Below are 52,211 nucleotides of genomic sequence, written 5' to 3'. Positions count from 1 at the left end.
GGGAATGCGGCGTACCGAACGGCTTCATCAGGCTCTCCAAGCAAAGGAGTGAATTGTAGATGTGGCCACGCGGAAACCACCCTATTGCATATGATATCTTTTTGATATCTAATTTGCTCACACACGGGGAGACGATGGTCATGAACGAGCGCGAAGGTTTTTCGATTTCCGGTATTCCGTTTCTGTTGTTTCTGCTGCTGCTGGCGATCGCCGGCGCGGCGCTCTATTACCACGCAGGCATCGACAGGATGGCGACCTACGGCGCGGTCGGCGTGGTGATCCACGCAGCCGTGGTGTTCATGCTGAAAGGTTTTTTCCAGGTCGCGCCGAACGAAGGCCAGGTGCTGCAGCTGTTCGGCAAGTACGCCGGTACCGCGCGCAAGGAAGGCCTGCGCTGGACCAACCCGTTCTACAGCAAGCAGCGCCTCTCGCTGCGCATGCGCAACTTCGAAAGCGGCAAACTGAAGGTCAACGACAGCGACGGCAACCCGATCGAAATCGCGGCCGTGGTGGTTTGGCAGGTGATCGACACGGCCGAAGCGGTGTTCTGCGTCGACGACTACGAAAACTACGTGCACATCCAGACCGAATCGGCGCTGCGGCAGATGGCGCAAAGCTATCCCTACGATTCGCACGAGGAAGGCGTCCCTTCGTTGCGCAGCCACGGCGACGTGATCAACTCGCACCTGCGCGACGAGATTCACACACGCCTCGGCAAGGCCGGCGTGGAAGTGATCGAGGCGCGCATCAGCCATCTCGCGTACGCGCAGGAAATCGCCCAGGCAATGCTGCAACGTCAACAAGCCGGCGCGATCATCGCGGCACGTACCAAGATCGTCGAAGGCGCGGTCAGCATGGTTGAAATGGCGCTGGATCAGCTGGCCAAGCGCGGCGTGGTTCAGCTCGACGAAGAGCGCAAGGCGGCCATGGTCAGCAACCTGCTCGTGGTGCTCTGCGGTGAACGCGGCACGCAGCCGGTGGTGAATACCGGCACGCTCTACAACGGTTGAGGTGACCCCATGATTGCCGTGCTCATCATCATCTTCGTCGCCTTCATTGCCGGTGGCGTCTGGCATAGCCGGCGCCACTGAGAACGCATGGCCGCCGAGAAAAAAGCCTATCCATTGCGCATCAGCGCTGCCGTGCTCGACGCGATGCAGCGCTGGTCCGACGACGAACTGCGCAGCGTCAACGCGCACATCGAATACGTGCTGCGCGACGCGCTGCGCAAGGCCGGGCGACTGAAGCCCGGCAAGAGCGAGCCGGTAACGGACGATGACGACAACTGAAACATCGAGGAGCGAACCATGGCTGTGAACTGGGAATACAAGGTGATCACGCTCAAGCACGGTGGCGGCGGATTGAAACTCACGGTGACACCCGACGACGACGAAGCCATCGCGTCGCTCAATCGCGAAGGCGCGAATGGCTGGGAACTGGTCAGCGCGGTCTGCACTTATCCGGGGCAACCGATGATGTTTTATCTCAAACGACCACGCTGACCACGAAGGTATTCGGGAGCGCTTGCCATGTCCGTCCTGCCACCGGCGCTGCCCGCGCGCCATGCCAACCTGAAAATTGCGCTGCTGCTGGGCGCTGCAGCCATGCTGGCCACGCTTGCGCTGATGCCCTATCTGGTTGCGATGATGTCGCAGAAACTGGCGCACATCCCTGTTCCGCTGTCCGTGGTCATAGCAGCACAGACCGCGCAGACCGCGGTGCTTTGCTGGCTTGTTGGATGGCTTGGCCTGTATCTCGGATCGTCCTACGGGCTGGACGCACCGTGGCTTCGCTCACGAATCGAGCGGCGATCGTCATCCATGCACTCGCGCTGGGCATGGACCATTTTTCTCGGCTTCATTGCGGGTGCGATTGTGCTTGGCCTGTCGTTGTCCGGGTCCAGCGAAATGCCGCAACATGGCCGTCAAGCTCTTGCCAACGCCGGTCGCGGTTTCCTCGCATCGTTCTACGGCGGCATCGTGGAAGAGACCGAGTTCAGACTGGGGCTGATCAGCGTTCTGGTATGGCTGATTGCACGATGCAACGGGCGCATTGCCACGTCGTGGATGTTTGTCGTCGCGATCATTCTGGCAGCGCTGCTCTTCGGTGCGGGTCATTTGCCGGCAGCATTTGCGAGCGGCATGGCTCACGCGACGTGGCCGGTTCTGCGAATCATCCTGCTCAACGCGCTGGTCGGTTCGGTCTTTGGCTGGCTGTTCTGGAAGTACGGACTCGAACACGCGATGGTCGCGCATTTCAGCGCCGACATCGTTCTGCATGTGATCGCGCCGCTGGCTTTGTAGCGGACGCTACTCAGCGATCGCTGGATGCGATCAGCTGCAACTGCGGCAGTTGGATCGGGTCGAGCCTGCCGCTGTCTTCGACAACGAAGAGTTGTCCGTCGCGCTGCGCCAGCGCCGCGACTTCACCGAAGCCGGTGGTGCGATCCAGTGTATGCAGAAGGCGACCGTCGTTCGCGTCGTAGACAGTGAGCTGATTGGCCTTGTCGTCGGCAACCAGCAGCCAGTCGTGACTGGCGTCCTTCCATCGCACCAGCGTGTTGAACGTCGACTCGGATCGACTGGTCACGGCGCGTGCGCGTGACAAACCAAAGCCATTCGCCACCACGATCGCCAACGCCACCAGCATGCCGGCAGCTGCGAGCGGACGAAGTTTGCGTTGGATCGATGGGGTGTTCATGGCCGACATGCTGACGCCGTGGCATGACACGCGGATGACGCGTGGACTCAATCCTGCGAACGAAGCGACAGTCCCAGGGCGATCCAGCCGATGATGAAAGCCAAGCCGCCGAACGGCGTGATGATGCCCGTCCAGCGCGGCGCGCCAAGCGCCAACCCATACAAGCTGCCGCTGAACAGCAGGATGCCCAGCACGAACGCGACAACGGCGATGCGTCCACTGCGACCACGGCCCAGTGCGACACCCAACACCAACGCCAGCGCATGCCAGAGGTGGTAACTCATCGCGGTACGCCACAGCTCGACCCCATCGGTATGCGCCTGAAGCGTTGCGTGCAACGCATGCGCACCGAACGCACCCAGCAGCACCGCGCTGCCGCCGGCAAGGCCGACGAGCAAGGCCGACCGCGTGCTGACAAGTTGTCGCATCATCGCCAAAATCCTCGGTTCACGAAGGCCGCGCTGCGACCACTGTCGTATGCTTGATCGGATGAAGACTCCGGATTCTCGCATGAAGCTTCGCCACGCATGGTTGCTTGCCTTTGCGCTGATCGTCGGCCTGCTGCTGGGCGGCTGCCAGCGCAACGAGCCATTGCCGTTGCGACTTACCGACGTCAGCGGCCACATGCCCGATCTCGATTTCGCACTCACCGACGATGCCGGCCAGGCTGTCACTGGCGCCGACTATCACGGCAAAGTGGTGCTGCTGTATTTCGGCTACACGCATTGCCCCGATGTCTGCCCGCTCACGCTGGCCCATCTGCACGTGGTGATGGAACGGCTAGGTCCGCTGGCCGATGGCGCGCGCATTTTGTTCGTCAGCGTGGATCCGGCGCGCGATACACCAGCGGTGATGCGCGCCTACGTCAGCGCATTCGATGCGCATGCGACCGGCCTGACCGGCGACGCGCGCGCCATCGAGGCGTTGAGCAAACGTTATCGATCGGCCTTCACGCGCGAGCCGGCGAGCAGCGACGGCAGCTATGAGGTCAGCCACAGTTCGGCCATCTATCTGTTCGACCGCGATGGCCGCGCGCGCGCGCTCGCCACGCCGTCCGCATCGCAGGACGATCTTGTCCACGATCTTCACTTGCTGCTCGATACCGGGACCAAGCCATGAATGTTCGTTGTCTCTGCGTTGTGCTGATATGCGCCCTGTCGTGCGCGACCGTGCATGCCAACGATGCGCAGCACATCCACGCCAGCCACGGGTGGATACGCGTGCTGCCCGGCGACCTGCCTGCCGGTGCGTACGTCACGCTGCAAAACGATAGCGATCGCGTCGTCTCGCTGACCGGCGCGAGCAGCCCCGCGTACACCGAAGTGATGCTGCACCAGAGTTCGACCACCGGCGGCATGAGCCGCATGACGATGGTCGACGCATTACCGATTCCGGCCCATGGCAACGCCGTGCTGGCGCCGGCCGGTTACCACTTGATGCTGATGAAGGCGGTGCATCCGATAAAGCCCGGCGATACCGTCAAGCTCGCGCTCAAGTTCGGTGATGGCAGCACGGCCGTTATCGATTTCGTCGCGCGTCCGGCCAACACCGTGGATGACGATACGAACGCCGGCCACTGATGGATTGATCAACGTCGGGCTTGTGCCGGCGCGGCAGCTGCTCGGCGCGATATCGGCAAACGCGTTGCCCGCTTCGGCAAACGGCCACTGCGCGACAGGCGCAACCATTGGCGCAACGCCATCAGTCCACCGATCGATTCGATCAACGCCGCGGGCACCCAGGTAATCACGCCGCCGATCAGCTGCCCGGTCAGCACGTTGAACGTGAAAGCGCGTCCGCAGATTTCAAAGATCGGATACAGATCGGCCTTCGAGAACGTGACGATGGCCCCGGCGACGATCTGCGGTGTCATCGTCACGGCCGGCGACAGCACGCGCAGACCGGCGGTCATCCGACCCGGCGGATGCGGCCGGTGATCGAGCACCAGCGACCAATAGGCGAAACCGCTGATCAGCATCGTCCAGTTCATGAAGCGATACACGCGCCAGTCGAGCATCGCCATCGTCTGCAACGGTGGCACCAGCCAGATCAGCACGAACACGATGAAGAGCACGGTGGCGACAACCGGATTGAGAATGACACCGGTCACGAGCCGCCATGGCCAGGACCGCTGCAACGGTCGCAGCCCGTGCACGCGCCAGGCCAGCGGCAATCCCGCGCGCAGCACGCTCGCCGGATACGAAGTAACGATCAGCAACGGCGTCAGGTGATGCAGCAGCAACTGCTGGATGCGATGCATGAAGAATTCATGCTCGGCGAAGTAATCAAGGTACGTCTGCAGCGACAGGTAGATGATCGCCATGCCGAGCCAGAACACCAGCCGGCGACTGCCGCTCACTTTCAGCCGACGACTGCCGCGCAGATACAGCACGCAGGTGGACGCGAAGATCGCGAGGAAAATCCACGAGAACTCCCACGGCACTACCCATTTCAACAGCGTTGCCATCACGTCAATGCACCCGCGATCCCGATCGCGCAGGCCGCGGATGGCGGCGAGCAAGCTTAGCGCCGCGGTCGTGCGCGGCCTTGCGGCAGATTGCCGCCATCACGTGCGTTGCCGGCTGCGACGACTTCGGCGCCAGCCGTAAATCAGTCCAAGCAGGATCACCAGCGCCGGCACCAGCACGATGTTGATGAACTTGATGCGGAAGCCGAGCGCATCGATCTCGCCATTGAGCTGGTGCTGCACGTCCCGCAGCTCCTTGTTGATCGCGAGCTGACGCTGGCGGAACTGCTCGATCTCGTGGCGCTGTTCGACCGACGCCGTATTCGCCTGACTGCCCTTGACCGGCTGCAGTTCGTCGAGCCGCCTGCGCGTTTCGGCGAGCTGCTGCTCCAGCTCCTGTTCCTTCTGGTGGAATTTCTGGTCGGCTACATTGCGCAACGCATCGACGCGCGTGAAAGGCCGCTGCGATGTCGATCGCCCGCGAATCGACAGCAGCGCGGACGAACCGCTGAGGTTGTCTGCAAGGTTCGCCACGAAATCGCCGTTGCTGGCGAAGGGCTGCATCATCGTCTGCCCGAAAACCGATTGCGGCTCGACCCACATGCGATCGCTGAGCAGGTCGGTATCGGCAAGCAGGATCACTTCCGCGTTCGGCACGGATTCGGCCAGATGTCCTGGCTCCTTCGCGCGCTCGTCGAAAGCGCTGACGAACGGTCCGCGCAATCGCGCCGCCAGCACGTAGTGTGCGTTGTCCGCCTTGTAACCCTGCAGCAAGGCGGTGGGATCGTTGCTCGATGACATCACCCGTTCTGCCGGAACCACTTCGGCCTCGGTGCTGCTCTGCAGGAGCGGAAACAATCGCGTGTGCGCGTTCGGCGTGAGATCGAAATAACCCGCCGTGGAAATGTTGATGCGCTGCAAGCTCGCAGTCACCACGTCATCGCGGTTGAGTTCCTGCGTGCCCAACCCGAGCACGGCCGGATGATTGAGACTGTTGCCGGATAATTCGATCGGCAGCGACAGCGCGCGGTCGAGCACGACCTTGTGCGGATCGTAAGCCACGCCCCATGCTGCGAAGAGACGCGGAAGATCCGAACTGTGATCGGGCACCGGACCGCTGGCAGCGTCGTAAGGCGTATTGTCGAGCTCCGCGTCCGGATCGACGAACACCACCAGACGCCCGCCGCGCAACACGTACTGGTCAATGGCGTACTGCGCGTTGTCGGTCAACGCGCGTGGATGGATGAGCAGCAGCACCTTGATGCTGTCATCGATGTGCGAGAGCGTCGCCTGGTCGATCTTTCGTATGTCGAACAACTGCCCGAGCTGCTGCATCACGGTCCACGGCTGTTCGCCAAGCACGCTGTTGCCATCGACCTGCAGCGAACTGATGACACCGATCGCCGGCTTGTTCGTCTGGTTCAATTCGTACAACAGCTTGGCGACGTCGTATTCGAGAAATGCTTCGCGCGATGGATCGAAGAAGGGAATGGCCAGCGTCTTTTCCGGCGCGCGCTCGTCACCGGGATCGCTATCGACCAGGCTCGACATCGCGCCCCCAGCGAGACCGAAAAAGACCCGCTCGCCGTTGCTGCCGCCGCTGGCAGGTGTGAGCCCGTTGCCTTCCGCGCTGGCCTCATCATCGGAGTAAGGCACCGGGTCGATGATCTGCAGGCGAACGTGACCACGCGAGCGTGCAACGATTTCCTGCAACATCTCGCGCACCCGCTGCTCATAGCTGCGCAGTTGCGGAAGATCGCGCGTGGCGTGGTCGGAAAAATAAAGCGTAAGCCGCAAAGGCCGCTGCAGCGAGTCGACGATCTGCGTGGTGCCGGGCGTCAACGTGTACAGCTGATCGGTGGTGAGGTCGATGCGCGGCGCGTGCGTCCAGCGGCTGCTGGCAACCACCAGGGGCAGGAATACCAGCACCAGCAACACCAGCAATGCATAGAGCACGATGCGCCGGCTGACATGCAGCCGTGTCGAGAGAGTGCGCGGCAGACGCATACGGGCCATCTCAGCGCGTCCGCTTCAGGTCGAGCAACAACACGCCGGCGATCAGCCAGCCGATCATGCTCAACGCGAAGTACAGCAGATCACGCAGATCGAGCACGCCGCGCGCAATCGCCTCGAAGTGCCGCAACATCGAAAGATGCGCCACGCCGTTGATCACTTTGCGCGGCAGCGTGCCCTGGAAAAAATCCAGCACCTGTTGCTGCCCGGCGAGTATCAACAACACGCACACCAGCGCGGTGAGAATGAAAGCCACCACCTGGCTGCGCGTGAGTGCGGAAAGGCACGCGCCGATCGCGATGAAGGTACCGGCCATCATCCAGCTGCCGAGATAGCCCGCGAGAATCACGCCGTTGTCGGGCGCGCCGAGATAGTTGACGGTGATCCAGATCGGCAGCGTCAGCACGAGCGCGAGGCCGATGAACAACCATGCTGCAAGAAATTTTCCGAGCATCGCCTGCCACAAGGTGAGCGGCAGCGTCAGCAACAGTTCCAGCGTGCCGCCCTTGGTTTCCTCGGCCCACATGCGCATGGTGATCGCAGGCACGAGGATCAGGTACAGCCACGGATGCATTTCGAAGAACGGCTGCAGGTCGGCCTGCCCGCGCTCGTAGAAATCGCCCGCGTAAAACGTGAGGATGCCGGCCAGCACCAGAAAGATCACCAGGAACACATACGCCACAGGCGTGACGAAATAACTGCGCAGCTCGCGCCGCATCACCGCGCCGACGGCGGTCATGCCCTGCTCTCCTGTGGGGTGGCGGCGGTGATGGCGTCGGACGTCGTGATCTGACGGAATACTTCGTCCAGCCGTCCACGTTCGAGCTGGATTTCGGACACTTCCAGGCCCTGTTCGCGCAGCAGCGTTTCGACCGCATCGAGAATGCGTTCACCCGCCTTGGGGAACACGGTGATCCGGCCATCAAGCGGATCGACCTCGATCGCCGCGACCTGCGGCAAACGGCCGAGCATTTCCTGCGACATGCCGCTGCCCGGCGCGCTGAAACTCACCGCGCCGTGATAGCGCGAACGCTGCTCCAGTTCCGCCGGCGTGGCGTCGGCCTGCAACTTGCCGCGGGCGATGATCACCACGCGATTGCACAGCGCATGCACTTCCTCGAGTAGATGCGTCGAGATGAGAATCGTGCGATCGCGCGCCATCATGTCGATGAGTTGCCGCACCGCGTGCTTCTGGTTCGGATCCAGGCCGTCGGTGGGTTCGTCCAGCATCAATACCGGTGGATCGTGCAGGATCGCCTGCGCCAGTCCGACTCGCCGCCGAAGCCCCTTGGACAGGGTGTCGATGCACAGTCCGAGCACTTCCTCAAGCTGCAGGCGCTGCACCACGTCATCGAAACGCCGGAACGCCACATCGGATTTGAGCCCGCGCACGCGCACGATGAACAGCAGGAATTCCCGCACCGTCAGCTCGCCGTAACTGGGCGCGCCTTCGGGCAGATATCCCAGGGCGCGCTTGGCCTTCAGCGGCTCGCGGATAACGTCGTAACCGCACACCCTCGCCGTGCCCGAAGTGGGGGCCAGGAACCCGGCAACCATGCGCATGGCGGTCGATTTGCCGGCGCCGTTCGGACCGAGCAGGCCCAACACCTGACCGGGCTCGACACGGATGCTCAGCGCGTCCACCGCTGTCAGGCTGCCGTAGCATCGTGTGAGTCGTTCGGTTTCGATCATGTCCGGTGATGGATCGCTGCGGTATTCAATGTCGTGCGCCGAAGATGTTCAAGGTCGGCGCAACACCGTTTCTGCAATGTACCGCAAGAGTTCGGCGAAGTTCGCCGGTGGCTTGCGGCATACCGCGCTATGTCCGGCTTCAAAAGAAAAGGCCCTTCCGCAAAGAAGGGCCTCTCGTTTTTTGCCGAAGCTGACGAATCAGTGCGCGGCGCTGGCGGCACTCGCCGGAGCGGCGGCGCTGCTCGCCGGTGCGGCAGCAGTGCCAGCGGCTGCCGGAGCCGTGCTGGCCGAGGCCGGCGTGTTGCTGCCGTCATCGGGTGCCGGCGGCTGCATGCCCGCTTCCTGCTCCGGGGTTTTCTCAGGCGCATTGGTGATCGGCAGGTAGATCGCGTACTTGGCGTAGCTGGTGATGTTGCCGCCAGCGTCCTTCACATCCGGCGACACCAGGATGTCGTACGAGCGGGCGACCACGTCGTCGAACTTGTAGCCGTGAGTCAGCGAGTAGGCCTTGAGCGAGTCGCGCACCTGCGGCACACCGGCGAACGTGCCGCTCCACACGCCCTTGAGGGCAGCACCGCCAAAGGCGAGCGTGGCGCGAACGTCGTTGTCGATCACCAGACGACCGAAGCGATCGCGGCTGCCCGGTGTGACGGCAGCGGCGCTGGCTGCGTCGGCGGCGGTGCTGGCGGGTGCAGGTGCACCGGAAGCATCGAGCGCCGGCGGCGTGGCCGCAGTCAACTGCTCGCTCTGACCGTTCACGGTGAGCGTGCTGGAGTCGATCGGCAGCGCCACGTCAAACGTGAAGACGTCTTCGCCGTAGTTGGTGGTGAACAGGATCCGCGGACCGGTCACGTTGACGCCGAGCTTCTTGGCGGCCGCCTGAATCTCGGTGCTTGCCTTGTTGATTGCATCTTCCAGAGCCTCGAGACCGTCCTTGCGCTGGATCGAGCCCGATACCAGCAGCACCGGCGCGGGCTGCGTCTGCTCGATGTATGGAATCAACTGGCTGTAGTCGATGTTCGGCACACCGGCGAGCACGTTCTGCAGATTGTTCAGGCTGAACTGGACGAAGGAGTCCGGATCGCCATGGATGTAGAGATTGGCGAAACGGTTGATCAGGTTCCAGCCGTAGGACACGTCATACGCCCAGTTCACCTGAGTCAGCTGACCGCGGCTGCCCTGGCGCTCAAGATCCAGCGTGAAGTGCTTGTCCGAACCGCGCCAGGTGTTGTCCAGATCCCACACAATGGTGGCGTCCTTGGTGTTGCTGTCGATCTTGTTGAAGTCGGGCGTGGCGCTGGCGATGGTCAGTGCGCCGTTGCCGAGCTTGGCGTTGGATGTAGTCCAGGCCACTTCGGCACCGGGGCCGTAGGACTTGCCGGAAAAAGTGAACTGCACGCTGGGATCAAGCGAGCGAAGTTCCGAGTAATCTGGGAAACGACGGAAGTTGTCGACCACGTCGTAGACCTGACGCATGTCCTTGCCCACAACCACCGAGCGATCCAGGTGACCACTGCCCGGCATGACCACAGCCGCCAGGACACCGATCGCCACGACAATGACCAGGGCAACTAGAAATTCAAGGACACGCATCATTCCAGAGTTCTCCGAAGCGTCTCTACGCCATACCTAAGGATGTCGCCCCTGCTGTCGCGCGGTCTGCCCGGGGTTGAGCAAGCACCATAACGGGGGGTCGGCATATGCCGAAGCTAGGGATGTTACTTGCTCGCGCGCTGGAACGCTATCCGCGCGCACGACGTCATCTGGATGGCTAAAAGTGAGGCCCGGCGCCATGCGGGAGCACCACGAAACCGCGTCGCGAAACGGCGAAACGCCACGGCGCCAGCCGCTTGGCGAACTCAGACAATACCGAGCTCAAGCGCCTTGAGCACTGCGCGCGTCCTGTCACGTACGCCCAGCTTGGAAAGGATGTTGGAGACGTGATTTTTCACGGTGCCCTCCGCCACCTTCAGCGAGTTGGCGATTTCCTTGTTGCTGTAGCCGCCGGACAGCAGCCGCAGGATTTCCGTCTCGCGCTCGGTCAGCGGATCGGGCTGTTCCAGACTGGTGAAATGGTTCTGCATGCGCGCGACGCCGGCCATCAGGCGCTGCGTCACCATCGGCGCCACTAGCGAACCACCCGCCGCCACCGTTCGGACGGCCTCGACCAGTTGCTCAAGCGATACGTCCTTCAGCAGATAACCGCGCGCGCCGGCCTTGAGTCCCTGCAACACGAGCTGGTCGTCGTCGAAGGTGGTCAGGATGATGGTCGGTGGCAGCTCGTTGCGCGCCGACAATGCCTGCAGCACTTCCAGCCCGCTCATGTTGGGCATGCGCAGGTCCAGCAGCACCACGTCGGGGCGGATGCGCGGAATATCCTGCACCGCCTGTGCGCCGTCGGAGCATTCCCCTATCACGCGGATGTCTTCCGCCAGATCCAGCAATGAGCGGACGCCCTGGCGAACCAGATTCTGGTCGTCGACGAGACAAACGGAAATCATCGCGAATCCTCGTGCAAACTCGTTTCGTGGAACTGCAGCGACAGGCGCCGGCACCCGATCGTTCCGAACACCGCGCATTCTGACATGAGGACGCGAATCGTCGACATCACGACACGCTCAGCGCCGGCGGCTCGAAGCGCGAGGGCGCATGCGCCAGTGTCGCGCGCTCGCCCAGCGGCAGCCGCACGGTCAGTGCAAAACCTTGGCTGAGGCCCGCATCCAGGGTGACGCTGCCGCCGAATTCCGCCAGCCGCTCGCGCATGCCGGACAACCCGTTGCCCGGCTGCACCTTTTCCGCACCGCGCCCGTCGTCGCGGGCATGCAGGCCCAGCAGGCTGGCGTCGGCATAGGCGAAATTGAGCCACAGATTGCGCGCCCCCGCATGCCGGGCGGTATTCGTGATGATTTCCTGCGCGCAACGCAGCAGCACCTGCGCACGCCGCGGATCCTCCACACTGAAACGCGGTGGCATCACCACGTGAATCTGCAATCCCGGCACGCCCTCCGTGAGGCTGCGAAGCGCCTGAGTCAGGTCGATCGCATCGTCCTGGCGCAGTTCGCTGACCGCTTCGCGCACATCGGCCAGCAAGTGCTTGGCCGTGCTCTGGGCCTTGCGCACATGCGCGCTCGCCGCGTCGTTGGTCAGATGGCTGGCCACCTCGAGATTCAGGCTCAACGCTGTCAGGTGATGCCCGATGAGGTCATGCAGTTCGCGGGCAATGCGCATGCGTTCGGCAATGCGCGTGGACTCGGCCAGCAACGCGCGCGTAGCGCGGAGCTCGGAGTTCAGTCGGCGCTGCCCTTCGCGTTGCTCGGCCTGTTGGCTCGCTACCATCGAGGTAATGAAAGTCAGTGTCGAAATGCCCAGGTACATGCATACCTGCAAGCAAGCGGTGACGATCGTCCAACCCATGTAGTTGGCAATGATCGGAATCAGCATCAGGTTCTGAATCAGCAGCCATGCCAAGCCGATACCCACGGGCAACTGCCATGGCAGTACCACGGCAATGACCAGCATCAACATGGCCGACAAACCGCTCTGACTGAACCAGCCCATGGCGATCGCCGAACTGGTCAGCACCAGCAGACCGAAAATCTTGATCAGCTGCGGCGCACCGCTCTGCCGCGTCATGCTCGAGCGACGCGTCAGCAACAGATAAGTCAGGCCAAAGATGACGTAGGAAACAATCCAGCCCGAGATGTTCGGATTGCTCCATATCGCACTGACCCTTGCCAGGCTCCAACTGCCAGGCAGCAACGGCAACGACACGCACAGGTAGGTGAATAACCCGGCGTAGCGCAGCAAACGGGTGTGGCTGAAGTTGACCCAAGGCATCGAAGCATCATAGGCGAGCCCGGTCACCGCGCAATGCGCGATAAGTCATGCACGACCGCCGATCCAGCGGGGCTGGCCGTCTTTTTACGAAGCTTTTACATGCGCGCGCCGGGTGTGCCCGCTGTTACCGCATGCCATAATGCGCCACTGAGCGAGGCGCTGATCGGCCTTGTCCCCGAACCCAACATGCGGAGCAACGAATGGCCCTTGCCATCCGCGACGTGCGCGAGCACGACCTGGATGCCGTACTGGCGCTTAACAACGCCGCCGGTCGCTCCATCCTCGCCCTCGACGCAGCCCAGCTGCGTTATTTTTTCGAGCACGCCGAATATTTCCGCGTCGCCGAAATCGACGGTCATCTCGCAGGCTTCCTGATCGCCTTGCGCGAAGACGGCAATTACGAAAGTCCGAACTACCGCTGGTTCGCCGAACGGTATCCACAATTCGTCTACGTCGATCGCATCGTGATCGCCAACGCGTACCGGCGTCATGGCCTTGGCCGTATTTTCTATTGCGATGTACACAGCTACGCCGAAGTGCGCGTGCCGTTGCTCGCCTGCGAAGTATTTCTGGAGCCGCGCGACGACGTCGTCGTGTTGTTCCACGGCACCTACGGTTTTCAGGAAGTGGGACAACAGCGCATGGGCGAGAACGGCCCGCAGGTGAGCCTGCTCGCGCGCGACTTGCCGAGCTACAGCTACGTTCGCGAAACCTGGCTCGACCACGGCGGTTTGCCGAGTGTCGCCTGGCTCGCCGAGCGCGAGCGTCCGCCGGCAACCACCGTTTCGCGTCGCCGCGTCGCCGGGGAGCGCCAGCCATGAACGCCAGGATGGAAACTTCCGACGCCTGCGACCTGCGCTTTGGCCAGGTCGGCATCGCCTGCGTGCGCGTGCGTCGCGTCGATGCCGCCGCGCTTTGCGATGAACTCGAACGACGCGTGCGCGCCGCGCCACAGATGTTTTCCCGCGCCGCTGTCGTGCTCGACCTGAGCCACTTGCTCGACCTGCCCGATGACGGCGCCGTCGATGCATTGCTGGAGGCCGTGCGCAGCGCCGGCATGCTTCCCGTCGGCCTCGCCTACGGCACCAGCGATACCGAAGCGCTGGCCAAGCGCATGGGTTTGCCGTTGATCGCGAAATTCCGCGCCGCGTATGAACCCGTGGGCGGCACCGCTGCTGCGGCCGAGCCCGCACGCGCCGAACCGGCGGCGCCGATCCAGCGCGAGCCGATTCTCTCCGCGCCCGCACCCGGCAGCATGCAGGGCGCGCAGCATCACGCCGGTGCGGTCCGCTCGGGCCAGCAGGTGTATGCGCGTGAACGCGACCTCATCGTCACCGGCGCGATTGCCAATGGCGCCGAAGTGATCGCCGACGGCAACATCCATATTTATGGCGGCTTGCGCGGTCGTGCCATGGCCGGTGCGCAAGGCGACGAAAAGGCACGCATCTTCGTCTCCGATTTCCGCGCGGAACTGGTCGCCATCGCCGGCCACTACCGCGTATTCGAACAAATTCCTGACGACCTCGAAGGTCAGTCCGTGCAATGCTGGCTGGAAGGCGAAAAGCTGTTGATCGCCAAGCTGTGATCACTAACAACAATAACGACAACAAGAACCACCGGGAGATGAACCCTTGACTGCTGAGATTATCGTTGTCACCTCCGGCAAAGGCGGCGTCGGCAAGACCACGACAAGCGCTTCGCTGGCCACCGGCCTGGCGATGGCCGGCAAGAAAGTCGCCGTGATCGATTTCGATGTCGGCCTGCGCAATCTCGACCTGATCATGGGCTGCGAGCGACGCGTGGTGTACGACTTCGTCAACGTCGTGCACGGCGAAGCGACGCTCAAGCAGTCGCTGATCAAGGACAAGCGCCACGACAACCTCTACGTTCTTGCCGCCAGCCAGACTCGCGACAAGGATGCGCTGACCCAGGAAGGCGTCGAAAAAGTGCTCGACGGCTTGTCCGAAGAAGGCTTCGACTTCGTGGTCTGCGATTCGCCGGCCGGCATCGAGAAAGGCGCGCATCTGGCGATGTACTTCGCCGATCACGCGGTCGTTGTGGTGAACCCTGAAGTTTCGTCGGTGCGCGACTCCGATCGCATCCTCGGCCTGCTCGCCAGCAAGACCCGGCGCGCGGAAAAAGGCGAGACGCCGGTCACTCAGCACTTGCTGCTCACGCGCTACAACCCGGCCCGCGTCGCGATCGGTGAAATGCTCAGCGTGAAAGACGTCGAGGAAATCCTCGGCATCGAAGTGCTCGGCGTGATCCCGGAATCGGAGAACGTGTTGACCGCGTCGAACAACGGCATTCCGGTGATCGTCGACACCAATTCACTGGCGGGCCAGGCTTACAGCGATACGGTGGCACGCCTCCTCGGCGAAGAGCGCCCGCTGCGCTTTATCGACGTGCCCAAGAAGGGCTTTCTCCAGCGCGTGTTCGGAGGTTGATCACGATGGGCATTCTTGATTTCCTGAAGCGCAAACCCGAAGCCACCGCCACGGTCGCGCGCGAGCGACTGCGGATCATCGTGGCGCAGGAGCGCTCCACCCGCGGCGCACCAGATTACCTGCCCATGATGCGCAACGAGCTGCTCGAAGTGATCAAGAAATACGTTCATGTCGAGATCGACGCGATCAACATCAACGTCGAACGCGACAGCGGACACGAGATCCTCGAACTTTCCGTCACCCTGCCCGATGGCAAGCCTGGTGCGCGCGAAGCAAAAACCGGCTGAATCCGCCGGCATCACCCGATACCGTGCCGGGCGATCCATGATCGCCCGGTTTCGTTTGAGCCTCCGTTATTTGTAAACATGCCCACCGACGACGCCAACTCAAGCACTGAGGACCTCGCCAATACGGTGATGCGCATGGCGACGCTGGGATTTGCCGCACCCGCCGCGCTGCTCGCTCGTTTCGGCCTGCGCCTTCAGCGCGTGCCGAACGACGAACCCATTCCCGGAAGTTTCTGGGGCGACGAGGAAGCGGGAATTATCGGCGACACGGTCTACGCTCGCGACGACACGCCCGTCCATTCGCTATTACATGAAGCGGGACACTTGATCGTGTTGCCGCAGGAAAGACGTCTGGACGTCCATACCGATGCCACCGACTCGATCGAGGAAGAAGACGCCACCTGTTACTTGCAGATTGTGCTCGCCGACGAACTCCCCAGCGTCGGCCGCGAAAGGTTGATGGCCGACATGGATGCGTGGGGATATTCATTCCGACGGGGTTCGACCCGCGCGTGGTTTGAACAAGACGCCGAAAACGCCCGGGCCTTTCTGCTCGGCCGCGGCCTGCCCTGCTGATCACCGCGCTATTTGCGGTGCCAGTTGCCGTCGTCGCCCCTGCCGTAGCTTTGCTTCACCGCCGACCAGGCCACCTTGTGCGCCACTTGTTCACGTGACTCGTCGCCGTGTCGTTCCTTGCTGTCGGCATACTCATCCCACGCATGGTTGAACGCCTGCCTGTAGATGTCCTGCGCATGCGCAGGAATATGGCCGCGCACGGACTCGGGCAACTCACGCGTTGTTTTGTACGGCATGGTCTTCTCCGTTCGGAAGGCGACGCCACACACTCTCTCTCTGCATGCGACCTCGGCGTCCGACAGAAAATTGCGCCTCACGCGATCAAGCGTTCGTCAACATTCCATCAGCAGCCCAAGAACGCCGGTCGATCAGCGTCGCGAAACGTACGGATCGCCTGGCACATACCAGCGCCAGAGTTGCTCGACCGCGCGTGTGATGCCGACGCGAGCCGCGGCCACGGGTTCTGCCGGTGGCGACATGCCATCGTCGATGATGCTGTAGCCGCCGTTTCCGGAAATAAGGTCGATGCCGTTCTGCAGTTTGCCAATGCCCATCGCCTGACAAAGCCGCGCCGGTCCGCGGCACAAGTCGCGGTCGCTACGGCACGCAGGACGCGCTGCACGCATGGCATCCAGCCCGGTCAACGGTGCCAGCGCACGCAACAGTACTGCCACGCCCTCTCCCGGTTCGCCGCACACCGGGTTGCAGCACCAGTGCATGCCATAAGTGAAGTACACATACAGAAGTCCCGGCTGGTCGAACATCACGGCATTGCGCGGCGTCATGCCACGCCATGAATGCGCCGCTTCGTCGAACGCGCCGCAATACGCTTCGGTCTCCACGATGCGGCCGCTGCGTCCATCCGCATTGACCAATACCTTGTTCAACAGATCGACCGCGACTACTCGCGGATCACGGCGGTAGAAAGTTCGTTTCAATACGACGCGCCTTCTAGACACGCGAATCTCCAACAACGCACGGAATTGCAATTCGATCATTCATCGCCGGATGCATTTGCTGCTCTCTCATCACATGCCGCCTTCTCGTTCCGAACGTGCAGGTTACGCCGCTTGCGTTTTGCATTGAACGGGTCAAAGAATGCCCGCTTCGAAGACCACGCCGCATCTGCGGCGACACCACCGGGAGAATGGCGATGTTGAAAGTGACGCGAATCTGGATCGGCATCGCTGCCGCCATCGCGATGGCTTCTCCACTGGCGCAGTCGGCCCCGATCGCCGCGGCGCCGTCCGCGCCTGATCGCGCCTTCACGCAACTGTCCAACGACTATCTTCAAACGGTTTACTTTCCAACCAATCCGAGCATCGCCACCGTTGACGGCGTCCACGACTTCGACAGCCGGCTGGAGGCCTATTCGCGCGCCGGCATCAATGCCAACGTCAAGTTACTTCAGCACTGGGAAACGAAAATTGCCGCAGTCGATCCCGCCTCGCTGGGTGAACGCGTGCGTGGCGATCGCGATCTCGTGCTCGACAACATCCGCAGCACGCTGCTGACGCTGCAGACGACTCGCCCGTGGCAGAAAAATCCGGATACCTATTCCAGCGGCATCACCAGCAGCGCGTTCTCGTTGATGGAACGCAAGTTCGCTCCGTCCGATGTGCGACTGCGCGCCTTGATCGCCCGCGAGACATTGATGCCGGCTGCGCTCGACGAAGCGCACGCCAACCTCGACAACCCGCCAAAGATCTACACGCAGATCGCGCTCGAACAATTGCCCGGGCTGGTGCATTTTTTCCAGAACGATGTGCCTGCCGCCTTCACCGATGTCAGCGACGTGCAGCTGCGCAAGCAGTTCGATACCAGCAATGCAGGGGTGATCAAGTCGCTGCAGGATTACCAGAGCTGGTTGCAGAAGGACGTGCTGCCGCGCTCGCACGGTGATTTCCGCATCGGCACCGCCGCATTTCGCGACAAGCTCAAGTACGACGAAATGGTCACGCTGCCGCTGGACAAGTTGATCGCGATCGACATGGCCAACATGCGCCAGAACCAGCGCCAGTTTGCCGACGTGGCCAAGCAGCTCGACCCGAACAAGACGCCGCGCGAAGTGCTGGCCGAACTCGGTTCGGATTATCCGGCGCCGGACAAGATCCTCGATACCTTCCGCGCGACCTTCGATCACCTCGTTGCCTTCATCAAGCAGAAGCAGATCATCACGATTCCGTCCGACGTGCGGCCGATCGTGGAAGAAACGCCACCGTTCATGCGCGCCACCACGTTCGCCTCGATGGACACACCCGGACCCTACGAGAAAGTGGCGAAGGAGGCGTACTTCAACGTCACCCTGCCCGAGCCCGGCTGGGACAAGCAGCGCACGCAGGAATTCATGGCGCAGTTCAGCTATCCGGTGATCAGCAGCATCGCCGCGCACGAAGCGTATCCGGGGCACTACATCCAGTTCCTCTGGATGCATCGCCTGGACGATCCGGTGCGCAAGGTGCTCGGCGCCAACACCAACGTCGAAGGCTGGGCGCACTACTGCGAGCAGATGATGCTGGACGAAGGCTTGGCGCAGTTTGAATTTCCCACCGACAAGCGCCAGCAACTGTTGTTGCGTCTGGGTCAGCTGCAGGATGCCTTGCTGCGCAACGCGCGTTTCGTGGTCGGCATCAAGCTGCATACCGGACAGATGACCATGCCGCAGGCGGTGGATTTTTTCGCCAGCGAAGGCTACCAGTCGCGCGCCGTGGGTGAAGTGGAAACCAAGCGCGGCACGTCCGATCCCACCTATCTCTACTACACACTGGGCAAGCTGCAGATCCTGAAACTGCGCACTGACCTGCAGGCAAAACAGGGCAAGGATTTCGACCTCACGAAATTCCACGACAGCTTCATGCAGCAGGGTTTCGCGCCGATCAGGATCGTGCGCAAGGCGATGCTGCACGATGACTCGCCGACACTCTAGCCCGTATAAAAACGACCGCTTCGTGCCGGAGAAAAGCATGACGACACGTCGACTCGCCGTGCTGTTCGACGGCACCTGGAACAAGCCCGAATCGAATACCAACGTGGAGCGGTTGCGCCGGTTGATCGCCGATCGCGATGCCGGTGGTGTCGCGCAGATCGTCAACTACATTCCCGGCGTCGGCGTGTCGCCGGGCATTTCGCATCTGCTCGGCGGCGCGTTCGGTTATGGATTGTCAGGCAACGTGATGGACGGCTATCGCTGGCTGTCCGATCTGTGGCAACCGGGCGACGACATCTACCTGTTCGGTTTCAGTCGCGGCGCATACACGGCGCGCAGTCTCGGCGGACTGATCCGCAAGTGCGGCCTGCTCACGCGTGGCGCCGATGGCCGGATCGAGAAAACCGTGCTCTCCGCCGCCTACGATCTTTACCGCGATACCGACAGCAAGCCCGACGACCCGGCACCGATCGTCTTTCGCGCCGAGCACTCGATCGAAGTCGACATTCATTTCATCGGCGTGTGGGACACGGTCGGCTCGCTTGGTATTCCCGACACCGCTTCATGGTTTCCCTTCGCACGATCACGCTACCAGTTCCACGACACCGAGCTGAGCAAGATCGTCAAATGCGCGTATCAGGCGCTGGCACTGGATGAGCACCGCGCGGATTTCGAGCCGGCCTTATGGACACGCAACATCGCCAGCGTAAAACCCGGCGAAACCACGGCCACCAAAAAGCTGGAGCAGATCGACATCGAGCAGCGCTGGTTCATCGGCGCGCACGCCGATGTCGGCGGTGGCAACGATCGCGATGGCGCCGGACGCAAACCCGATCCACTACCCGATCTTCCGCTGGCATGGCTGCAGCAGAAAGCCATCAGCTGTGGTTTGGCCTGCCGCTCGATCTTCGTACCGGCAGTCGATGCCGACAGCGGCGTGCCGCGCAATTCCTATGCGGAATTCATGGACGGCATCTACAAGGTTTTCAAGCCGCCGTTCAATCGCAGCCTCGGCACCGGCATCAACGAAAAAGTGGATGCGTCCGTTTGGCAACGCTGGCGAGTCGATGCGAGCTATCGCCCGCCTTCGCTGGTGCAGGCCATCGCGAATCACCGGGCCGAAGTCGGCTCGCCTGTCGTGATCACGCCTGATCCTTCGCAAGACTGAGCGTTCAGCGCGGCTCCGAGATTTCCGCTTGCAGGATCACGGCTGCCGCTGGCTGTGTCGCGGCTTCATCCAGTGCATGACGCGTCATGACGCGATAGATACGCCATGCCACAAAACCGATCACCGTCAACGACGACGCACCCAGCGCCAAGCGCAACATGCTTACCGACAGCAACGGCGACAGCACGCCGGCCACGACACTGCTGATCAGCAAGCTGGCGAATGCCTGCACCGAGGAAATGTTGCCGCGCTGATGCGGAAACCGGTCGAGCAGCAACAGCGTGATGGTCGGAAACACGATCTGCACGCCAACGCCGTGCAGGATCAGTGGCAACATCGACCACGGCAGCCGCGGCGACGGAAAAATCAACGCACACGCAAGGTGCAGCACGCACGCGAGAAGCATCACCACGTAACCGACTCGAACCGTGAGCGCCACGCTGCAGCGTTCGGCCATGCGACCGGACAACCACGCACCGCCAACCAGCCCGAGCACCACCGGTACGAACAACCACGGGAATCCCTGCGCCGACAGATGCAGCAACTCGCGCACGATGCGCGGTGCCGACGCGATGTACAGAAACAGCCCGCCGAAATTCACCGAGCTGGCAATCAGCAGCGGCCAGAACGAACGATCGCGACAGAACATCGCGTAACTCGCAAGCAAGGGTCGCGGCGAGAAATGCGTGCGTCGTTCGTGCGGATGACTTTCTTCCAGCCACCACGTCAGCGCAAACGCGAGCAGTGTGGTGAAGCCGGTCAATACCCAGAAGATGCCGTGCCATCCGCCCAGCGGCAGCAGTTGCGCGCCGACCATCGGCGCGATCACCGGTGCCACGCCGAAAATCATCATCACCCGCGACATCAGCCGCTGCGCATCAGCGCCCTCGAACGTGTCGCGGATGACCGCACGCCCGACCACCAACCCCGCACCCGCGCTCACACCCTGCAAGCCGCGACACGCAAGCAGCATGGCGAAAGATGTGGAGAGCGCGGCGCCCGCTGATGCCAGTGCGTACAGCGCCATGCCCGCGATCATCACCGGCTTGCGCCCGATCGCGTCGGAGATGGCGCCATGGAACAGGCTCATTGTCGCGTACGTGATCAGGTACACGCTGATCAACTGCTGCAAGGCCGTGTCGTCCACGCCGAAGCGCGCGCCGATCAACGGAAACGCCGGGAACACCGCATCGATCGAGAACGGTCCGATCATCGACAATGCGGCCAACAGCCACGGCAGGCTGCGTCGCGCGTGGCGATGGAGGGTGGTCGTCATGGGCTACATCGCGAAAGAGGCCGGGCGAGTATAGACGGCCATCGTGCGCAGACGCGCTTGACTGCGGGGCTGGCGGATCGACTACGATGAGCCCTTCGGGAGATGGCATTCCTCCCGCTTCGCGCCAGGTTCACGGCACGAGGCGAACCACCTCTCGTCCGACGTTGAGGTTGATGATGCCTGCACCACCGGTTTCCGGCGGCGCAGGCACGCCTGCTGCCGCGGCAACCCGGACACATCCATTGTCAGGAGACGCGCTCGTGGGCTTTACCGGATTTCTCGCTGTTGGCGTTGGTGGCATGCTGGGCTGCTGGCTGCGCTGGGGCTTGAGCTTGTTGCTCAATCCATTGTTTGCTCCCCTGCCCTTGGGCACGCTGGCGGCCAATCTCGCGGGCGGCCTGATCATGGGCTGCGTGATGGGTTTGTTCGACCACTACCAGGCGCTGCCACTCGCCTGGCGCTTGCTGGTGTTCACCGGCTTTCTCGGCGGGCTCACCACGTTCTCCAGTTTTTCAGCCGAAGCGACCACGCTGCTGTTGCGCCAGCAGTACATGTGGTTCAGCGCGCATGTGGCGGTGCATGTGATCGGCTCGCTGACGATGACTATTCTTGGTCTCATCGTGACCCGCGGCGTGCTTCGCCATGTCACTGGCGTGGCCGCATGAATGACGGCGTCGACGCCGCGTATGCACGCGCTTCGGCAACGTCTTCGCCGTCATTCCGGCCTTCGCAGGAATGACGGATAGAACAAAGCCAGAGCTTTTGCCCTCCGGCTGACCTGCTTTCGATCGAGATCAACAGCTTCCAAACCACTCATTCAACTTCGGGGTATGCATGAGCCAGGACGATCTGAAGAACCGTGCCAGCGCGCTGCTTGAACACGCCGGCATTCGCATCGACGGCAACGCGCCGATCGATCTTCGCGTGCATGACGATCGCCTCTACGCGCGCGTGTTCGCACACGGTTCGCTGGGCCTGGGCGAAGGCTACATGGACGGCTGGTGGGACGCCGATGATCTGCCCGGCTTGTGCACGCGACTGCTCACCGCCGGACTCGATCAGGAACTCAAAACCCTGGACACCTTGCTCACGCATCTCAAGGCGCGATTCTTCAACTTGCAGAAAGGCGAGCGCGCTTTCGAAGTCGGCAAGGTGCATTACGACCTTGGCAACGATCTTTTTCAGGCGATGCTCGGCAAGCGTCTCGTGTACTCATGCGGTTACTGGGCCGAGGCAACCAATCTGGATGACGCGCAGGCGGCCAAGCTCGATCTGATCTGCCGCAAGCTGCAACTGCAGCCCGGCCAGCGCGTGTTGGACATCGGCTGCGGCTGGGGCGAAGCGCTGAAATACGCGGCGGAACACTACGGCGTGCAAGGCGTCGGCATCACCGTGTCGAAACAGCAGGCGGCATTCGCGCGCGAACTCTGCGCCGGCCTGCCGATCGAAATCCGGCTGCAGGATTACCGCGAGATCGACGAAGCATTCGACGCCGTGTATTCCATCGGCATGTTCGAACACGTCGGCGGCAAGAATTACGGCACGTATTTCGAAGCCGTGCGGCGCTGCCTGAAAGACGATGGCCTGTCGCTCCTGCACAGCATCGGCAGCAACGGCGCGCCCGCGCAAACCGATCCGTGGATCGAGAAATACATTTTCCCCAACTCGATGATTCCCGCCGCCAGCCAGGTTGCCAGCGCGCTGGAAGGTCTGTTCGTGGTCGAGGACTGGCACAACTTCGGCACCGACTACGACCTCACGCTCACCGCGTGGAACACCAACTTTGAAACCGCCTGGCCGACGCTTTCCGCAAACTATGACGAGCGCTTCCGACGCATGTGGCGCTATTACCTCGCCGTATCGTCGGCCGTGTTTCGCAGCCGCCGCGATCAACTGTGGCAACTGACTTTAAGCCCGCACGGCGTTGCCGGCGGCTATCGCGTGCCGCGCTGAACGATCCCGCAGCATTGCGGCCGCTGCCGTGCCGGCGGATAGTGCGGACTTGATTTCGTATCGGGGGAAGTCGCGATGAAATCCGTATTGCTTTGTCTGCTGGCCGTTGTCGGTTTTGGTATCACCTACTGCGCTGCGGCCACCAACACCCAGCCTTCCAAATATTTCGACAACGCCGGCCAGAGCGACGTGCTGAGCGGCGGCGTGAAGATGATCACCATCAACACGCCCAAGGGAAAATTTCGCGTCTGGACCAAGCGCATCGGCAACAACCCGAAGCTCAAGGTGCTGTTGCTGCACGGCGGCCCCGGTGCCACGCACGAATACTTTGAAGCCTTCGACAGTTACCTGCCCGCCGCCGGCATCGAGTATTACTACTACGACCAGCTCGGTTCCGCGTACAGCGACCAGCCCACCGACACGTCGCTGTGGACCACCGATCGCTTCGTCGATGAAGTGGAGCAGGTGCGCGAGGCATTGCATCTGGACAGCGACAACTTCTGCCTGCTCGGTCAGTCCTGGGGCGGCATCCTCGCGATGGAATACGCGCTGAAATACCAGCAGCACCTGAAGTGCCTGATCATTTCCAACATGATGGATTCGATCCCCGCGTACAACGCCTACGCGAAGAATGTGCTGATGCCGGCGATGGATCAAAAGCAGCTCGCCGAAGTGAAGCAGCTGGAAGCCGAACACAAGACCGACGATCCGCGCTACATGCAGATCCTCGACACCATGCACTACGAGCAACATGTACTGCGCATGCCCGCCGACCAGTGGCCCGAACCGGTCACGCGCTCCTTCGGTCACATGAACAAGCAGGTCTACACGCTGATGCAAGGCCCCAGCGAACTCGGCGCCAGCGGCCGCCTCGAACAATGGGACCGCAGCAAGGATCTCCATCGCATCACCGTCCCCACCCTCGTCATCGGCGCCCGCTACGACACCATGGATCCTGCGTACATGGCCTCCATGGCGAAGAAACTGCCACACGGTCAGTTCCTGCTGTGCCCGAAAGGAAGTCATCTGGCGATGTACGACGATCAGAGGACGTATTTCGATGGGCTGATCGGGTTTTTGCGCGGGATCGAGGCGCAGTAACGCCTCGTAAATTCATCGACATGACCACGAGCATCCGCACCGACGACCTCACGCATCCTGCAGTCATCCAGCTCCTGCAGGAACATCTGCAGAGCATGACTCTGCATTCGCCGCCTGAAAGCATTCATGCGCTCGATCTCGATGCGCTGCGCCAGCCGGACATCACGTTCTGGAGTGCGTGGCACGGCGACGCCTTGCTGGGCTGTGCAGCGCTGAAGCAACTTGATTCAGCTCATGGCGAAGTGAAGTCCATGCGCACGGCCACGACGCACTTGCGCAAGGGTGTGGCTGCCGCATTGATGCAGCATCTGCTCGACGAGGCCGAGCGCCGCGGCTATCAGAGACTCAGCCTTGAAACCGGTTCGGCGTCCGCGTTCGCGCCGGCGCATCAGCTCTACGCAAAATTCGGATTCGTATTCTGCAAACCTTTCGGCGATTACGTCGAAGACCCGTACAACGTGTTCATGACGCGCGAACTTCGAACAACGCCGGATTGAATTCGCGGATTGAATCAAGCCGCGCTTGCCGTGACACTGCGAACATGAAAACTTCGTTCCCCGCGCGCGCGCTCGCCGGCTTCACCCTGCTCCTGATCAGCCTGCCGACATTCGCGAAACCGGCGCTGTGGGTAGTGAAGAACGCAAACGCCACCGTCTACTTGTTTGGCACGGTTCACCTGCTGCCGAACGACACGCATTGGCGTAACCCGATGCTCGACAAGGCGATAACGGACAGCGGCACGCTGTACATCGAACTGACCGACGACAATCAGGCGAACATGATGGCGCTGGTGATGCGCTACGGCATCGACACGACACATCCGCTGCCGAGCCTGCTGCCGCACTCGGAAATGCTGCAATTGAATGCCGCCGCTGAAAAAGCCGGCGTCCCCGGTGGCGCACAGGCGCTCTCGGTGATGCGACCGTGGCTCGCTGCATTGACGCTGGCGGCGGCGCCGTTGCTGAAGGCCGGACTCGACCCCGAGCAGGGTGTGGACAAGCAGTTGAAGGTGCAGATGATCGCCGCCGGGAAAAATGTGCTCGGACTCGAAACCGCGGAGCAGCAAATCCGGTTTCTCGCGCAGCTTCCGCAGGACATGCAGCTGGCGTTTCTGCGATCGACATTGCGCGACGCCGACAAGGACGCGATCGAACTCACCCAACTCATCGACGCGTGGAAGAACGGCGACACCGCCACCATCGCGAGGCTCGAAGACGAAGACCTGCGTCAGAAAGAACCCATGCTTTATCGGCGCTTGATCGTCGAGCGCAACCAGACGTGGGCCGGAAAAATCGCCGCGATGATGAAACAACCGGGCGTGATCTTCATCGCCATCGGCGCCGCGCATCTCGCAGGGCCAGACAGCGTGCAGGTTCAACTGAAAAAGCTCGGCGTCGCGTCGGTTCGCGAATAGCGAAACGCGCGGGCGCGAACTGTCGCCGATGCAAGCGCTGCGCCGTGGCAAACCGCATTGCTGCTACACGGTCCTGGCGCTTTCTGGCACCATCGTCCGGTTATCCGCGCAACCTGCGCGCCATCGAACGATGTTTTCCGCATGAACCTGCAAGCCAATTACGAACAGATCCCGCTGAAGGAATACGCCGAACGGGCGTATCTCGATTACTCGATGTACGTGGTGCTGGATCGCGCACTGCCGTTTGTCGGCGACGGCCTCAAACCGGTGCAGCGGCGCATCATCTACGCGATGAGCGAGCTGGGCCTCGCCGCCACGGCCAAGCCGAAAAAATCCGCGCGCACCATCGGCGACGTGATCGGCAAGTTTCATCCGCATGGCGACAGCTCGTGCTACGAAGCGATGGTGCTGATGGCGCAGCCGTTTTCGTATCGCTATCCGCTGGTCGACGGCCAAGGCAATTTCGGTTCCCCGGACGATCCGAAAAGTTTTGCCGCGATGCGCTACACCGAAAGCAAGCTCAGCCCGATCGCCGAGGCGCTGCTCGGCGAACTTGGTCAGGGCACGGTCGACTGGGTGCCGAATTTCGACGGCACCATGGACGAACCGAGCTGGTTGCCGGCGCGCATACCTCACGTGCTGCTCAACGGCTCGATGGGCATCGCGGTGGGCATGGCGACCGACATCCCGCCGCACAACCTGCGCGAGCTGGTCAGCGCGTGCATCCGCCTTCTGGATGATCCGGCCGCGACCGTCGCGGATCTTTTCGAGCATGTGCGCGGACCGGACTACCCGACCGAAGCGGAAATCATCACACCGCGCGCGGACCTGCTGGCGATGTACCAGACCGGCGGCGGCTCGGTGCGCGCCCGCGCGGTGTACCAGCGCGAGGAAAGCAACATCGTGATCACCGCGTTGCCGCACCAGGTCAGCCCGTCGAAGATCCTCGAGCAGATCGCCGCACAGATGCGCGCTAAAAAACTGCCGATGATCGAAGACCTGCGCGACGAATCCGATCACGAAAATCCGATCCGCCTCGTCATCGTGCCGCGTTCGAACCGCGTCGATGCCGACGAAACCATGCAGCATCTTTTCGCCACCACCGATCTGGAAAAGAGTTTCCGCGTCAATCTCAACATGATCGGTCTGGACGGCCGTCCGGCGGTGAAGGACCTCAAGCGCATCCTTACCGAGTGGTTGGCGTTCCGCACCAGCACAGTCACCAAGCGCCTCGAACATCGTTTGGGCAAGGTCGAGCGACGACTGCATTTGCTTGAGGCGTTGCGCATTGCATATCTCAATCTCGATGAAGTGATCCGCATCGTGCGCAGCGAGGACGAGCCCAAACCGGTGCTGATCGCGCGCTTCAAATTATCGGACGAACAAGCCGACTACATTCTCGAAACCCGCCTGCGTCAGCTGGCGCGGCTGGAGGAAATGAAGATCAGCGCCGAGCGCGACCAGCTCGAAGAAGAGCGCGCGAAAATCAACGTGCTGCTGAAATCACCAGCCAAGCTCAAGAGCCTGATCAAGGATGAGCTGCGCGCCGATGCTGCGAAATTCGGCGACGATCGCCGCTCGCCGCTGGTGCAGCGCGAAGCCGCGCAGGCGCTGGATGAAAGCGCGCTAGTGGTGAGTGAACCGGTCACCGTGGTGCTGAGCCTGAAAGGCTGGGCGCGCGCCGCCAAAGGTCACGACATCGACGCCGACGGCCTCAACTATCGCGAAGGCGACGGCCTGCTGGCCGCGGTGAAGGCGCGCACCACGCAACAAGTCGCGTTCATCGATTCCACTGGGCGCAGCTATTCCACGCCGGCGCACACGTTGCCTTCGGCGCGCGGCAACGGCGAGCCGCTGACGGGCCGCTTCAGCCCGACCGCTGGCGCGAGTTTCGACGCCGTGATCGCCGGCGATAACGATACGCGGCTGATCCTCGCTACCGATCATGGCTATGGTTTTGTCACCCGCTTCGAAGCGCTCACGGGGCGCAACAAGGCGGGCAAGCAGATCATCAGCCTGGGAGATCACGCCAAGGTGCTGGCGCCGGCGATCAGCGCCGACCCGTCGCGCGACCGCATCGTGGTAGTCACTACCGAAGGTCACCTGCTGATGTTCTCGGTCGCCGAACTGCCGGAACTCGACAAGGGCAAGGGCAACAAGCTGATCGAGGTGCCCAAGGCCAAGCTCGCCAGCGGCGACGAACGCGTGGCCGGTGTGGCGGTGGTCAGCGAGGGCAAGGGTGAAGTGACGCTCTACGCCGGCCAGCGCAAGCTGACCCTGAAGTGGTCGGACCTGGTCGAATACGGCGGCAATCGCGCCACGCGCGGCGGGCTGTTGCCGCGTGGCTTGCGTCGTGTGGAGCGGATCGAGACGACCAGCTGAGAACCCGGCTCAGGAACTAACCGGGCCTTGACGGGTTCGAAGCGCATGATGTGCACGCCCTTGTGCCATCGTGCGTTGGACAGGCAGGACCCGGAGTTTCCATGAACGTCAAACAGCTTTCCCTTGCCGTGGCCACCGGCCTGCTCGTCACTTCCGCCTTCGCGCAGACAGCCGGCAAACCGCTGAACCTCAAGCTGCCGCCAAGCAGTGCGACAACAGCCAGCGCACATGCGTCCGTACCCGCATCGAGTTCCAGCGCGGCGAAACCCGCCGGCAGCTCCACTGCGCCGGGTGTCTACTACGGCGACACCAGCGGCAAGATCGAAAACGACACACGCGTGGTCGACGACAGCACCACCGAGTGCGACGATTCCAAATACAACCAGCCACAGATGCACGGCAGCGTGAGTACCGGTATGGTCAGCGCCAGCCACGGCGGCAGCGGTTCGTGGAGCGGCGGCGAAGTAAACCTGAGCCAGGCCTTCGGCAGTTGCGATCACCCGACCGGCGGCATGAGCATTTCCATCGGCGGCGAAACGGGGCGCTTCCACGGTCACTGATGACTGATTCCCGCGCGAGACACACGCGGGGAGTGGGATCACAATTCTTCCGTCCCCCTGAGGATGGTCAGCCATGCACGGCGAATACAAGATGCCCGGCGGCAAACTGGTCGTGATCGATCTCGAAGTCCGCGAGGGCCGCATCGCCGACGTGCAGCTCAGCGGCGATTTCTTTCTCGAACCCGACAGCGCGCTGCAAGCCATCAACGCGGCGCTCGAGGGGCAGGCGACACAATCCACCGAAGCCGATCTCGTCGAAAGGATGCAGAGCGCGCTCGGCGCCGACGTGACGATGTATGGCGTGTCGCCGCAGGCGATCGCGATCGTGGTGGGACGCGCACTGCATGAAGGAACGAACGCATGACGCGAACCGACTGGCGCGACCACGAGTGGCGGCTCATCCACACCGTTCCGCAATCGCCTGCGCTGCACATGGCATTGGACGACGTGCTCACGCATGAAGTCGGCGCCGGACGCCGGCCGCCCACGCTGCGCATCTGGGAATGGGCATCGTCGGCCGTGGTCATCGGGAGATTCCAGTCGCTGCGCAACGAAGTCGACGCGCAAGCGGCGCGACGTCATGGCATCGAGATCGTGCGACGCATCAGCGGCGGCGGCGCGATGTTCATCGAGCCGGGCAACACCATCACCTATTCCATCTACGCGCCGCTGTCGCTGGTCAAGGACATGTCATTCCAGGAAGCCTATGCGTTTCTGGATGCGTGGGTGATCGAGGCGCTGGGCACGCTCGGCATCAAGGCGTGGTACCAGCCACTGAACGACATCACCTCCGAAGCCGGCAAGATCGCCGGCGCCGCCCAGGTGCATCGTGGCGGCGCGGTGTTGCATCACGTCACCATGGCCTACGACATCGACGCCGCGAAAATGCTCGACGTGCTGCGCATCGGTCGCGAAAAACTTTCCGACAAGGGCACCACCAGCGCCGCCAAACGCGTCGACCCGCTGCGCAGCCAGACCGGCCTCCCACGCGAAGCCGTGATCGAACGCATGATCGCCACCTTCCGCCGCCTGTACGGGTTGCGGCACGATGTCCTGAAGCCCGATGAATTGACGCGCGCACAAGCGCTGGCGGATGGAAAGTTTTCCGGAGCGGAGTGGTTGGGGGATGTGGCGTAACGATCAAGGCTTCTCTTGGATGTTTTTTCAGTCGCGGTATTTCATTGTCTTTGTCATTGCGGCGACGAGTGAAAAGTTCGGCGCGCTTCTCCAGCTAAAACCTCGTAAACGCCCAGGACTCCATTCGCCCCTCGCGATACGGCATCACCCCATGAAACGGCCGTGCGTCGTCGTCGAACACCAGCGGCAGAAAATGGCGGTCGCCTTCCCACATCGGCAACTCCATCAGACGATCGAGCGCGATCCATTCGAGCGTACCTTCAGGATTGCTTTCCAGCGCCATGCCGCTGTAGCTGTCGATGATGAAGATGAAGCCCAGCCAGTCTTCGCCGTTCTTGCCGAAGCCGGGCCAGTTGAGGGTGCCGCGCAGTTGCATCGACAGGCATTCGATGCCGGCTTCTTCCCGGATCTCGCGGCGCATGCATGTGGCGATGTCTTCGTTGGGTTCCATCTTGCCGCCGAGGCCGTTGTACTTGCCGAGATGCTGGTCGTCCGCTCGCGCGTTGCGGTGGATCATCAGCACGCGGCTTCGATCCGGCGACAGCACGTAGCCCAGCGTGGCGACGATCGGGGTATAGGGCATCGAGTAGGCACCGACCAAAAAGGAAAGTTTAACGGCAGTGATGGGCGCTTGTCGGGCGGTGGCTGAATACATGCCACAAGTGGACTTGCGCCGCCTTCCCCGGGCGGCGACCATCGGCGGATGCCTCTGCCCTTTTCCGTTGCATCCCTTCCCGTGGTTCGTTCGCTGCGCTGGCTGCTGCCGCTGGCGCTGTTCGCCGGCGCGTTCGGTTGCACGCCATCCGCGCAGGCGCTGGACAGCAGCGAGCTGGCGTTCGAGGGACAGAACTACCGCGTGGTCCATCTGGATCTGAAACGCGAGCAGCTGACTCTGCACTGGCGCAACCCACAGAATGGCCAACCGTTTGGCGACATCGAAACCTTGCGCCAGTGGGGCGCAGCGCATGGGCAGCGATTGATGTTCGCCGCCAACGCCGGCATCTACGACCGCATGTTCGCACCGCTGGGCCTGTACGTGGAAAACGGCAAGACAGTTGTGCCGTTGAACCTGGCACACGGCAATCCCGCATCCGGCAATTTCTCGATGCTGCCGAACGGCGTCTTCGCGATCTATCCCGATGGCCACGCCGCGGTACGCACCAGCAGTGCGTTCAAGGCGGACGCCAAGCCTGCGCAATGGGCGACGCAATCCGGGCCGATGTTGCTGATCGACGGCAAGCTCAACGAGCAGTTCGTGGATGATTCTTCGAGCCTGAAGTGGCGCAGCGGCGTTTGTGTGCGAACGCCGACCGATGTCGAGTTTGCGGTCAGCGAAGCGCCGGTGAACTTCCACACGTTTGGACGGCTATTCCGTGACAAGCTCGGTTGCCGCGACGCACTCTATCTCGACGGCAGTATCTCGCAACTTTATGTGGACGGCGAAGGCTACACCGGCGCGCCGGCGATGCTGGTCAAACCATACGCCGGCATTTTTGCGGTGTTCGCCAGAAAATGAAGTCAGCATTCTGGCGTCGCCTGCTATTGGCGGTACTTGCGCTGCTGATCATCGCGTTGATCTTCGTCTGGTACCTGCTCGACGGAAGTCGCGCACGGCTCGATGGTGAACGCCACGTCGCCGGTTTGACCACGAAAATACGCATCGAACGCGACGCACTGGGCACGACGACGATCGAAGCTTCCACTCGCGAGGGCATCAGCTACGCGCTCGGCTATGTCCATGCGCAGGAACGCTTCTTCGAGATGGACCTGATGCGCCGCATGCCGGCCGGCGAATTATCCGCATTGATCGGACCCGCCGCGCTGAAGACCGATCTCGGTCATCGCCGTCATCGACTGCGCGCGGTGGTCGACGCGGCGTACGCACAACTGCCACCGGCGCAGAAACTGCAACTCGATCGTTACCGCGATGGCGTCAACGCCGGGCTCGTCGATCTGCGCAACAAGCCATGGGAATATTTTCTGCTCGGCAGCCGTCCGCAACCTTGGCGTTCACAGGACAGCCTGCTGGTGATCGCCGCGATGTATCTGGACCTCAACGGCGACGGCCGCAACGAACGCGAATTGCACATCGCGCAGATGCGTTCGGTATTGCCCGGCGCGGTCGTGGATTTCCTGTTGTCGCCGGACCCCGACTGGGAAGCACCGCTCAGCGGCGAACTTTCGCGCACGCCGGTGATCCCGGGCGCCGACGTTTTCGATCTTCGCCGCACCACTGCCGGCAAGACCACCGCGAGTCTGATCGACGCACTCCCGTTCGACGCACCACGTCCCGGCAGCAACAACTTTGCAGTGGCCGGTTCGCTCACCGACAACCGTGCGGCGATGCTCGCCAACGACATGCATCTGGGCCTGGGCGTGCCGAACATCTGGTTCCGCGCGCGATTGCGCTATCCCGACACCACCGCGCCGCACGGGCAACGCGAGTTCAACGGCGTGACGCTGCCCGGCACACCGGCGTCAGTCGCCGGTTCCAACGGGCAGATCGCCTGGGGATTCACCAACAGCTACGGCGACTGGCTCGACTGGGTGCGCGTGCTGCGCGATCCATCGAATCCCAACCGTTACAAAGTGCCGGAAGGCTGGGCGAACATCGAAGTACACGATGAGCACATTCCCGTGAAAGGTCGACCCGATACGGTGCTCAAGGTCGAGGGCACGCGCTGGGGTCCGATCCTCGCGAAGGATGTCGACGGCACGTCGCTTGCGCTTGCCTGGATCGGCGATCTTCCGCGCGGTTACAACGTGCTGCAGATGAAGCTCGAACAGGCGGTCGACGCGAAAAGCGCGCTCGACCTCGCGTCGCAGATCGGCATGCCGCCGCAAAACCTGCTGGTGGCCGACAGCACGGGACACATCGGCTGGACCATTACCGGCAACAGCATTCCATTGCGCGCGGGCTTTGATCCGCAGCTGCCCGGTGACTGGTCGAAGCCTGGCAATGGCTGGCAAGGCTGGGCAACGCCCGCGGAATATCCGCGCATCGAGAATCCTGCCGACGGACGACTTTGGACGGCCAACAACCGGACCATCGGCGGCGATGTGCTCACACTACTGGGCGATGGGGGCCACGATCTCGGTGCGCGCGCGCAACAGTTGCGCGATGACCTGCGCGCGCATGCGGCGTTCACGCCGGGCAACCTGCTCGACATCCAGCTCGACGATCGCGCCGTGCTGCTCACGCGCTGGCAGCAGTTGCTGCAACAGACGCTGGCCGGCACCACGGATTCATCGCTGCAACAGCTTCGTCAGCTGACGCAATCATGGAAGGGTCGCGCCGATGTCGACAGCGTGGACTATCGGCTGGTACGCGCATTTCGCATGCAGGTCAGTCGGGCCGTGTTCGCGCCATTCGTCGCACGCGTCAAGCAACGCTTCGGCGATTTCAGCTCGCCCGTTGAAAACAGCGCCGAAGCGGCCGTGTGGATGCTGATCAACGCACAACCCGCCAACCTGCTCGATCCGAAATACCAAAACTGGCACGCGCTGTTGCTGGACGCTGCGCGACAGGTGGCCATCGATCTCGGCAAGCAACCCGGCGGTCTCGCCGCGCGCAGTTGGGGCGAACAGAATCGCAGCCGCATCGATCACGCACTGTCGCCCGCGCTGCCAGGCTGGCTCGCTCATTTCATCGACATGCCCGACGACGCGCTACCGGGTGACAACAACATGCCGCGTGTGGCCTCGTCCGACTTCGGCGCATCGGAGCGCCTGGACGTTTCGCCCGGCCACGAAGACAAGGGCATTCTCGAAATGCCCGGCGGCCAGAGCGACAACCCGCTGTCGCCCTACTTCCGCGCCGGCCATGAAGATTGGGTGCAAGGAAAACCGACGCCGTTGCTGCCCGGCGCGACACAGCACACGTTGGTGCTTGTGCCGGTAAATCACTAGAACCCGAAGGCGCTCGCATCTCGTGCGAGCGCCGATCAGGCAATTATTTGCCAACCGTGTCAGCGCATTTGACGCCGTCGCAGAGGAAGTCGACTTCCTGACCTCGACCAACCGTGACGGGAACATTCGGATGAATCTGGACCGGCTGTCCGTCTTTTTCGAAAGTCACCGTGTAGGTGTCCATGGGAAGTGTGTTGAAACTGAATCGACCTTTGGCGTTTGTCGTGACCTGATGATGCGTGCCGGTAGCGGCGCTTTGCACCGTGATGGTGTCGCCAACCGGCGCCCATCCGAACAAACTGCCGGAGGTTGCCTGCGCTTGCACCGCGGCGGATCCAGCCGCGCCGCAAACACCGAGGGCGATCACCATGGCCATGCTCCGGATGGAGGACATTGCGCCGCGGGGGGAAAGACCGGCCTGGAGGGAGTTATTGCTATTCATGGAATTCCTCAACGTCATCGAGACAGTGAATCGAAATGAGCTTGCCGATGTCTGGCGGTCAGCTCGTTGCAAAGGCAGTGCGAGGTGCGATCTCGCTGCATGGTCCGCTGCCTGCCCTCGTGCATTCCGTGGACCGTGGATCGAAAGAACACCTTCAATCCGTTTACCAAGTTGTGTGTCGCGTTGGCTGGGTGTTGCCCAGGGAAGCAGTGATCGAATCAGCCAGCCGAAGCGGCCGTCGTGGCGACGTGGCTCGACGCCACGTTCGCCGCGACGGGCTTCGCCAGCAGCATCGAACCGACAGTCAACGCGCCGGCCAGCACGCAAGCGAAGAACAGACTTTTCAACATCAGGGTTTCGAATTTCATGGCGGTGCTCCGTAGTTTGGAATGAGGCTTCGACAGGACTATGGCAAAGCCTGTGCCAACGTCTGGAACGCCCACAAACCGCGCGGTTGAGCGGTTTCCCTTCTCTCTTCGATGGGCGAAAAACTGTCCGCGGACGTTGGCGCGAATGTCCGGACACATCACGGACAGCCGGCGCTCTACGCCGGACGAAGGTCTCGATCGTCGAGACAAATCTTTTTCTATCGCATCAACACGCAGGAATGATCGATGGCGAGTTACCGAACGCAAAACACACCACACAGGGCGACCTGCTCGTGCGTATCGATTCACTGCAGACGGGTGCAAGAAATAACCGATCGCCTTGGCGCGCGACTGCAAAGGTCGCCACGCCCATCGTCCGCTCTACATCACGCCAGCAGTCGTTCGCACACGGCGCGGTAAATCGCCGGCAACTGCTCCAGCTCGTCGACGGCAACACACTCGTCGACTTTGTGGATCGTGGCGTTGACCGGACCGATCTCGACAACCTCCGCGCCCATCGGCGCGATGAAACGGCCGTCCGATGTGCCGCCGCCGGTGCTCTGTTCCGGATCGACGCCACACAGTTCGCGGCAGATGGCCACGACTGTTTCGCGAAGACATCCACCGGGCAGCGTAAGAAAAGGCTCGCCGGAAAGATTCCAGTCCAGTGCGATATCCAGCCCGTGTCGATGCAGGATCGCTTCGGTGCGCGTGCGCAGGTCATCCGAGCGACTGGCGGTGCTGTAGCGAAAGTTGATCAGCGCCTTGAGTTCGCCGGGTATGACGTTGTTCGCGCCGGTTCCGGCATTGAGGTTGGATACCTGGAAAGAGGTCGGCGGAAAATCGCCATTGCCCTCGTCCCATCGTTCCGCCGCCAGCTCGGCGAGCGCTGGCGCGAACGCGTGAATGGGATTCAACGCCTTGTCCGGATACGCCACGTGTCCCTGCACGCCGCGCACGGTGAGCGTGCCGGACAGCGAACCGCGCCGGCCCACGCGAATCAGGTCGCCGAGCCGCGCTTTCGCCGAAGGTTCGCCGACCACGCACCAGTCGATCGATTCGCCAGTAGCGCGAAAATGTTCGACCACGCGACGCACGCCATCGAGATTGGTCGGCCCTTCCTCGTCGCTGGTCAGCAACAAACCGACGCGGCCGGAGTGCGTCGGATGCGCGACCACGAATTCCTCCAGCGCAACCACCATGGCAGCGACCGATCCTTTCATGTCAGCGGCACCGCGGCCGTATAAACGTCCATCTCGAATCGTCGGCTCGAAGGGCGGGCTCTGCCAGGACGCTTCCGGCCCGCTCGGCACCACGTCGGTGTGACCGAGGAAGACCAGCAGCTTGCCCGGCTGCACCGCACCAGCCGCGCCGTGCGTGGCCCAGAGATTGTCCACATCGCCGTAGCGCAGGTGCTCGACGTGGAAGCCTGCGCACGTCAGGCGTTCACCGATCAGCCGCAGGCAGCCGGCGTCTTCGGGCGTGACCGAGCGACGGCTGATCAACTCGCAGGTGAGGTCGAGAACGTCGGACATGGCGAATATCGTCAAGCGGAAAGACGTGCAGCGTAACAACGAACGCGGCGCGTCGGGAGTCGCGCGTTACCAGCTCGCGCAGCTGACAACAGCGCGCCGCTCAGCGACCGATCAGTTTCTTGAAGCCGTTGTCGGTGAACCCCACGCTGACTGCGCCATCGGGCAGCACGACGACGGGGCGTCGGATCAGCGCGGGGTGTTCCTTCAGCAGCAAGATCCACTCCGGATCGCTGCCGGGGTTCTTGCGTTGCGGCAGCAGGTTGCGCCAAGTGGTGCCGGATTTGTTGACCATCTTTTCCCAGCCGCCCAATTGCTGCGCCCACGTTTTAAGCGTGGCCGGCGGCACCGGATGCGCTCGATAGTCGACGAACTCGTGCGCCACATCAAAGCGCGCGAACCAGTTGCGCGCCTTCTTGCAGTTGTCGCAATTGGGCAGGCCGTAGAGGGTGATCGCAGTCATGGATTGGTATCCCTTTGCGGCTGTTGCTGACGCAACATCCGCTGCATGAAATAGAACGCGAAGGCCGCTGCCAGATGCTTGATCGTGTGGCCACTGGCCATGTTGGCACTCAGTTCGAAAATCGGCCGATCGAGCTTCTCGCTCACAAAGGCCACGGCGTAACTGGCCAGTGCGGCATACAACAGCCGACGCTCTGTCCACGGGCTCCGCAGCCACATCACCGCCAGCAGGATCAGCAGAATCGATCCGCCCTGCGCCATCAGATAAGGCAGCAGATTGCCGCTCCATTTCCAGTACAGCACACTGCCCAAACCCAACAGCGTCAGGCCCCACAGGGGCCACGTCGAGCGCCAGCGCAGGCGTTCGGCCAGCGTGGCCGCGAGTAGCGGCATGAACACCACGGTCATCGGCAGGCGATCCCATACCAGGCGCGCATCCGACGGCGCCCAGTGGTAATAGCCCGAACCGAATGCGGTGAACACCAGGCCGAAAAACATCAGGCCATAAGCCTGTCTGGTCGCCGCTGCCATCGCACGCACGCTGGGCAAGCGCAGCACGAACAACCCGGCCAAACCTACCCACAGGAAAGCCAGATTCGATGCCACGTCACCGAAGTTGGGGACGCCGAGCCAGCCACGTTTGTCGGCGAAGTCGTGATAACCCTGTGGTTGCGCGAACGACGGCAACACCAAGGCAAGAATCAACACCACCGCGCCGATAAGTGCCAGCACGTAGCCACGTTGCTGCGTGTTGAGGAACGTGCGTGGAACGGTGTTGCTCACGGGTCGTTACGCAGCAGTTCGTTGATGCTGGTCTTGCTGCGTGTTTTCGCATCGACCTGCTTGACGATGATGGCGGCATACAGGCTGTGGCTGCCGTCTTTCGCGGGCAGGCTGCCGGCGACCACGACGCTGCCGGCCGGCACGCGTCCGTAACTGGTTTCGCCGGTAGCGCGGTTGTAGATGCGCGTGGACTGGCCGAGGAACACGCCCATGCCGATCACGCTGCCGCGTTCGACCACGACGCCTTCGACCACTTCCGAGCGCGCGCCGACGAAGCAGTTGTCCTCGATGATGGTCGGGTTGGCCTGCAAGGGCTCGAGCACGCCGCCAATGCCGACGCCGCCGGACAAATGCACGCCCGCGCCTATCTGCGCGCACGAGCCGACGGTGGCCCAGGTATCGATCATGCTGCCGGCGCCGACGTAGGCGCCGATGTTGACGTAGCTCGGCATCAGCACCGCGTCCTTCGCGATGTGCGCGCCACGACGCACCAACGCACCGGGCACCACGCGCGCGCCAAGCTGTTCAAGTTCGGCGTCGTTGCCTTGCGCAAAACGCAGCGGCACCTTGTCGAACGCCATCGCCGCGCCGCCATCCACCACGCGGTTGCCGTTGATGCGGAAATACAGCAACACCGCTTTCTTGATCCACTGGTTGACCGTCCAGCCGCCTTGCCCGTCCGGTTCGGCGACGCGTCGCTCGCCGGACTCCAGCAGATCCAGCACCTGTTCCAGCGCCGGACGCAGATGGGTTTCGATCTCGGTGGTGCCGAGTTCGTTGCGACGCTCGAAGGCGTCGTCGATCAGTGTTTCGATGGATTGCATGAAGAGATGACCAAGGCGGCGAAGATGAAAACGCGGTCGACAACGACGATACGCGCCGTGCCGTTCAGCCGTCTAGATTACATGCGTCGCGCCGGTGCCCGAAATGGCCCGCATCGCAACGCGCCTCGCTGGTTCGTTGTTGGTCGGTTGGTCAAGGCCGCTTGTGGACTGCCGACCATCGGCACGATGCTTGTCGCTCCGCTCGACGGTTTCATCGACCGAATGGTAGATGGCTTCGCTGGCGACCTGCTCGCCCCTTTTCGGCTACCGCGGATCTCGGCCGCCGCAGTGGCGAAGCGACACGGCGATTGTTCGAGCCGATTCCATGAGGTCGTGTTCGGTCGATGCAACAAAAGGCGCTTCGGGGCACCTTTTTATTTGACAGATTTTGGAACAATGAAATAGACGCGAATCTTCCTGCCCGAACCGCGAAGTACCACCTTCTCGAAATCGAATTCGACTAAAGCATCGCCTTCACTGAAAGCGTGCCCCGTCTTCAAGCGGTTGTTTTCGATTCTCCACACGGTTAAGGGTTCAGTACAAAAACCTTTTGTGCAGCTGTCAATCGCCAGCATGTCGTTTGCAAAGTAAAGATCTTGGGATTCATCGTTCGACTTTGGGGAAACGAGGCGTAGATGCATGCCATTCGAATGAAGGGAAGACCATGCCAAGTCCCTGCCTAGGTCTGCCGCACGCAAGGACTGACAAATACATGGCAACGCCAGCAAGACAAACCGCCACTTAAGTGACTGCATGAATCACCTGACGCCAACGCCGAGCGGTATCGGACGCAGAGAATTCCTGAGCATCAGTGTCGCTGTGATATCGACAAGCAGAGATTCAAAGGGTGAATTCATGTGGTCCAAAGCTCGCGGACCCAAACAGGTTTTCGAATCGGCATTCACCCTATTCGAAAATTTTCCAGTCATGCAAACGGGCTCAAAGCGAGACGCCCATAAGCAATGAAAACCATGAAGAGTCCAAGCACGGCGCTCATGATGATGGACGAGGTCTCGTGGTATCTCACATGTACGCCAACGAACACGAGGCTTTCGACGGCCAGCACTGCCGCAGCGAGAATCGTCAATTGTGGCTGCCAGTGGAATGCACCGGGAACGATAAGCCCGATCACGCACACGAGTTCCACGATGCCAAGGGTCGTCCAGGCCTGCCGAGGCAATGCGCCGAACGAAGGCACGTCGTGGCTGATCTTGTCGAACATGAAAACCTTCATGACACCCGACGCCCCGTACATCAGCGCGGTGAGGATCTGCAGGACCCACAGCAATATGTTCATCGTTTTCCAATTAGGTCTTCGTCTTGTCCTGTCCGAGTATCTCGACCTTCGTAGTCCGTCCGCTATGAACAAATAGCAAGGTCCTCATTCTGGAAGCGCGCATTGGCTTGAAGCTTGAATGAATTGCTGGACCTGCATGGCGCGTCCAGGCAGCCGGGCCCGAAAGCAAAGTGCGCACTACCGCAAAGCAGTCTGGAGACTGGCTGCCAACTCGATTCGCTCCTCGGTGGTGTAGGGCACTTTCTGCCCCTCATACAGCCTGTCATTTGAGTAGCGAGGAAATACATGAAGATGGAAATGCCACACGTCTTGATTGCCGGCTGGCCCGTTGTGTTGGCGAGTGGAGATTCCTTCACAACCGAAGGCATTCCGCATAGCGTGCGCCAGGCGACGCGTGGTGCGAAAGAATTCGCTGCCAAGGTCGTCCGGGATGTCCAACACGTTCTCATAGTGGCTCCGGGGTACCACCAGGCAGTTACCTTTTATTCCGGCGTAGTGGTGAGTCGGGACCAAAGCGAACACGTTGGCATCCATCAAGACAACGGCTGATTCCGGCGCAGGTGATGGAAGCGTCTCGGCAATACCGCAGAACGGACACTCGTATCCGGGAGGAGCATTCTTCATAGGTCTAAGGCCATTTAGACCCCGCTGGGGAGTTGCACGGCATGCTCCGGCACTTCGCTCGTAGCGTCAACGACATCCCGCTCTCCTCGCCAGTTTGGCCAACAATCATCGCACCCGACATTCCAAGATCGCTGATTTTGTCGAGATCCTGGCTGTGGAAAAGCGGGCGCGACGCGGCTCGAGCACGGAACTTGCCGGACTGCGCGGCGCAGGGCCGGCAGCGTTCGCGCATCGAGGGGAGCAGCGGCGCTTTGACCGGCGCGGTTGCCGAGAAAAGTGGCAAGGTCGGCATGGCGCTCGGCAACAGCGACCCGGCGAAGCTTTCATTCCTGCGGGCTCGCATCAGGAAGCACGTATGGGTTTCGCCAGTTGAAACGCTGTAACGAGCGTCACCCTCGAAACGCAAACGGCGCGATCCCGAAGGTCGCGCCGTTTGCGGATATCAATTGGTGGGCGGTACAAGGATCGAACTTGTGACCCCTTCCATGTCAAGGAAGTGCTCTACCGCTGAGCTAACCGCCCGAGTCGCGCCAGCCAGGCAGCGCGAGCGGCGAAGTATACGGGAGCCGCCCGCCCCGGACAATATCGGCCCGCAACGGCTCAGCGCAGCGCCTGTTCGCGCAGCTGGTGAATCTGGTCACGCAACTTGGCTGCGTCCTCGAATTCGAGGTTCTGGGCGTGCTTGTACATCTGCGCTTCCAGCTTCTTGAGCATGCCGGTGGCTTGTTGCACGCTGAGTCCGGCGTATTCCGCACTCTGCTCGGCCACTGCGACAGCGCGACTGCCCGGACGCGTGGATTTGCTGCCGCGACGGTTGCCCGCCTCGCTGCGCGCGCCTTCCATGATGTCGGCGATGCGTCGCACGATGGTGGTCGGCGTGATGCCCTGCTCCAGGTTCCACGCGATCTGTTTTTCACGGCGGCGTGCCGTTTCGTCCATCGCCGCCTGCATTGATGCGGTGACCTGATCGCCGTAAAGAATCGCTTTGCCGCGCACGTTGCGCGCGGCGCGACCGATGGTCTGGATCAGCGAACCAGTCGAACGCAGGAAGCCTTCCTTGTCGGCATCGAGGATCGCCACCAGCGACACCTCGGGCATGTCCAGACCTTCGCGCAGCAGGTTGATGCCCACCAACACGTCGAACTCGCCGAGGCGCAAGTCGCGGATGATCTCGCTGCGTTCGACGGTCTCGATGTCCGAGTGCAGGTAGCGCACCTTGACGTCGTGCTCGGCGAGATATTCGGTGAGGTTCTCGGCCATGCGCTTGGTCAACGTGGTGACGAGCACGCGGTCACCGATGGCGACGCGCTTGTGCACTTCGCCGAGCAGGTCATCGACCTGCGTGCGCACCGGACGCACTTCCACTTCCGGATCGACCAGGCCGGTGGGGCGCACCAGCAACTCGACCACCGCGTCGCCTGATCTTTCCAGCTCGTAATGACGCGGCGTGGCGGAAATGTAGATCGTGCGCGGCACGCGCTGTTCCCATTCCTCGAACTTCAGCGGCCGGTTGTCCATCGCCGACGGCATTCGGAAACCGAATTCGACCAAGGTCTCCTTGCGTGAGCGATCGCCTTTGTACATGGCGCCGAGCTGCGGCACGGTGACATGCGATTCGTCCACTACCAGCAAACCGTCGGAGGGCAGATAATCAAACAACGTCGGTGGTGGTTCGCCGGGCGCGCGACGCGTGAGATGGCGCGAGTAGTTCTCGATGCCCTGGCAGTAGCCGACCTCGGTCATCATCTCGATATCGAAACGCGTGCGTTGCTCCAGCCGCTGCGCTTCCAGCAACTTGTTCTCGCGGTACAAAAACTCCAGCCGATCTTTCAGCTCGATCTTGATCGTCTCGATCGCGTTGAGCACGCTCTCGCGCGTGCTCGCGTAGTGCGTGCGCGGATACACGGTGTAGCGCGGCACCTTGCGTACGGTCTCGCCGGTGAGCGGATCGAACAGCGCCATGTTTTCCACTTCGCCATCGAACAACTCGATGCGCAACGCCTCGGTTTCCGACTCGGCCGGAAACACATCGATGACTTCGCCACGCACGCGATAGGTGCCGCGACGCAGGTCGAGCTCGTTGCGCGTGTATTGCAGTTCGGTCAATTGATGGATCAGCTTGCGCTGGTCGATGCGTTCGCCTTTGGCGAGGATCAACCGCAGCGACAGATAATCTTCAGGGTTGCCCAGGCCGTAGATAGCCGACACTGTCGCTACGATGATCGAATCGCGGCGCGACAACAGCGCCTTTGTCGCCGACAGGCGCATCTGCTCGATGTGCTCGTTGATCGAGGCGTCTTTCTCGATGAAGGTATCCGATGCGACCACGTAGGCCTCGGGCTGGTAGTAGTCGTAGTAGCTGACGAAATATTCGACGGCGTTGTTCGGAAAGAATTCCCTGAATTCGCCGTAAAGCTGCGCGGCCAGCGTCTTGTTTGGCGCCATCACGATGGTCGGCCGCTGCACCTGCTCGATGACGTTGGCGATGGTGTAGGTCTTGCCGGAACCGGTGACGCCAAGCAGTGTTTGGGCGGCAAGTCCGGCCTCGAAACCGGCGGACAGACGCTGGATCGCCTGCGGCTGGTCACCGGCGGGTTGGTACGGGGCAACGAGTTGGAAGCGGTCAGTCATCAGCTACATATGTGGGTTCGGCGACGCATTTTAAATCAGGCCTGCTGACACCCCGCGTCAGCAGAGTCCCACGGCCGCGCTACCGTTTCGCTGCAGCCTGCCTTGGCGCGGTAATCCTAGGATGAATTCTCTGCAACGCAGGAGCGACGTCCTTGTTCACGCAGCCACTTAGCAGCATCCATCGTCAACGCGGCGTCACGCTGATGGAGCAGATCATGGTGCTCGTCATTGTGGGCATATTGACGAGCGTTGCCATTCCGTCACTCGGCAAATTGATGAAGCGCCATCAGCTGCAAGTTGCGCAGGCCGACTTCATCACCGCGCTCCAAAGCGCACGTGAGACCGCCGTGACCACCGGGAAATACACGTTGTTCTGCCCCAGCATCGATAACGCGAGTTGCACCGAAGGCAATCGATGGGAAAGCGGCTGGTTGCTGGCGCATGACGTCGATCACGACAACCAGCCCGACGACCACAACCCGCTATACGTTGGTCATGCCTATAAGGCGAATGTGCGGATCAGCAGCAATGGTGGTCGGCGCTTCGTCCACTTCCAGCCCGATGGCAGCGCAAGCGGTACGAATGTCACGCTGCTGTTCTGTCAGTACGCGAGCAGCGAACCCGCTCTCAGCGTCGTTGTGTCGAATTCGGGAAGGATTCGCGGCGCGCCGGCTACGCCCGCGCAAGCAGCTGACTGCGCCGCAAATAAATGAAGCCTCACGCGCTTGCGCGAGGCTTCGTCGGTGAGCTGTGCTTATGGAGCGTCCGTCGATGCATTCAGAGCAGCGGATATCGCTGCGTCGCCGTTCACCAAATCCTTCCATGCGATTTCCTTGCCCAGCCTGCGGCCTTTTTCGGTGAGCTTTAGGCCATTGGCGTCGAGCGAGAGCGTATAGCTCTTGTCGCCGATCGTCAGCTGGCGCTTGAGGGGTTTGTCCAGTGGTGTCATTGCATATCTCCCGGTTCGATGTCGCAAACACCATGACGCGACGAATGTGAACTCTTTGCCAAGAAGTATTGCTCGCATTCACGCAGTGAACCGAAGTGCGAATCAAACAGTCACGCCATCACAACGTCGCGATGTCGAAAATCCCAGATAGAGAGTCGCCGAGGGGACCAACGCGGGAAAGCTGACAACCATTCGGCAACGGCTACCGCAAAGGCTGTGCGAACGCTGGGAGCTGACGTTTCGACCTCTACGAAAAGGCCACAAATGAGCGATGCGCCCCGTCTTCAGTACCCGCTACAGGCATGGATCGAAGGTCACTACGCACGCGATTGCAATGAACCAATCACGAAATGTCCGTACAAAAATGGCAGTGCGATGGCCGCAAGCTGGCACAAGGGTTGGCTGTGTCGAGATGAGTCGACCTCCGCACGTGTTCCACCGCGTCGACTCAGAGATTCGGAGTCGGCTTGATGGAAGTGATACTCGTCGCGCGGCGAACGAAGGTGATACGTTATCTTGCGTGACGCTGATGAGAGGGCAATAGGTTTTAGTGCGTTGCAGAAGCCGCTATGCGTAGCTTCGCCTGAATTAGGCTGCTCGTCTCATTCGTCCTTGCCGGATGCGGCGACGAAACGTCCTGCCGGCGTGGGTGTCCATCGGTCGTCCGATGCGCGTGCGAGAAGACCCTTCGCCTGCAAACGGGCACAAACTTCCGAATCGAGATCAACGGCTGCTTTTGGATAGGACTGGCAGATGGCGGCCAGCGTGAATCGTTCATCGAGACTGAGTTTGGTGTTCACCATCGCACCATACATTCGCGAACATCAACGTCGCGTGCTGATCGCTCGTGAAGGTAGAAAGGCGATGGGGGCGACCAAGTCAGGCGTCAATCGCTCGCGCGATCTCTGCACCAATGAATCAGCGCGCGCCTCGTACAGGTTGAACGGCCCATGCACCCAAGGCGACGAGGATCGCCGCCATGACGAACAATGCCTTGTACGTTCCGCCGCTCGCGGCCAGCACAGCCGAAGCGACCGCCGGCATCAGCGACTGCGGCATCACATTGGCGATGTTGAAAATGCCGAGGTTCTTGCCCGCGTGCGCTTCGCGATCCGGCAGCACATCGGTCGCTAAGGCGAGATCCACCGCCAGATACATGCCCAGCCCGGCACCAGAAATCGTCATGCCGACAAGAAACCACATGTACGACGGCGCGAAGGCGATCACCAGAAGCGCCAGCGCATAAATCAATGCCGCGCCGAAGACGAAAATCTTGCGCCGCCCGATCGCGTCGGAGAGCCGCCCACCCACGCCGCTGAAAACAACCACCGCGCCCGACTGCGCCAGCGTGGAAAGAAAAATCAGATGGGGCACCTCGGTCAGTGAACTGCCCAGTTGATGGATCAGGTAAAGTCCCTGGTAAGTCAGCAGCACCGATGCGCCGGCGAAGAGCAGGAAACGGCTGCTCCATATCCAGCCGAAGTCGGGAAAGCGCAACGGGTTGATCCAGAAACTGGTGACGAATTCGCGCCATCCATAACGCGCTCGTTGCGCCGTGGCCAATCGGCGATCCGGCAACACCCAGACCAGGCAGATCGCTGCCGCGACGGCCACGGTAGCTGGCACCAGAAACATCGCGACCGTGAGATGCGAGAACGCTTGCACCACACATGTTCCCGCCACCATGCCAACCGGCTGGCTGACGCCGACAATGCCGGAAACCATGCCGCGATGCTGTGGTGATACCTGATCGGAAAGGATCGCCATGAGCGCCGCGAGCTGTGCGTTATACGCAAGCTGAGCGATGCACCAACCCAACAGAATTTGCGGAATCGAATGGGCACACGCGACGATCGCCAACCCGGCCATGCCGCCGAGCGCGCCGGCGACCAACCACGGCCGGCGCATGCCGAAACGCGATGTCGTGCGGTCGGAAAGCCGGCCGAAAAATGGATTGCCGAACAGCGCGAACAACGCGCCCACGCCCATCACCACGGAAAGACTTTCGGTGGCGTGCACTGGATCGAGTGCCGTGACGCGCATGTTCAGACCCACCAGCACCGGCGGGAGCAAGGCCATCCACAAACCCATATAGGCGACGGCGTAGATTGCGATGAATTTCCAGTCGATGCCGCCATCGCGCGCAGAAGCAACGTACGGCAACGCCGGTTTCACGTCTTTGGGCTGGCCGTTGCTCATCGTCACCGACCTCCCGGATTCCGGATGTCCACGCTACACGTTCGCAGCCGAAAAGGCTCTGAACGAGTCCTATCGCTTTTTCGCGGGCGCAGCCGTGGAAGCGCGCAAGCGCATTTCATACGGCGCGCGCGTATGCCGCTGCAAGTCGGGCTCGCGGATCGACTGCAGAACGCTTTCGACCGCCATGCGTCCCATCTCGCGGCATGGCTGGTGGACGGTAGTCAATCCGGGCGAAACCAGCAGCGCTACCGGCGTATCGTCGAATCCGCAAACCGAAAGGTCGCCGGGCACCGCCAGTCCGCGTTCGTAACCTTCGCGCATGACGCCGCAGGCCATGTCGTCGTTGGCAGCGAATATCGCCGTCGGCGGATGGCGTCGATTGAGCAACGCCTTTGCACCGGCCATTCCGGAAGCGAAGGTGAAGTCACCCGGTATGACCAGCGATTCATCGTACGCAATGCCGGCTTTGCGCAGCGCGTCGCGGTATCCGCTCAGTCGCCACGCGTGCGCGCCATGACCTTTCAGACCCGCCACATGACCGATGCGCCGATGTCCGAGCGAGATCAGATGTCCCACGATGTCGGCCGCTGCCTTGCGTTCGTCGAAGCTGATGTCGATAGGTGACTGGCGAGACTTCGAGGAAATGGTCGCGTAGCGCAATTCCAGTTCATCGAGCCGCTGCAGCAGCTTGGCGTTATTCGCGTGCGGCGGTGCCAGGATCAGCGCATCGGGCCGATGCTGCGCCACGAAACCGTCAATCTTCGCGACCAGATCCTCCGTTGCTTCGAAAGGATGAAGCACCGCGTTGTATGGCGTCTCCTTACACGCCTGCAGCACGCCCACGATCAACTCCATCACGTAGCTGGAACCAGCCGCCGGGTTGTCGTAGAGCAGCGCAACCAGATACGAACGGTTCCCCGCCAGACTTCGCGCCGACGGGTTGGGCACGTAGTTGAGTGTGCGTATCGACGCCTCGATGCGCGTGCGCAATTTGACGCGCACAGTCGTGTGGCCGTTCAGGACGCGGGACACCGTCTTGGTGGAAACCCCCGCATGCGCAGCGACATCCTCGATTCTCGCTGGCATCTGTTGGCGCCCCACCTGAATGATTAAGACCGACGCATCCTAACGCATGCGCAAGACGCGCAGCCATCCGGATTTCACATGCCTCGGTCGAAAAAGACAGCGCTGTACTTTTCATTTGACAGCGCTGGTACTTTTGACTAGCTTGCGCCGCGCAGGGGAGCAATAACTTGCGCTGCGGCGCAGCATCAATCGGGGAGGAAGCATGCCTATTTCGACGATCGGTTTGTTGCGTAGCCGGCATGGCTTTCCCCGTCATGCTCGACAGCAAATCACGACGCGGCATGCGGGGAGCAAAGGTTGATGAATAGTCGTCACGGAACTTGGCTGATCGTCACGGCAGTCATCGCTTGTGCGACGGGCGTCAGCGCGGCGTCACGCCATCCGGCGCCGACCAAGCCCTACGCCGATTGGCCTGCGATCAAGACTTCTCATGGCGAAGATACCGCGCTTGATGCGCGTGTGCGCCGCATCGTTGCGGGCATGACGCTGGCTCAGAAAGTCGGGCAGATGACGCAGGCGGAAATCAAATCGATCACGCCCGATGAAGTGCGCAAGTACTACATCGGCTCGGTGCTCGACGGCGGCGGCTCGTGGCCGCAGATGAACAAGCACGCGTCGATCAAGGATTGGCTCGCGCTGGCCGACGCTTACTACGATGCCTCGATGCACACCGACATGTCGGTGAAGATCCCCATCATCTGGGGCACGGACGCCGTGCACGGCGACAACAACCTCTTTGGCGCCACACTGTTTCCACAGAACGTCAGCCTGGGCGCAGCGCACGATGTGGAGCTGATCCACGAGATCGGCGCATCGACTGCAAAAGCCGTGCGCGCCACCGGCGTCACCTGGTCATTTGCACCGACACTCGCGGTGGCGCAGAACGCCCGGTGGGGGCGCAGCTACGAAAGTTTTTCGAGCCAGCCATCGCTGGTGCATGAATATGCGCGCGCGTATGTCGAAGGCATGCAGGGCGACTTCGGCCCACACAATGTCATGGCCACGGCCAAGCATTTCGTCGGCGACGGCGCAACCTGGCTCGGCACCGACCAGGGCGAATCGCGCGTGGACAAAGCCACGATGATCAACGTGCATGGCGCGGGTTATTTCGGCGCGCTCGAAGCCGGCGTGCTCAGCGTCATGGCCTCTTACAACAGCTGGAACGACATCGCCGATCACGTGAACTACGGCAAGATGACCGGCGCACACGCGCTACTTACCGATGCACTGAAAAACAAGATGGGCTTCCGCGGCTTCATCGTGTCCGACTGGAATGCCATCGGCCAGTTGCCCGGCTGCAGCAACGCCAGTTGTGCGCAGGCGATCAACGCCGGCATCGACATGGCGATGACGCCTGATGACTGGAAGGCCTTCATCGCCAACACCATGCACCAGGTGCAGGACGGCGAAATTCCGATGGCGCGCATCGACGATGCAGTGAGTCGCATCGTGCGCGCCAAGCTGAGCATGACCTCGCTCGACAAGCGTCCATCGCAACTCCCCGGCGCGGGCGATGCCGGCATGCTGCAGGATCGCACGCTGGCACGGCGCGCGGTGCGCGAATCACTGGTGCTGTTGAAGAACAATCACGACGTCTTGCCATTGAAGCGCGGCATGAAATTGCTGGTCGTCGGCAAGAGCGCCGACAATCTTCCGAATCAGGTGGGCGGCTGGTCGTTGACCTGGCAGGGTACCGACAACACCAACGCCGATTTCCCCAACGCGCAAAGCATCCTCAGCGGATTGCGCGATGCCGATGGCGCGGCCAATGTCACTTTCAGCGAAAACGCGCAAGGCGTCGATGCGAAAAACTACGACGCCATCGTGGCGGTGATCGGTGAAACGCCATTCGCGGAAATGATGGGCGACATCGCACCTTCATCCACGTTGCGCTTCGGCGATCGCTTTCCCGAGGACGTGACGCTGCTGCGGAAAATGGCGCAGTCCGGCAAACCCGTGGTGACGGTGTTCGTATCCGGGCGTCCGTTGTTCGTGAACTCCCTGCTCAACGCGTCGGATGCTTTCGTGATGGCGTGGTTGCCGGGTAGCGAAGGCGCTGGCGTCGCCGACGTGATGTTCGCTGCCACCCAAGGCAAGCAGCCTGGGAATTTCAACGGCACGCTGCCACGACCGTGGCCCGGCGTGCCTTGTCCCGATTCGGACAAGGCCGGCGCGTCGCGCTGGTTGTTCGCGCCGGGTTACGGACTGCGTTATCCGACACGGCATGACCTGACTGCATTGCCCGAACACGATGATGTGAAGGCGTGTGCCGATGCGTCGAGCATGCCGGTGTTCCACACGCTGGCGGTTGCGCCGTTCGCGTTGTATCTCGCGGACAAGGCACAGGGCGAACAAGCAGTGGGCACGGACCTCAACAGCGAGATTTCGTGGCCGAGCGATCGTCCCCTGCTCCGCCTTCGCACCGTGCAGCTCAACACGCAGCAGGACGCCAAGGCCATCACGTGGCTGGGCGCCGGTCGTTTCCTGGCGCGCAGTGTGCAGCCGGTGGACGTGTCCAAACTCGCAGCTGCGCATGCGGTGTTGCAGTTCGACATGGTGATAAACACGCCTGCGAAAGGTTCGGTGACGTTGTCGATGGGTTGCGGCAGTGGTTGCCACGCCAGCGTGGATCTTGGCCCGACATTCGCGGGCTACGCCGTCGGCACGCGGCAGAGCGTGTCGATTCCACTGGCATGCTTCGCCAAGCTCGGCGCAAATTTCGCAAGCGTGGATGTGCCGTTCGAGATCGCGGCCGACGCGCCATTCGCCGCGTCTTTCGCCGATATCCGCATTAACGCGGTGAAAGAGGCCAATCGCATCGATCTGTCGTGCGCAAGCGTGGGAGTGAAGTGAACAGTTGCCGGAATGCGCATCGCGATGCACTCGCGTTCGGTGCGTTCACACAGCAAATCGAAAGATGTTCGAGCATTCCCAGCGCCGTTGCGGCAACCGGAATGACGAAACGATTCAAGCGAAAAACAAAAGAAGTTGGAAACCAAGGGGTGGGGCCGTCATCGGTCGTGTATCTACTGACACCGGGGAGAACGAAGTGAAAAAGCAACCCATGTATCCGCGCGCGCAGAGCGCCCATCAAATGCGCAAGCTGTCGCTCGTGATCGCGATGACGTTGTTCGCGGCCGGGCAACTGCAAGCGCAAACCACGCAGCCTGCATCGCAGACGTCGCAGGCGAGTGATCAAACGACACCCGCTGCAAAAAAAGCCGCGGACGACAAGAAAAAATCCGGGACATCGGACGGCAAGGTCGTGAAGGACCTGAGCGGCTTGTCCGTCAGTGGCTACGCGGCCAGCCTGAATCGTGCGCAAGACATCAAGCGCTACTCCGACACCGTGGTCGATGCGATCTCGGCGCAGGACGCCGGCTCGTTGCCCGACTTGTCGGTGACCGAAGCATTGCAACGCATACCCGGCGTGGCGGTCAGTGCGTTCGGCATCGCTGCCGACCCCGATCACTTTTCCATCCAGGGTTCGGACATCAGCCTGCAGGGCCTGCCGTACACCAGCACATTGTTCAATGGCCGCGAAGTCTTCTCCGCCGGCGGTGGCCAAGGATTGAATTTTTCCACGGTGTCGCCGGAACTGATCGGTTCGGTCGTCGTCAGCAAGAACCAGACGGCGGACATGATCGAAGGCGGCATCGCCGGCTCGATCGATCTCAACACGCGCAAGCCCTTCGACAGCAAGAAGGATACGCAAGCGTCATTCACTCTCGGCGACTACTGGGGCAATCTGGACAAGCGCGGAACGCCGCAGATCGCCGGGCTTTTCAGCCACAGTTTCGATACTGAAATCGGCCGCTTCGGTTTTCTCGCCAACGTCGCGTACGACCGTATCGACCAGGCCGACAACGCGATTTCGCTGGTCAATTTCCAGCGACGCTGCAATGGCTGCACGCTGCCGGGCAACATCGCGCCGGATACGTATCCCGGTCTTGCGCCGGGCCAGTACGCATACGTGCCGGTCGGTGCCGACATACGTACCCAGAATGAAACCAGCACCCGCTTCGGCCACGTGCTTTCAGGGCAATGGGAAAGCCCGGACAAGGCTTGGCAGGTCTCGCTGGAATGGGATCGGGCGTCGGATTCGGAAACCACCTACGAGCACACCTTGCAGGCTTCGACGGACGGCTGCGGTTATTCCGTTCCCGCCACCTGCGGCGTGCCGCTGCCGGGCACCAACGCGACCTACGATGGCAACGGCGTTTTCCAGTCGGGCACCATCACGGCACTGCCGAATCCGGGCTACAGCTATCCATCCACTTATGGCGGCTTTCCAACGCAGCTCGACACGGCCGGATTCAAGAACCGCTACACCACCAATGACTACAGCCTCAACGTGAAGTGGAATGTCAACGACCGGTTGCATCTCAGCCTCGACGCGCAGGACACGCACGCCACCTACGACAATCAGTACTACTACATCCGCGAGCTGACCAACGCGAACTGGGACCTCGCCCTGCATGGCAACCACGTTCCAAGCGTCAGCCTGCTTTCGCCGAATCCCAACGAAACGGCCGCTCAGTATTTCGCCGATCCCAACAACACTTACTGGTCGGCGGCGCAGGATCACGAGGCGCATTCGTGGGGTAACCAGCGTGCGTTTCGTCTGGACGGCACCTTCGACGTGAGCAAGGGCGGACTGGACGATATCCAGTTCGGCTTCCGGCACTCTGACGAAAGCGAGACGGTACAGAACTCGGCATATAACTATGTCCCGATCAGTTCGCCGAGCCCGGGTGTGCTGCCAATCACCGTCGCCGACACACCCGGAGCCGTCGCCCCTTATCACGTCGATCTGCCCGGCTTCGGCAACGGCAACTTCGGCATCGTCGCTCCGTTCTTCAACTTGAATCCGCAAACGCAGTTCGCGCAGGCTGCCAACGTCATCAAGCAGATCAACCAGCAGTGGCTTGCTGCTCATCCCGGTGCCGGCGGCCCCTACTACACCAACTTCGATCGCGAACAAATTGTGGCGGGAGATGTTTTCGTTCCGGGCACGTCGTACCTGCCGCAGGAAGTAGCCTCCAACGAAGAGAAAACCAACGCCAGCTATGTCCGCCTGAATTTCGGCAACAGCAACACCGATTTTCTCGGCGGTCTGCAGATCAGCGGCAACATCGGCATGCGTTACGTGCATACGCAGGATGATGC

55 protein-coding genes, 1 tRNA gene and 1 riboswitch (1 of these 57 running past the window's edge) are annotated in these 52,211 nt (G+C 61.7%); of the genes, 29 read left to right on the top strand and 27 right to left on the bottom strand.

Features of this window, described 5'->3' with window-relative positions; translation table 11 throughout:
- Nucleotides 1–140: 140 nt before the first annotated feature.
- The 4 genes from GSQ73_RS17140 to GSQ73_RS17125 all read left to right on the top strand — a co-directional run bounded on the left by GSQ73_RS17140 (nucleotide 141) and on the right by GSQ73_RS17125 (nucleotide 2,303).
- On the top strand, nucleotides 141–1,010 hold the full coding sequence (locus GSQ73_RS17140) for an SPFH domain-containing protein (protein WP_158886143.1): 870 nt from the start codon (nucleotides 141–143) through the stop codon (nucleotides 1,008–1,010).
- An 87-nt stretch (nucleotides 1,011–1,097) separates the two neighbouring features.
- Nucleotides 1,098–1,289 carry an Arc family DNA binding domain-containing protein gene (locus tag GSQ73_RS17135; RefSeq protein ID WP_158886141.1) on the top strand — a complete coding sequence of 64 codons (192 nt, stop codon included), beginning with the start codon at nucleotides 1,098–1,100 and terminating at the stop codon, nucleotides 1,287–1,289.
- Nucleotides 1,290–1,307: 18 nt separating this feature from the next.
- The gene (locus tag GSQ73_RS17130) at nucleotides 1,308–1,502 is read left to right on the top strand and encodes a DUF4177 domain-containing protein (RefSeq protein WP_158886139.1); all 195 of its coding nucleotides are present in this window, start codon (nucleotides 1,308–1,310) and stop codon (nucleotides 1,500–1,502) included.
- Between the two features lie 27 nt (nucleotides 1,503–1,529).
- On the top strand, nucleotides 1,530–2,303 hold the full coding sequence (locus GSQ73_RS17125) for a CPBP family glutamic-type intramembrane protease (RefSeq protein ID WP_158886137.1): 774 nt from the start codon (nucleotides 1,530–1,532) through the stop codon (nucleotides 2,301–2,303).
- A gap of 10 nt (nucleotides 2,304–2,313) precedes the next feature.
- Here the strand turns inward: GSQ73_RS17125 and GSQ73_RS17120 are convergent, their stop codons facing one another.
- Nucleotides 2,314–2,700 (bottom strand): hypothetical protein, encoded by a 387-nt coding sequence (locus tag GSQ73_RS17120; protein WP_158886135.1) that lies wholly within the window; start codon nucleotides 2,698–2,700, stop codon nucleotides 2,314–2,316.
- A gap of 47 nt (nucleotides 2,701–2,747) precedes the next feature.
- Nucleotides 2,748–3,128: a DUF423 domain-containing protein gene (locus tag GSQ73_RS17115; RefSeq protein ID WP_158886607.1), complete on the bottom strand. Its 381-nt coding sequence runs from the start codon at nucleotides 3,126–3,128 to the stop codon at nucleotides 2,748–2,750.
- A gap of 82 nt (nucleotides 3,129–3,210) precedes the next feature.
- Here GSQ73_RS17115 and GSQ73_RS17110 point away from each other — a divergent pair, with 82 nt between their 5' ends.
- The gene (locus GSQ73_RS17110) at nucleotides 3,211–3,819 is read left to right on the top strand and encodes an SCO family protein (protein ID WP_158886133.1); all 609 of its coding nucleotides are present in this window, start codon (nucleotides 3,211–3,213) and stop codon (nucleotides 3,817–3,819) included.
- Nucleotides 3,816–4,280 (top strand): copper chaperone PCu(A)C, encoded by a 465-nt coding sequence (locus GSQ73_RS17105; RefSeq protein WP_158886131.1) that lies wholly within the window; start codon nucleotides 3,816–3,818, stop codon nucleotides 4,278–4,280. The genes GSQ73_RS17110 and GSQ73_RS17105 overlap by 4 nt, the downstream gene beginning before the upstream one ends.
- A gap of 8 nt (nucleotides 4,281–4,288) precedes the next feature.
- Here GSQ73_RS17105 and GSQ73_RS17100 read toward each other — a convergent pair whose 3' ends face one another.
- From GSQ73_RS17100 to GSQ73_RS17070, 7 genes are all read right to left on the bottom strand, one after another.
- Nucleotides 4,289–5,170, bottom strand: coding sequence for a cytochrome c oxidase assembly protein (locus GSQ73_RS17100; RefSeq protein ID WP_158886605.1), 882 nt, complete (start codon nucleotides 5,168–5,170; stop codon nucleotides 4,289–4,291).
- Nucleotides 5,171–5,266: 96 nt separating this feature from the next.
- A complete protein-coding gene (locus GSQ73_RS17095) occupies nucleotides 5,267–7,183 on the bottom strand; it encodes a Gldg family protein (RefSeq protein ID WP_158886129.1) in 1,917 nt (638 codons plus the stop codon).
- A 1-nt stretch (nucleotide 7,184) separates the two neighbouring features.
- Nucleotides 7,185–7,919, bottom strand: a complete 735-nt coding sequence (locus GSQ73_RS17090) for an ABC transporter permease subunit (protein ID WP_158886127.1) — start codon at nucleotides 7,917–7,919, stop codon at nucleotides 7,185–7,187.
- Complete coding sequence (locus GSQ73_RS17085; protein ID WP_158886125.1) at nucleotides 7,916–8,872, bottom strand: ABC transporter ATP-binding protein; 957 nt, start codon at nucleotides 8,870–8,872, stop codon at nucleotides 7,916–7,918. Before GSQ73_RS17085 ends, GSQ73_RS17090 begins: the two co-directional genes overlap by 4 nt.
- A gap of 198 nt (nucleotides 8,873–9,070) precedes the next feature.
- Complete coding sequence (locus GSQ73_RS17080; RefSeq protein ID WP_158886123.1) at nucleotides 9,071–10,468, bottom strand: polyketide cyclase; 1,398 nt, start codon at nucleotides 10,466–10,468, stop codon at nucleotides 9,071–9,073.
- Nucleotides 10,469–10,731: 263 nt separating this feature from the next.
- Nucleotides 10,732–11,373, bottom strand: coding sequence for a response regulator transcription factor (locus GSQ73_RS17075; protein WP_158886121.1), 642 nt, complete (start codon nucleotides 11,371–11,373; stop codon nucleotides 10,732–10,734).
- 106 nt (nucleotides 11,374–11,479) lie between these two features.
- Complete coding sequence (locus GSQ73_RS17070) at nucleotides 11,480–12,709, bottom strand: sensor histidine kinase (protein ID WP_158886119.1); 1,230 nt, start codon at nucleotides 12,707–12,709, stop codon at nucleotides 11,480–11,482.
- 200 nt (nucleotides 12,710–12,909) lie between these two features.
- On the opposite strand from GSQ73_RS17070, the gene GSQ73_RS17065 reads away from it, so the two are divergent.
- From GSQ73_RS17065 to GSQ73_RS17045, 5 genes are all read left to right on the top strand, one after another.
- Nucleotides 12,910–13,530, top strand: coding sequence for a GNAT family N-acetyltransferase (locus GSQ73_RS17065; RefSeq protein ID WP_158886117.1), 621 nt, complete (start codon nucleotides 12,910–12,912; stop codon nucleotides 13,528–13,530).
- Nucleotides 13,527–14,294 (top strand): septum site-determining protein MinC, encoded by a 768-nt coding sequence (gene minC, locus GSQ73_RS17060; RefSeq protein WP_158886115.1) that lies wholly within the window; start codon nucleotides 13,527–13,529, stop codon nucleotides 14,292–14,294. The genes GSQ73_RS17065 and minC overlap by 4 nt, the downstream gene beginning before the upstream one ends.
- A gap of 46 nt (nucleotides 14,295–14,340) precedes the next feature.
- Complete coding sequence (gene minD / locus GSQ73_RS17055; RefSeq protein WP_158886113.1) at nucleotides 14,341–15,156, top strand: septum site-determining protein MinD; 816 nt, start codon at nucleotides 14,341–14,343, stop codon at nucleotides 15,154–15,156.
- 5 nt (nucleotides 15,157–15,161) lie between these two features.
- Nucleotides 15,162–15,443: a cell division topological specificity factor MinE gene (minE, locus tag GSQ73_RS17050; protein ID WP_158886111.1), complete on the top strand. Its 282-nt coding sequence runs from the start codon at nucleotides 15,162–15,164 to the stop codon at nucleotides 15,441–15,443.
- Between the two features lie 78 nt (nucleotides 15,444–15,521).
- Nucleotides 15,522–16,019: a hypothetical protein gene (locus tag GSQ73_RS17045; RefSeq protein WP_158886109.1), complete on the top strand. Its 498-nt coding sequence runs from the start codon at nucleotides 15,522–15,524 to the stop codon at nucleotides 16,017–16,019.
- An 8-nt stretch (nucleotides 16,020–16,027) separates the two neighbouring features.
- Here the strand turns inward: GSQ73_RS17045 and chaB are convergent, their stop codons facing one another.
- Together chaB and GSQ73_RS17035 are read right to left on the bottom strand one after the other, a co-directional pair.
- Nucleotides 16,028–16,255, bottom strand: a complete 228-nt coding sequence (chaB, locus tag GSQ73_RS17040) for a putative cation transport regulator ChaB (RefSeq protein ID WP_158886107.1) — start codon at nucleotides 16,253–16,255, stop codon at nucleotides 16,028–16,030.
- Nucleotides 16,256–16,387: 132 nt separating this feature from the next.
- Complete coding sequence (locus tag GSQ73_RS17035) at nucleotides 16,388–17,017, bottom strand: DNA-3-methyladenine glycosylase (RefSeq protein ID WP_158886105.1); 630 nt, start codon at nucleotides 17,015–17,017, stop codon at nucleotides 16,388–16,390.
- A gap of 155 nt (nucleotides 17,018–17,172) precedes the next feature.
- On the opposite strand from GSQ73_RS17035, the gene GSQ73_RS17030 reads away from it, so the two are divergent.
- Both GSQ73_RS17030 and GSQ73_RS17025 read left to right on the top strand, forming a co-directional pair.
- Entirely contained in the window at nucleotides 17,173–18,945 is a 1,773-nt protein-coding gene (locus tag GSQ73_RS17030) for a DUF885 domain-containing protein (RefSeq protein WP_158886103.1), read from the top strand.
- Nucleotides 18,946–18,982: 37 nt separating this feature from the next.
- Entirely contained in the window at nucleotides 18,983–20,113 is a 1,131-nt protein-coding gene (locus GSQ73_RS17025) for a DUF2235 domain-containing protein (RefSeq protein ID WP_158886101.1), read from the top strand.
- A 4-nt stretch (nucleotides 20,114–20,117) separates the two neighbouring features.
- Here GSQ73_RS17025 and GSQ73_RS17020 read toward each other — a convergent pair whose 3' ends face one another.
- Nucleotides 20,118–21,389 (bottom strand): multidrug effflux MFS transporter, encoded by a 1,272-nt coding sequence (locus tag GSQ73_RS17020; protein WP_158886099.1) that lies wholly within the window; start codon nucleotides 21,387–21,389, stop codon nucleotides 20,118–20,120.
- 89 nt (nucleotides 21,390–21,478) lie between these two features.
- Nucleotides 21,479–21,579, top strand: a riboswitch (Fluoride riboswitch).
- Between the two features lie 70 nt (nucleotides 21,580–21,649).
- Here GSQ73_RS17020 and crcB point away from each other — a divergent pair.
- The 9 genes from crcB to GSQ73_RS16975 all read left to right on the top strand — a co-directional run bounded on the left by crcB (nucleotide 21,650) and on the right by GSQ73_RS16975 (nucleotide 29,936).
- Nucleotides 21,650–22,054: a fluoride efflux transporter CrcB gene (gene crcB, locus GSQ73_RS17015; RefSeq protein ID WP_158886097.1), complete on the top strand. Its 405-nt coding sequence runs from the start codon at nucleotides 21,650–21,652 to the stop codon at nucleotides 22,052–22,054.
- Between the two features lie 169 nt (nucleotides 22,055–22,223).
- A complete protein-coding gene (gene cfa / locus GSQ73_RS17010; RefSeq protein WP_158886095.1) occupies nucleotides 22,224–23,342 on the top strand; it encodes a cyclopropane fatty acyl phospholipid synthase in 1,119 nt (372 codons plus the stop codon).
- Nucleotides 23,343–23,417: 75 nt separating this feature from the next.
- Nucleotides 23,418–24,443, top strand: a complete 1,026-nt coding sequence (locus tag GSQ73_RS17005; protein ID WP_158886094.1) for a proline iminopeptidase-family hydrolase — start codon at nucleotides 23,418–23,420, stop codon at nucleotides 24,441–24,443.
- 20 nt (nucleotides 24,444–24,463) lie between these two features.
- Nucleotides 24,464–24,940 carry a GNAT family N-acetyltransferase gene (locus tag GSQ73_RS17000; protein ID WP_158886091.1) on the top strand — a complete coding sequence of 159 codons (477 nt, stop codon included), beginning with the start codon at nucleotides 24,464–24,466 and terminating at the stop codon, nucleotides 24,938–24,940.
- Nucleotides 24,941–24,984: 44 nt separating this feature from the next.
- Nucleotides 24,985–25,857, top strand: coding sequence for a TraB/GumN family protein (locus GSQ73_RS16995; protein WP_158886089.1), 873 nt, complete (start codon nucleotides 24,985–24,987; stop codon nucleotides 25,855–25,857).
- 141 nt (nucleotides 25,858–25,998) lie between these two features.
- Nucleotides 25,999–28,239 carry a DNA topoisomerase IV subunit A gene (gene parC / locus GSQ73_RS16990; protein WP_158886087.1) on the top strand — a complete coding sequence of 747 codons (2,241 nt, stop codon included), beginning with the start codon at nucleotides 25,999–26,001 and terminating at the stop codon, nucleotides 28,237–28,239.
- Between the two features lie 101 nt (nucleotides 28,240–28,340).
- Nucleotides 28,341–28,799, top strand: coding sequence for a hypothetical protein (locus GSQ73_RS16985; protein ID WP_174236113.1), 459 nt, complete (start codon nucleotides 28,341–28,343; stop codon nucleotides 28,797–28,799).
- 73 nt (nucleotides 28,800–28,872) lie between these two features.
- Complete coding sequence (locus GSQ73_RS16980; RefSeq protein WP_158886086.1) at nucleotides 28,873–29,163, top strand: lipoate protein ligase C-terminal domain-containing protein; 291 nt, start codon at nucleotides 28,873–28,875, stop codon at nucleotides 29,161–29,163.
- Nucleotides 29,160–29,936: a lipoate--protein ligase family protein gene (locus tag GSQ73_RS16975; protein WP_158886083.1), complete on the top strand. Its 777-nt coding sequence runs from the start codon at nucleotides 29,160–29,162 to the stop codon at nucleotides 29,934–29,936. The genes GSQ73_RS16980 and GSQ73_RS16975 overlap by 4 nt, the downstream gene beginning before the upstream one ends.
- Before the next feature lie 94 nt (nucleotides 29,937–30,030).
- Here GSQ73_RS16975 and GSQ73_RS16970 read toward each other — a convergent pair whose 3' ends face one another.
- The gene (locus tag GSQ73_RS16970; protein ID WP_158886601.1) at nucleotides 30,031–30,519 is read right to left on the bottom strand and encodes an 8-oxo-dGTP diphosphatase; all 489 of its coding nucleotides are present in this window, start codon (nucleotides 30,517–30,519) and stop codon (nucleotides 30,031–30,033) included.
- A gap of 120 nt (nucleotides 30,520–30,639) precedes the next feature.
- Here GSQ73_RS16970 and GSQ73_RS16965 point away from each other — a divergent pair, with 120 nt between their 5' ends.
- Together GSQ73_RS16965 and GSQ73_RS16960 are read left to right on the top strand one after the other, a co-directional pair.
- The gene (locus GSQ73_RS16965) at nucleotides 30,640–31,452 is read left to right on the top strand and encodes a phosphodiester glycosidase family protein (RefSeq protein WP_158886081.1); all 813 of its coding nucleotides are present in this window, start codon (nucleotides 30,640–30,642) and stop codon (nucleotides 31,450–31,452) included.
- Nucleotides 31,449–33,845 (top strand): penicillin acylase family protein, encoded by a 2,397-nt coding sequence (locus GSQ73_RS16960; protein ID WP_158886079.1) that lies wholly within the window; start codon nucleotides 31,449–31,451, stop codon nucleotides 33,843–33,845. Before GSQ73_RS16965 ends, GSQ73_RS16960 begins: the two co-directional genes overlap by 4 nt.
- Nucleotides 33,846–33,888: 43 nt before the next feature.
- Here the strand turns inward: GSQ73_RS16960 and GSQ73_RS16955 are convergent, their stop codons facing one another.
- The 6 genes from GSQ73_RS16955 to dapD all read right to left on the bottom strand — a co-directional run bounded on the left by GSQ73_RS16955 (nucleotide 33,889) and on the right by dapD (nucleotide 38,256).
- Nucleotides 33,889–34,287 (bottom strand): carboxypeptidase-like regulatory domain-containing protein, encoded by a 399-nt coding sequence (locus GSQ73_RS16955; protein WP_254063441.1) that lies wholly within the window; start codon nucleotides 34,285–34,287, stop codon nucleotides 33,889–33,891.
- Between the two features lie 218 nt (nucleotides 34,288–34,505).
- The gene (locus tag GSQ73_RS16950) at nucleotides 34,506–34,655 is read right to left on the bottom strand and encodes a hypothetical protein (RefSeq protein WP_158886077.1); all 150 of its coding nucleotides are present in this window, start codon (nucleotides 34,653–34,655) and stop codon (nucleotides 34,506–34,508) included.
- A 386-nt stretch (nucleotides 34,656–35,041) separates the two neighbouring features.
- Nucleotides 35,042–36,190, bottom strand: a complete 1,149-nt coding sequence (gene dapE, locus GSQ73_RS16945) for a succinyl-diaminopimelate desuccinylase (RefSeq protein ID WP_158886075.1) — start codon at nucleotides 36,188–36,190, stop codon at nucleotides 35,042–35,044.
- A gap of 100 nt (nucleotides 36,191–36,290) precedes the next feature.
- Nucleotides 36,291–36,650 (bottom strand): arsenate reductase, encoded by a 360-nt coding sequence (locus GSQ73_RS16940; protein WP_158886073.1) that lies wholly within the window; start codon nucleotides 36,648–36,650, stop codon nucleotides 36,291–36,293.
- Entirely contained in the window at nucleotides 36,647–37,432 is a 786-nt protein-coding gene (locus GSQ73_RS16935) for an alkaline phytoceramidase (protein WP_158886071.1), read from the bottom strand. Before GSQ73_RS16935 ends, GSQ73_RS16940 begins: the two co-directional genes overlap by 4 nt.
- Complete coding sequence (gene dapD, locus GSQ73_RS16930) at nucleotides 37,429–38,256, bottom strand: 2,3,4,5-tetrahydropyridine-2,6-dicarboxylate N-succinyltransferase (RefSeq protein ID WP_158886068.1); 828 nt, start codon at nucleotides 38,254–38,256, stop codon at nucleotides 37,429–37,431. Before dapD ends, GSQ73_RS16935 begins: the two co-directional genes overlap by 4 nt.
- Before the next feature lie 6 nt (nucleotides 38,257–38,262).
- Here dapD and GSQ73_RS16925 point away from each other — a divergent pair, with 6 nt between their 5' ends.
- Nucleotides 38,263–38,661, top strand: coding sequence for a hypothetical protein (locus GSQ73_RS16925; protein WP_158886066.1), 399 nt, complete (start codon nucleotides 38,263–38,265; stop codon nucleotides 38,659–38,661).
- A gap of 520 nt (nucleotides 38,662–39,181) precedes the next feature.
- On the opposite strand, the gene GSQ73_RS16920 is transcribed toward GSQ73_RS16925, so the two are convergent.
- Together GSQ73_RS16920 and GSQ73_RS16915 are read right to left on the bottom strand one after the other, a co-directional pair.
- The gene (locus tag GSQ73_RS16920; RefSeq protein WP_158886064.1) at nucleotides 39,182–39,553 is read right to left on the bottom strand and encodes a DoxX family protein; all 372 of its coding nucleotides are present in this window, start codon (nucleotides 39,551–39,553) and stop codon (nucleotides 39,182–39,184) included.
- 177 nt (nucleotides 39,554–39,730) lie between these two features.
- Nucleotides 39,731–40,087: an HIT domain-containing protein gene (locus GSQ73_RS16915; RefSeq protein ID WP_158886597.1), complete on the bottom strand. Its 357-nt coding sequence runs from the start codon at nucleotides 40,085–40,087 to the stop codon at nucleotides 39,731–39,733.
- A gap of 131 nt (nucleotides 40,088–40,218) precedes the next feature.
- Between GSQ73_RS16915 and GSQ73_RS16910 the strand changes: the two genes are divergently transcribed.
- Nucleotides 40,219–40,560 carry a hypothetical protein gene (locus tag GSQ73_RS16910; protein WP_158886062.1) on the top strand — a complete coding sequence of 114 codons (342 nt, stop codon included), beginning with the start codon at nucleotides 40,219–40,221 and terminating at the stop codon, nucleotides 40,558–40,560.
- 64 nt (nucleotides 40,561–40,624) lie between these two features.
- On the opposite strand, the gene GSQ73_RS16905 is transcribed toward GSQ73_RS16910, so the two are convergent.
- Nucleotides 40,625–40,699 (bottom strand) — tRNA-Val (locus GSQ73_RS16905).
- 78 nt (nucleotides 40,700–40,777) lie between these two features.
- Entirely contained in the window at nucleotides 40,778–42,808 is a 2,031-nt protein-coding gene (uvrB, locus tag GSQ73_RS16900; protein WP_158886060.1) for an excinuclease ABC subunit UvrB, read from the bottom strand.
- Between the two features lie 152 nt (nucleotides 42,809–42,960).
- Between uvrB and GSQ73_RS16895 the strand changes: the two genes are divergently transcribed.
- Nucleotides 42,961–43,521 carry a GspH/FimT family pseudopilin gene (locus GSQ73_RS16895; RefSeq protein WP_254063440.1) on the top strand — a complete coding sequence of 187 codons (561 nt, stop codon included), beginning with the start codon at nucleotides 42,961–42,963 and terminating at the stop codon, nucleotides 43,519–43,521.
- 41 nt (nucleotides 43,522–43,562) lie between these two features.
- Here GSQ73_RS16895 and GSQ73_RS16890 read toward each other — a convergent pair whose 3' ends face one another.
- From GSQ73_RS16890 to GSQ73_RS16875, 4 genes are all read right to left on the bottom strand, one after another.
- The gene (locus GSQ73_RS16890; RefSeq protein WP_158886058.1) at nucleotides 43,563–43,757 is read right to left on the bottom strand and encodes a hypothetical protein; all 195 of its coding nucleotides are present in this window, start codon (nucleotides 43,755–43,757) and stop codon (nucleotides 43,563–43,565) included.
- A 602-nt stretch (nucleotides 43,758–44,359) separates the two neighbouring features.
- Complete coding sequence (locus tag GSQ73_RS16885) at nucleotides 44,360–44,557, bottom strand: hypothetical protein (protein WP_158886056.1); 198 nt, start codon at nucleotides 44,555–44,557, stop codon at nucleotides 44,360–44,362.
- A gap of 118 nt (nucleotides 44,558–44,675) precedes the next feature.
- Nucleotides 44,676–45,956: an MFS transporter gene (locus GSQ73_RS16880; RefSeq protein ID WP_158886054.1), complete on the bottom strand. Its 1,281-nt coding sequence runs from the start codon at nucleotides 45,954–45,956 to the stop codon at nucleotides 44,676–44,678.
- A 69-nt stretch (nucleotides 45,957–46,025) separates the two neighbouring features.
- Complete coding sequence (locus GSQ73_RS16875) at nucleotides 46,026–47,042, bottom strand: LacI family DNA-binding transcriptional regulator (RefSeq protein WP_158886052.1); 1,017 nt, start codon at nucleotides 47,040–47,042, stop codon at nucleotides 46,026–46,028.
- Between the two features lie 300 nt (nucleotides 47,043–47,342).
- On the opposite strand from GSQ73_RS16875, the gene GSQ73_RS16870 reads away from it, so the two are divergent.
- Together GSQ73_RS16870 and GSQ73_RS16865 are read left to right on the top strand one after the other, a co-directional pair.
- On the top strand, nucleotides 47,343–49,895 hold the full coding sequence (locus tag GSQ73_RS16870) for a glycoside hydrolase family 3 N-terminal domain-containing protein (protein WP_158886050.1): 2,553 nt from the start codon (nucleotides 47,343–47,345) through the stop codon (nucleotides 49,893–49,895).
- Between the two features lie 196 nt (nucleotides 49,896–50,091).
- Nucleotides 50,092–52,211, top strand: the 5' portion of a protein-coding gene (locus GSQ73_RS16865; protein WP_254063439.1) for a TonB-dependent receptor. 1,126 nt of this gene lie beyond the right edge of the window; the window shows 2,120 of its 3,246 coding nt (coding positions 1–2,120); it begins with the start codon at nucleotides 50,092–50,094; the stop codon falls past the right edge of the window.

Source organism: Rhodanobacter sp. L36 (assembly GCF_009765755.1).
Classification (GTDB): Bacteria; Pseudomonadota; Gammaproteobacteria; order Xanthomonadales; family Rhodanobacteraceae; genus Rhodanobacter.
This window is presented reverse-complemented; position numbering and strand designations above follow the sequence as displayed.

What these genes read in the sequence shown, in the direction of transcription:
- GSQ73_RS16920 (WP_158886064.1), bottom strand. Translation starts at nt 39,553, where the DNA reads ATGAACATATTGCTGTGGGTCCTGCAGATCCTCACCGCGCTGATGTAC.
- GSQ73_RS16975 (WP_158886083.1), top strand. Translation starts at nt 29,160, where the DNA reads ATGACGCGAACCGACTGGCGCGACCACGAGTGGCGGCTCATCCACACC.
- GSQ73_RS16940 (WP_158886073.1), bottom strand. Translation starts at nt 36,650, where the DNA reads ATGACTGCGATCACCCTCTACGGCCTGCCCAATTGCGACAACTGCAAG.
- GSQ73_RS16910 (WP_158886062.1), top strand. Translation starts at nt 40,219, where the DNA reads ATGCTCCGGCACTTCGCTCGTAGCGTCAACGACATCCCGCTCTCCTCG.
- GSQ73_RS17135 (WP_158886141.1), top strand. Translation starts at nt 1,098, where the DNA reads ATGGCCGCCGAGAAAAAAGCCTATCCATTGCGCATCAGCGCTGCCGTG.
- minE (WP_158886111.1), top strand. Translation starts at nt 15,162, where the DNA reads ATGGGCATTCTTGATTTCCTGAAGCGCAAACCCGAAGCCACCGCCACG.
- minC (WP_158886115.1), top strand. Translation starts at nt 13,527, where the DNA reads ATGAACGCCAGGATGGAAACTTCCGACGCCTGCGACCTGCGCTTTGGC.
- GSQ73_RS17085 (WP_158886125.1), bottom strand. Translation starts at nt 8,872, where the DNA reads ATGATCGAAACCGAACGACTCACACGATGCTACGGCAGCCTGACAGCG.
- GSQ73_RS17025 (WP_158886101.1), top strand. Translation starts at nt 18,983, where the DNA reads ATGACGACACGTCGACTCGCCGTGCTGTTCGACGGCACCTGGAACAAG.
- dapE (WP_158886075.1), bottom strand. Translation starts at nt 36,190, where the DNA reads ATGTCCGACGTTCTCGACCTCACCTGCGAGTTGATCAGCCGTCGCTCG.
- GSQ73_RS17095 (WP_158886129.1), bottom strand. Translation starts at nt 7,183, where the DNA reads ATGGCCCGTATGCGTCTGCCGCGCACTCTCTCGACACGGCTGCATGTC.
- GSQ73_RS17030 (WP_158886103.1), top strand. Translation starts at nt 17,173, where the DNA reads ATGTTGAAAGTGACGCGAATCTGGATCGGCATCGCTGCCGCCATCGCG.
- GSQ73_RS16915 (WP_158886597.1), bottom strand. Translation starts at nt 40,087, where the DNA reads ATGGATGCCAACGTGTTCGCTTTGGTCCCGACTCACCACTACGCCGGA.
- GSQ73_RS17130 (WP_158886139.1), top strand. Translation starts at nt 1,308, where the DNA reads ATGGCTGTGAACTGGGAATACAAGGTGATCACGCTCAAGCACGGTGGC.
- GSQ73_RS17115 (WP_158886607.1), bottom strand. Translation starts at nt 3,128, where the DNA reads ATGCGACAACTTGTCAGCACGCGGTCGGCCTTGCTCGTCGGCCTTGCC.
- GSQ73_RS17125 (WP_158886137.1), top strand. Translation starts at nt 1,530, where the DNA reads ATGTCCGTCCTGCCACCGGCGCTGCCCGCGCGCCATGCCAACCTGAAA.
- GSQ73_RS17075 (WP_158886121.1), bottom strand. Translation starts at nt 11,373, where the DNA reads ATGATTTCCGTTTGTCTCGTCGACGACCAGAATCTGGTTCGCCAGGGC.
- parC (WP_158886087.1), top strand. Translation starts at nt 25,999, where the DNA reads ATGAACCTGCAAGCCAATTACGAACAGATCCCGCTGAAGGAATACGCC.
- GSQ73_RS16925 (WP_158886066.1), top strand. Translation starts at nt 38,263, where the DNA reads ATGACCAAGGCGGCGAAGATGAAAACGCGGTCGACAACGACGATACGC.
- GSQ73_RS16950 (WP_158886077.1), bottom strand. Translation starts at nt 34,655, where the DNA reads ATGAAATTCGAAACCCTGATGTTGAAAAGTCTGTTCTTCGCTTGCGTG.
- GSQ73_RS17035 (WP_158886105.1), bottom strand. Translation starts at nt 17,017, where the DNA reads ATGATCGAATTGCAATTCCGTGCGTTGTTGGAGATTCGCGTGTCTAGA.
- GSQ73_RS17080 (WP_158886123.1), bottom strand. Translation starts at nt 10,468, where the DNA reads ATGATGCGTGTCCTTGAATTTCTAGTTGCCCTGGTCATTGTCGTGGCG.
- GSQ73_RS17065 (WP_158886117.1), top strand. Translation starts at nt 12,910, where the DNA reads ATGGCCCTTGCCATCCGCGACGTGCGCGAGCACGACCTGGATGCCGTA.
- cfa (WP_158886095.1), top strand. Translation starts at nt 22,224, where the DNA reads ATGAGCCAGGACGATCTGAAGAACCGTGCCAGCGCGCTGCTTGAACAC.
- GSQ73_RS17000 (WP_158886091.1), top strand. Translation starts at nt 24,464, where the DNA reads ATGACCACGAGCATCCGCACCGACGACCTCACGCATCCTGCAGTCATC.
- GSQ73_RS16965 (WP_158886081.1), top strand. Translation starts at nt 30,640, where the DNA reads ATGCCTCTGCCCTTTTCCGTTGCATCCCTTCCCGTGGTTCGTTCGCTG.
- GSQ73_RS16960 (WP_158886079.1), top strand. Translation starts at nt 31,449, where the DNA reads ATGAAGTCAGCATTCTGGCGTCGCCTGCTATTGGCGGTACTTGCGCTG.
- GSQ73_RS17020 (WP_158886099.1), bottom strand. Translation starts at nt 21,389, where the DNA reads ATGACGACCACCCTCCATCGCCACGCGCGACGCAGCCTGCCGTGGCTG.
- GSQ73_RS16985 (WP_174236113.1), top strand. Translation starts at nt 28,341, where the DNA reads ATGAACGTCAAACAGCTTTCCCTTGCCGTGGCCACCGGCCTGCTCGTC.
- GSQ73_RS17070 (WP_158886119.1), bottom strand. Translation starts at nt 12,709, where the DNA reads ATGCCTTGGGTCAACTTCAGCCACACCCGTTTGCTGCGCTACGCCGGG.
- GSQ73_RS17105 (WP_158886131.1), top strand. Translation starts at nt 3,816, where the DNA reads ATGAATGTTCGTTGTCTCTGCGTTGTGCTGATATGCGCCCTGTCGTGC.
- GSQ73_RS17110 (WP_158886133.1), top strand. Translation starts at nt 3,211, where the DNA reads ATGAAGCTTCGCCACGCATGGTTGCTTGCCTTTGCGCTGATCGTCGGC.
- GSQ73_RS16955 (WP_254063441.1), bottom strand. Translation starts at nt 34,287, where the DNA reads ATGAATAGCAATAACTCCCTCCAGGCCGGTCTTTCCCCCCGCGGCGCA.
- GSQ73_RS16995 (WP_158886089.1), top strand. Translation starts at nt 24,985, where the DNA reads ATGAAAACTTCGTTCCCCGCGCGCGCGCTCGCCGGCTTCACCCTGCTC.
- GSQ73_RS16890 (WP_158886058.1), bottom strand. Translation starts at nt 43,757, where the DNA reads ATGACACCACTGGACAAACCCCTCAAGCGCCAGCTGACGATCGGCGAC.
- GSQ73_RS16870 (WP_158886050.1), top strand. Translation starts at nt 47,343, where the DNA reads ATGAATAGTCGTCACGGAACTTGGCTGATCGTCACGGCAGTCATCGCT.
- GSQ73_RS17005 (WP_158886094.1), top strand. Translation starts at nt 23,418, where the DNA reads ATGAAATCCGTATTGCTTTGTCTGCTGGCCGTTGTCGGTTTTGGTATC.
- GSQ73_RS16980 (WP_158886086.1), top strand. Translation starts at nt 28,873, where the DNA reads ATGCACGGCGAATACAAGATGCCCGGCGGCAAACTGGTCGTGATCGAT.
- GSQ73_RS16875 (WP_158886052.1), bottom strand. Translation starts at nt 47,042, where the DNA reads ATGCCAGCGAGAATCGAGGATGTCGCTGCGCATGCGGGGGTTTCCACC.
- GSQ73_RS17090 (WP_158886127.1), bottom strand. Translation starts at nt 7,919, where the DNA reads ATGACCGCCGTCGGCGCGGTGATGCGGCGCGAGCTGCGCAGTTATTTC.
- GSQ73_RS17120 (WP_158886135.1), bottom strand. Translation starts at nt 2,700, where the DNA reads ATGAACACCCCATCGATCCAACGCAAACTTCGTCCGCTCGCAGCTGCC.
- chaB (WP_158886107.1), bottom strand. Translation starts at nt 16,255, where the DNA reads ATGCCGTACAAAACAACGCGTGAGTTGCCCGAGTCCGTGCGCGGCCAT.
- GSQ73_RS16970 (WP_158886601.1), bottom strand. Translation starts at nt 30,519, where the DNA reads ATGCCCTATACCCCGATCGTCGCCACGCTGGGCTACGTGCTGTCGCCG.
- uvrB (WP_158886060.1), bottom strand. Translation starts at nt 42,808, where the DNA reads ATGACTGACCGCTTCCAACTCGTTGCCCCGTACCAACCCGCCGGTGAC.
- GSQ73_RS17140 (WP_158886143.1), top strand. Translation starts at nt 141, where the DNA reads ATGAACGAGCGCGAAGGTTTTTCGATTTCCGGTATTCCGTTTCTGTTG.
- dapD (WP_158886068.1), bottom strand. Translation starts at nt 38,256, where the DNA reads ATGCAATCCATCGAAACACTGATCGACGACGCCTTCGAGCGTCGCAAC.
- GSQ73_RS17045 (WP_158886109.1), top strand. Translation starts at nt 15,522, where the DNA reads ATGCCCACCGACGACGCCAACTCAAGCACTGAGGACCTCGCCAATACG.
- GSQ73_RS16880 (WP_158886054.1), bottom strand. Translation starts at nt 45,956, where the DNA reads ATGAGCAACGGCCAGCCCAAAGACGTGAAACCGGCGTTGCCGTACGTT.